50 protein-coding genes and 1 tRNA gene (2 of these 51 cut by a window edge) are annotated in these 56,286 nt (G+C 64.1%); 29 read left to right on the top strand and 22 right to left on the bottom strand.

From position 1 onward, the window contains the following. Together IX761_RS27460 and mqo are read left to right on the top strand one after the other, a co-directional pair. Positions 1 to 534, top strand: partial view of a methyl-accepting chemotaxis protein gene (locus IX761_RS27460; protein ID WP_416366753.1) — the 3' portion only. It extends 234 nt beyond the left edge of the window; only the last 534 of its 768 coding nucleotides appear in the window; the start codon falls outside the window, past its left edge; the stop codon is at positions 532 to 534. A 173-nt stretch (positions 535 to 707) separates the two neighbouring features. After that, positions 708 to 2,294: a malate dehydrogenase (quinone) gene (gene mqo, locus IX761_RS00520; protein ID WP_194787614.1), complete on the top strand. Its 1,587-nt coding sequence runs from the start codon at positions 708 to 710 to the stop codon at positions 2,292 to 2,294. Between the two features lie 278 nt (positions 2,295 to 2,572). Here the strand turns inward: mqo and IX761_RS00515 are convergent. Further along, positions 2,573 to 2,649: transfer RNA gene (locus IX761_RS00515), tRNA-Pro, on the bottom strand. A gap of 82 nt (positions 2,650 to 2,731) precedes the next feature. Further along, positions 2,732 to 2,953 (bottom strand): YgdI/YgdR family lipoprotein, encoded by a 222-nt coding sequence (locus IX761_RS00510; RefSeq protein ID WP_194787613.1) that lies wholly within the window; start codon positions 2,951 to 2,953, stop codon positions 2,732 to 2,734. 168 nt (positions 2,954 to 3,121) lie between these two features. Here IX761_RS00510 and moaB point away from each other — a divergent pair, with 168 nt between their 5' ends. Next, positions 3,122 to 3,661 (top strand): molybdenum cofactor biosynthesis protein B, encoded by a 540-nt coding sequence (moaB, locus tag IX761_RS00505; RefSeq protein WP_194787612.1) that lies wholly within the window; start codon positions 3,122 to 3,124, stop codon positions 3,659 to 3,661. 22 nt (positions 3,662 to 3,683) lie between these two features. Beyond that, complete coding sequence (gene glp, locus IX761_RS00500) at positions 3,684 to 4,871, top strand: gephyrin-like molybdotransferase Glp (protein WP_194787845.1); 1,188 nt, start codon at positions 3,684 to 3,686, stop codon at positions 4,869 to 4,871. On the opposite strand, the gene IX761_RS00495 is transcribed toward glp, so the two are convergent. Further along, positions 4,860 to 6,095, bottom strand: a complete 1,236-nt coding sequence (locus tag IX761_RS00495; protein WP_194787611.1) for a glycosyltransferase family 4 protein — start codon at positions 6,093 to 6,095, stop codon at positions 4,860 to 4,862. The genes glp and IX761_RS00495 overlap by 12 nt on opposite strands. A 307-nt stretch (positions 6,096 to 6,402) precedes the next feature. Here IX761_RS00495 and yegS point away from each other — a divergent pair, with 307 nt between their 5' ends. Next, on the top strand, positions 6,403 to 7,290 hold the full coding sequence (gene yegS, locus IX761_RS00490) for a lipid kinase YegS (RefSeq protein WP_194787610.1): 888 nt from the start codon (positions 6,403 to 6,405) through the stop codon (positions 7,288 to 7,290). Here the strand turns inward: yegS and IX761_RS00485 are convergent. The 3 genes from IX761_RS00485 to IX761_RS00475 form a co-directional block, all read right to left on the bottom strand. After that, complete coding sequence (locus IX761_RS00485) at positions 7,274 to 7,933, bottom strand: response regulator (protein WP_194787609.1); 660 nt, start codon at positions 7,931 to 7,933, stop codon at positions 7,274 to 7,276. The two genes, yegS and IX761_RS00485, sit on opposite strands and share 17 nt — an antisense overlap. Then, positions 7,923 to 8,819 (bottom strand): sensor histidine kinase, encoded by an 897-nt coding sequence (locus IX761_RS00480; protein ID WP_228533154.1) that lies wholly within the window; start codon positions 8,817 to 8,819, stop codon positions 7,923 to 7,925. Before IX761_RS00480 ends, IX761_RS00485 begins: the two co-directional genes overlap by 11 nt. A 366-nt stretch (positions 8,820 to 9,185) precedes the next feature. Further along, on the bottom strand, positions 9,186 to 9,626 hold the full coding sequence (locus IX761_RS00475; RefSeq protein WP_194787607.1) for a histidine kinase: 441 nt from the start codon (positions 9,624 to 9,626) through the stop codon (positions 9,186 to 9,188). A 346-nt stretch (positions 9,627 to 9,972) separates the two neighbouring features. On the opposite strand from IX761_RS00475, the gene IX761_RS00470 reads away from it, so the two are divergent. Next, positions 9,973 to 10,908 carry a chemotaxis protein CheV gene (locus IX761_RS00470; RefSeq protein ID WP_194787606.1) on the top strand — a complete coding sequence of 312 codons (936 nt, stop codon included), beginning with the start codon at positions 9,973 to 9,975 and terminating at the stop codon, positions 10,906 to 10,908. 55 nt (positions 10,909 to 10,963) lie between these two features. Continuing rightward, complete coding sequence (locus tag IX761_RS00465) at positions 10,964 to 11,767, top strand: MOSC domain-containing protein (protein ID WP_194787605.1); 804 nt, start codon at positions 10,964 to 10,966, stop codon at positions 11,765 to 11,767. 76 nt (positions 11,768 to 11,843) lie between these two features. On the opposite strand, the gene IX761_RS00460 is transcribed toward IX761_RS00465, so the two are convergent. Continuing rightward, positions 11,844 to 13,772 carry a transglycosylase SLT domain-containing protein gene (locus tag IX761_RS00460; protein WP_194787604.1) on the bottom strand — a complete coding sequence of 643 codons (1,929 nt, stop codon included), beginning with the start codon at positions 13,770 to 13,772 and terminating at the stop codon, positions 11,844 to 11,846. Positions 13,773 to 13,979: 207 nt separating this feature from the next. On the opposite strand from IX761_RS00460, the gene IX761_RS00455 reads away from it, so the two are divergent. Beyond that, the gene (locus IX761_RS00455) at positions 13,980 to 15,911 is read left to right on the top strand and encodes an ATP-binding cassette domain-containing protein (protein WP_194787603.1); all 1,932 of its coding nucleotides are present in this window, start codon (positions 13,980 to 13,982) and stop codon (positions 15,909 to 15,911) included. A gap of 66 nt (positions 15,912 to 15,977) precedes the next feature. Here the strand turns inward: IX761_RS00455 and IX761_RS00450 are convergent, their stop codons facing one another. After that, positions 15,978 to 16,421 (bottom strand): universal stress protein, encoded by a 444-nt coding sequence (locus IX761_RS00450; protein WP_194787602.1) that lies wholly within the window; start codon positions 16,419 to 16,421, stop codon positions 15,978 to 15,980. A 111-nt stretch (positions 16,422 to 16,532) separates the two neighbouring features. Between IX761_RS00450 and IX761_RS00445 the strand changes: the two genes are divergently transcribed. From IX761_RS00445 to IX761_RS00415, 7 genes are all read left to right on the top strand, one after another. After that, a complete protein-coding gene (locus IX761_RS00445) occupies positions 16,533 to 16,970 on the top strand; it encodes a hypothetical protein (RefSeq protein WP_194787601.1) in 438 nt (145 codons plus the stop codon). Positions 16,971 to 17,447: 477 nt separating this feature from the next. Next, complete coding sequence (gene fadB, locus IX761_RS00440; protein WP_194787600.1) at positions 17,448 to 19,595, top strand: fatty acid oxidation complex subunit alpha FadB; 2,148 nt, start codon at positions 17,448 to 17,450, stop codon at positions 19,593 to 19,595. Positions 19,596 to 19,626: 31 nt separating this feature from the next. After that, a complete protein-coding gene (gene fadA / locus IX761_RS00435; protein ID WP_194787599.1) occupies positions 19,627 to 20,802 on the top strand; it encodes an acetyl-CoA C-acyltransferase FadA in 1,176 nt (391 codons plus the stop codon). Positions 20,803 to 20,880: 78 nt separating this feature from the next. Continuing rightward, the gene (locus tag IX761_RS00430) at positions 20,881 to 21,132 is read left to right on the top strand and encodes a DUF1653 domain-containing protein (RefSeq protein WP_194787598.1); all 252 of its coding nucleotides are present in this window, start codon (positions 20,881 to 20,883) and stop codon (positions 21,130 to 21,132) included. 100 nt (positions 21,133 to 21,232) lie between these two features. Next, complete coding sequence (topA, locus tag IX761_RS00425; RefSeq protein ID WP_194787597.1) at positions 21,233 to 23,842, top strand: type I DNA topoisomerase; 2,610 nt, start codon at positions 21,233 to 21,235, stop codon at positions 23,840 to 23,842. 145 nt (positions 23,843 to 23,987) lie between these two features. Next, a complete protein-coding gene (locus IX761_RS00420) occupies positions 23,988 to 24,503 on the top strand; it encodes a DUF6586 family protein (protein WP_194787596.1) in 516 nt (171 codons plus the stop codon). A 52-nt stretch (positions 24,504 to 24,555) separates the two neighbouring features. Next, entirely contained in the window at positions 24,556 to 24,789 is a 234-nt protein-coding gene (locus tag IX761_RS00415) for a hypothetical protein (RefSeq protein WP_194787595.1), read from the top strand. A 51-nt stretch (positions 24,790 to 24,840) separates the two neighbouring features. Here IX761_RS00415 and sulA read toward each other — a convergent pair whose 3' ends face one another. Further along, positions 24,841 to 25,317, bottom strand: a complete 477-nt coding sequence (gene sulA, locus IX761_RS00410; protein WP_194787594.1) for an SOS-induced cell division inhibitor SulA — start codon at positions 25,315 to 25,317, stop codon at positions 24,841 to 24,843. A gap of 13 nt (positions 25,318 to 25,330) precedes the next feature. Beyond that, positions 25,331 to 25,939, bottom strand: coding sequence for a transcriptional repressor LexA (gene lexA, locus IX761_RS00405; protein ID WP_194787593.1), 609 nt, complete (start codon positions 25,937 to 25,939; stop codon positions 25,331 to 25,333). Between the two features lie 219 nt (positions 25,940 to 26,158). Here lexA and IX761_RS00400 point away from each other — a divergent pair, with 219 nt between their 5' ends. From IX761_RS00400 to nagZ, 3 genes are read left to right on the top strand one after another with little or no spacing between them, the layout of a single operon-like run. Then, positions 26,159 to 26,875, top strand: a complete 717-nt coding sequence (locus IX761_RS00400; RefSeq protein WP_194787592.1) for a TetR/AcrR family transcriptional regulator — start codon at positions 26,159 to 26,161, stop codon at positions 26,873 to 26,875. 40 nt (positions 26,876 to 26,915) lie between these two features. Beyond that, a complete protein-coding gene (locus tag IX761_RS00395; RefSeq protein ID WP_194787591.1) occupies positions 26,916 to 27,440 on the top strand; it encodes a L,D-transpeptidase in 525 nt (174 codons plus the stop codon). A 22-nt stretch (positions 27,441 to 27,462) separates the two neighbouring features. Next, positions 27,463 to 28,461 carry a beta-N-acetylhexosaminidase gene (nagZ, locus tag IX761_RS00390; RefSeq protein WP_194787844.1) on the top strand — a complete coding sequence of 333 codons (999 nt, stop codon included), beginning with the start codon at positions 27,463 to 27,465 and terminating at the stop codon, positions 28,459 to 28,461. A gap of 135 nt (positions 28,462 to 28,596) precedes the next feature. Here nagZ and IX761_RS00385 read toward each other — a convergent pair whose 3' ends face one another. From IX761_RS00385 to mfd, 3 genes are all read right to left on the bottom strand, one after another. Next, entirely contained in the window at positions 28,597 to 31,497 is a 2,901-nt protein-coding gene (locus IX761_RS00385) for a DEAD/DEAH box helicase (protein WP_416366752.1), read from the bottom strand. 415 nt (positions 31,498 to 31,912) lie between these two features. After that, positions 31,913 to 32,473: a CsiV family protein gene (locus IX761_RS00380; protein WP_194787589.1), complete on the bottom strand. Its 561-nt coding sequence runs from the start codon at positions 32,471 to 32,473 to the stop codon at positions 31,913 to 31,915. Positions 32,474 to 32,482: 9 nt separating this feature from the next. Next, positions 32,483 to 35,932, bottom strand: coding sequence for a transcription-repair coupling factor (gene mfd, locus IX761_RS00375; RefSeq protein WP_194787588.1), 3,450 nt, complete (start codon positions 35,930 to 35,932; stop codon positions 32,483 to 32,485). A gap of 167 nt (positions 35,933 to 36,099) precedes the next feature. Here mfd and IX761_RS00370 point away from each other — a divergent pair, with 167 nt between their 5' ends. The 3 genes from IX761_RS00370 (at position 36,100) to sthA (ending at position 40,398) form a co-directional block, all read left to right on the top strand. Further along, positions 36,100 to 37,563 carry a glyceraldehyde-3-phosphate dehydrogenase gene (locus tag IX761_RS00370; protein ID WP_194787587.1) on the top strand — a complete coding sequence of 488 codons (1,464 nt, stop codon included), beginning with the start codon at positions 36,100 to 36,102 and terminating at the stop codon, positions 37,561 to 37,563. A gap of 237 nt (positions 37,564 to 37,800) precedes the next feature. Then, positions 37,801 to 38,799: an FAD:protein FMN transferase gene (locus tag IX761_RS00365; RefSeq protein WP_194787586.1), complete on the top strand. Its 999-nt coding sequence runs from the start codon at positions 37,801 to 37,803 to the stop codon at positions 38,797 to 38,799. 204 nt (positions 38,800 to 39,003) lie between these two features. Next, positions 39,004 to 40,398, top strand: coding sequence for a Si-specific NAD(P)(+) transhydrogenase (sthA, locus tag IX761_RS00360; RefSeq protein WP_194787585.1), 1,395 nt, complete (start codon positions 39,004 to 39,006; stop codon positions 40,396 to 40,398). A gap of 48 nt (positions 40,399 to 40,446) precedes the next feature. Here sthA and IX761_RS00355 read toward each other — a convergent pair whose 3' ends face one another. Continuing rightward, entirely contained in the window at positions 40,447 to 41,163 is a 717-nt protein-coding gene (locus tag IX761_RS00355) for a glycerophosphodiester phosphodiesterase (protein WP_194787584.1), read from the bottom strand. 30 nt (positions 41,164 to 41,193) lie between these two features. Next, entirely contained in the window at positions 41,194 to 41,778 is a 585-nt protein-coding gene (locus IX761_RS00350; RefSeq protein WP_194787583.1) for a PilZ domain-containing protein, read from the bottom strand. A gap of 93 nt (positions 41,779 to 41,871) precedes the next feature. Here IX761_RS00350 and IX761_RS00345 point away from each other — a divergent pair, with 93 nt between their 5' ends. The 3 genes from IX761_RS00345 (at position 41,872) to IX761_RS00335 (ending at position 45,120) form a co-directional block, all read left to right on the top strand. Then, positions 41,872 to 43,122, top strand: coding sequence for a lipoprotein-releasing ABC transporter permease subunit (locus IX761_RS00345; protein WP_194787582.1), 1,251 nt, complete (start codon positions 41,872 to 41,874; stop codon positions 43,120 to 43,122). Between the two features lie 7 nt (positions 43,123 to 43,129). Then, positions 43,130 to 43,813, top strand: a complete 684-nt coding sequence (gene lolD, locus IX761_RS00340; RefSeq protein ID WP_194787581.1) for a lipoprotein-releasing ABC transporter ATP-binding protein LolD — start codon at positions 43,130 to 43,132, stop codon at positions 43,811 to 43,813. A 62-nt stretch (positions 43,814 to 43,875) separates the two neighbouring features. Next, entirely contained in the window at positions 43,876 to 45,120 is a 1,245-nt protein-coding gene (locus IX761_RS00335) for a lipoprotein-releasing ABC transporter permease subunit (protein WP_194787580.1), read from the top strand. 295 nt (positions 45,121 to 45,415) lie between these two features. Here the strand turns inward: IX761_RS00335 and IX761_RS00330 are convergent, their stop codons facing one another. Together IX761_RS00330 and IX761_RS00325 are read right to left on the bottom strand one after the other, a co-directional pair. Continuing rightward, positions 45,416 to 46,762: a heavy metal sensor histidine kinase gene (locus tag IX761_RS00330; protein ID WP_194787843.1), complete on the bottom strand. Its 1,347-nt coding sequence runs from the start codon at positions 46,760 to 46,762 to the stop codon at positions 45,416 to 45,418. Next, positions 46,759 to 47,439 carry a heavy metal response regulator transcription factor gene (locus IX761_RS00325; protein WP_194787579.1) on the bottom strand — a complete coding sequence of 227 codons (681 nt, stop codon included), beginning with the start codon at positions 47,437 to 47,439 and terminating at the stop codon, positions 46,759 to 46,761. The genes IX761_RS00330 and IX761_RS00325 overlap by 4 nt, the downstream gene beginning before the upstream one ends. 240 nt (positions 47,440 to 47,679) lie before the next feature. On the opposite strand from IX761_RS00325, the gene IX761_RS00320 reads away from it, so the two are divergent. Together IX761_RS00320 and queF are read left to right on the top strand one after the other, a co-directional pair. After that, positions 47,680 to 48,198, top strand: a complete 519-nt coding sequence (locus IX761_RS00320; RefSeq protein WP_194787578.1) for a cupredoxin domain-containing protein — start codon at positions 47,680 to 47,682, stop codon at positions 48,196 to 48,198. 68 nt (positions 48,199 to 48,266) lie between these two features. Beyond that, the gene (gene queF / locus IX761_RS00315; RefSeq protein WP_194787577.1) at positions 48,267 to 49,097 is read left to right on the top strand and encodes an NADPH-dependent 7-cyano-7-deazaguanine reductase QueF; all 831 of its coding nucleotides are present in this window, start codon (positions 48,267 to 48,269) and stop codon (positions 49,095 to 49,097) included. A gap of 296 nt (positions 49,098 to 49,393) precedes the next feature. Here queF and IX761_RS00310 read toward each other — a convergent pair whose 3' ends face one another. Together IX761_RS00310 and IX761_RS00305 are read right to left on the bottom strand one after the other, a co-directional pair. Further along, a complete protein-coding gene (locus IX761_RS00310) occupies positions 49,394 to 49,657 on the bottom strand; it encodes a DUF4404 family protein (RefSeq protein ID WP_194787576.1) in 264 nt (87 codons plus the stop codon). A 122-nt stretch (positions 49,658 to 49,779) separates the two neighbouring features. Further along, complete coding sequence (locus tag IX761_RS00305; protein WP_194787575.1) at positions 49,780 to 50,343, bottom strand: phosphonoacetaldehyde phosphonohydrolase-related protein; 564 nt, start codon at positions 50,341 to 50,343, stop codon at positions 49,780 to 49,782. 190 nt (positions 50,344 to 50,533) lie between these two features. Here IX761_RS00305 and IX761_RS00300 point away from each other — a divergent pair, with 190 nt between their 5' ends. Continuing rightward, positions 50,534 to 51,241, top strand: a complete 708-nt coding sequence (locus IX761_RS00300; protein WP_194787574.1) for a VacJ family lipoprotein — start codon at positions 50,534 to 50,536, stop codon at positions 51,239 to 51,241. Between the two features lie 53 nt (positions 51,242 to 51,294). On the opposite strand, the gene IX761_RS00295 is transcribed toward IX761_RS00300, so the two are convergent. Further along, positions 51,295 to 51,594, bottom strand: a complete 300-nt coding sequence (locus IX761_RS00295; RefSeq protein ID WP_194787573.1) for a PilZ domain-containing protein — start codon at positions 51,592 to 51,594, stop codon at positions 51,295 to 51,297. Positions 51,595 to 51,950: 356 nt separating this feature from the next. On the opposite strand from IX761_RS00295, the gene rssB reads away from it, so the two are divergent. Further along, the gene (gene rssB / locus IX761_RS00290) at positions 51,951 to 53,135 is read left to right on the top strand and encodes a two-component system response regulator RssB (protein WP_194787572.1); all 1,185 of its coding nucleotides are present in this window, start codon (positions 51,951 to 51,953) and stop codon (positions 53,133 to 53,135) included. Then, positions 53,132 to 53,614, top strand: coding sequence for an anti-sigma factor antagonist RssC (gene rssC / locus IX761_RS00285; protein ID WP_194787571.1), 483 nt, complete (start codon positions 53,132 to 53,134; stop codon positions 53,612 to 53,614). Before rssB ends, rssC begins: the two co-directional genes overlap by 4 nt. A gap of 248 nt (positions 53,615 to 53,862) precedes the next feature. Here the strand turns inward: rssC and IX761_RS00280 are convergent, their stop codons facing one another. Both IX761_RS00280 and tal read right to left on the bottom strand, forming a co-directional pair. Beyond that, positions 53,863 to 55,716 (bottom strand): alkaline phosphatase D family protein, encoded by a 1,854-nt coding sequence (locus IX761_RS00280; RefSeq protein WP_194787570.1) that lies wholly within the window; start codon positions 55,714 to 55,716, stop codon positions 53,863 to 53,865. A 205-nt stretch (positions 55,717 to 55,921) separates the two neighbouring features. Continuing rightward, on the bottom strand, positions 55,922 to 56,286 hold the 3' portion of the coding sequence (tal, locus tag IX761_RS00275; RefSeq protein WP_194787569.1) for a transaldolase. The gene runs 562 nt beyond the window's last position; 365 of the gene's 927 nt are visible here — the last part of the coding sequence; its start codon lies beyond the right edge, outside the window — the gene reads right to left on this strand; it ends in the stop codon at positions 55,922 to 55,924.

Genomic DNA, 56,286 nt, shown 5'->3' with positions numbered 1-56,286 from the left:
GAGCACGACAGCACGCGCATCGGCAAGGTGCTCGAGGTGATTCGCGGCATTGCCGAGCAGACCAACCTGCTGGCGCTCAACGCGGCCATCGAAGCGGCCCGTGCCGGCGAGGCCGGGCGTGGCTTCGCGGTGGTCGCCGACGAAGTGCGCAGCCTGGCCCAGCGCACCGCAGCGTCGATCGCCGAGATCCACCAGATTATCGAGGCCGTGCAGTGCGGTGCGGTGGATGCGGTCAAGGCCATCGAGAGTGGCCAGCAGCGCAGCGAGGAGGGCGCCGAGCAGGTGCAGCAGGCGGGGCAGATGCTGCAGCGCATCACCCTGGCAGTGGAAGCGATCCGCGACATGAACCGACAGATCGCCACGGCTGCCGAGGAGCAGACCAGCGTCGCCGAAGACATCTCGCGCAACCTGATCGAGATCACTCGCATCGCCACGGCCAACCAGCAGGCCGTGCAGCACACTGAGCAGGCCGGGCAGCGTCTGCATGGGTTGTCGGGGCAGCTGGGCGAAGTCACCGCGCGCTTGACCCATTAAGCCGGTTCTTACGCGAATAGGGGGAAATCCGCCATCCAGGTCGGCATCGATGATGCGCCTGTGGCGGATTGTCGCCATGCGCCATCCGCCAGATCCCCCTGGATACTGGCCCTTATCCGGTTGGCACGCTCCCTGCTATCGAGGCGGCGCTTACTAACAACCGGATAGATCCAATGAAGAAAATCCTGCTGACGCTCCTGTGCCTGGGCGTCATCGGCTGCTCCAAGCCCGCGGAGCCGGAAAAGACTGTCGACGTGCTGCTGATCGGCGGCGGCATCATGAGCGCGAGCCTGGGGACCTACCTCACCGAACTGGAGCCGAACTGGACCATCGATGTCTACGAACGCATGGACCAGGTCGCCGAGGAAAGCTCCAACGCCTGGAACAACGCCGGTACCGGCCATTCCGCCTTCTGCGAGCTGAACTACACCAGCGAGGGCAAGGACGGCAGCATCGACATCAGCAAGGCGGTCAACGTCAACGAACAGTTCGAGGTGTCCAAGCAGTTCTGGGCCTACCAGGTCGAGCAGGGCGTGCTCAGCAACCCGCCTTCGTTCATCAACAACGTGCCGCACATGAGCTTCGTCTGGGGCGACGATAACATCGCCTTCCTGCACAAGCGCGTGGCAGCCCTGCAGCACAGCTCACTGTTCCGCGGCATGGAGATTTCCGAGGACCACGAGCAGATCCGCAAGTGGGTGCCGCTGGTGATGGAAGGGCGCGACCCGGGGCAGCGTGTGGCGGCGACGCGCATGGCGATCGGCACCGATGTGAACTTCGGTGAGATCACCCGCCAGCTGTTCGCCTCGATGACCCGCAACCCCAACGTCAAGCTGCACCTGGGCCATGAAGTGCGCGATATCGTGCGCAACACTGACGGCAGCTGGCAGGTGACGGTGGCGGACCTGGCCAAGGGAGGCGCAGTGTCCCGCGTCAAGGCCAAGTTCGTGTTTATCGGTGCCGGTGGCGGCGCGCTCAAGCTGCTGCAGAAGTCTGGTATTCCGGAAGCGGACGGTTACGCCGGCTTCCCGGTGGGCGGCCAGTTCCTGATGACCGACAACCCCGATACCGTTGCCCGGCACAAGGCCAAGCTGTACGGCAAGGCGTCGGTCGGCGCGCCGCCGATGTCGGTGCCGCACCTCGACACCCGGGTCATCGATGGCAAGGAGGTGCTGCTGTTCGGCCCGTTCGCGACCTTCTCCACCAAGTACCTCAAGCACGGCTCGCTGCTGGACATGTTCGCCTCGCTGACCCGCCACAACATCAGCCCGATGGTGCATGCCGGTATCGATAACATCGACCTGAGCACCTACCTGATGGGCCAGTTGATGCTCAGCTTCGACGACCGCATGGCGGCACTGCGCGAGTACTTCCCCAACGCGAAGAACGAAGACTGGAGGCTGCTGCAGGCCGGCCAGCGGGTGCAGGTGATCAAGAAGGACGCCGAACACGGCGGCATCTTGCAGTTCGGTACCGAGGTGGTGGCCGCTCAGGACGGCAGTATCGCCGCGCTGCTGGGGGCCTCGCCTGGCGCCTCGACCGCCGCGCCGATCATGCTGACGGTGCTGGAGAAGACCTTCAAGGACCGGGTGAAGAGCCCTGAGTGGCAGGCGAAGTTGAAGGATATCGTGCCGAGCTATGGGCGCAGGCTCAACAACGATCTCGAACTGACCAACAAGACCCGTGAGTGGAGCAGTGCGCGGTTGCAGTTGCTGTACGTGCCGGTGTTGCCGGAGGCCGCGGTGGCAGCAGCCGAGTGACCCGTTCGTAACCGCGTCAACCCTATCGCCGGCAAGTTCCCACATCTTGCGCGGTCTCTGTAGGAGCGGCCTTGCCGGGGCGCCGGACCGGCCGGAAAGGGCCGCGCAGTGGCCCCAGGATTTCAAATACATCACGGACTGCTGGGGCCGCTTTGCGGCCCGTTCGCGGCACAAGGCCGCTCCTACAGGTGACGTGTAAGCTTCAGCGTGGCAGCCAGCTTGCCTAGCGCTTTTTCACAGGCAATAAAAAACCCGCTCAAGGCGGGTTTTTTCGGATTTGGTCGGAGAGACAGGATTCGAACCTGCGGCCTTCTCGTCCCGAACGAGACGCGCTACCTGGCTGCGCTACACTCCGATTTCCGAGATGCTACTGCAACGTATTTTTCAACGCAACCCCTTGTTGCAAAAAGGAGTTGCGCTGAAAAACAGAGCCTGGATCACAGCTCTTTGACGGTGCGGATCTGGTCCTTGTTAATGCGCGTGCGCTTACCATCAAGCTGTTCGAACTCGTAGAAACCGGAGTCGTCGTCGTAGGAGGGGGTATCCACTGCCTGGATCTCGCGGCCATCGTTCAGGGTAATGACGGCGGGCGAGGCGCAGCCGGCGAGGGCGCCGAGGCCCAGGGCGAGCAGGAAGGCGGGAAGGGTCCGTTGGATCATCGTGTTTCTCCAGTGCATTGGTGCTAGATGACATTAGGACGCAGGGCGTCCGCGCAAGTTCCTTGCACAGTGCAGCATAGCGGTCCGACGCAGGCCTTGACCGGGAACAACGGCACGGGCGGCCTGTGATATAACAGCGCACATCCCTGTTCCCCGCGATGGACCTCCATGAAAGCCAAGGCAGATACCCCCTTCGTGCCGCTGAATATCGCCGTGCTGACGGTCAGCGATACCCGCACCTTCGACACCGACACCTCCGGCCAGCTGTTCGTCGACCGCCTCACGGCGGCCGGCCACCAGCTCGCCGCGCGGGTGTTGCTCAAGGATGATCTGTACAAAATTCGCGCCCAGGTCGCCACCTGGATCGCCGATGATCGGGTGCAGGTAGTGCTGATTACCGGCGGCACTGGTTTTACCGGCCGCGACAGCACGCCCGAAGCCGTCGCCTGCCTGCTGGACAAGCAGGTCGAAGGCTTCGGCGAGTTGTTCCGGCAGATCTCGGTGGCCGACATCGGCACCTCCACCGTGCAGTCCCGTGCCCTCGCGGGCCTGGCCAACGGCACTCTGGTGTGCTGCCTGCCGGGCTCGACCAACGCTGTACGCACCGGCTGGGACGGCATTCTTGCCGAGCAGCTCGACGCCCGTCATCGCCCCTGCAACTTCGTGCCTCACCTGAAGCAGGTTGCCGCCTGTGACAGCCGTGGTTGAGGCTGCGCCAGCCCGGCCGTTGATGCCGGTGGAAGAGGCGCTGGAGCGCTTGTTGGCACTTGCCGAAGCTGCGTCCATCAGTGAAACCGAAGAGGTGACGCTGGCCGATGCCGAGGGCCGTGTACTGGCCCGTGAGCTTGTCGCCGGGCTCGACCTGCCGCCCTGGCCCAACAGCGCGATGGATGGTTATGCCCTGCGCCTGGCCGACTGGCAGGGCGAGCCGCTTCCGGTCAGCCAACGCATTTTCGCCGGCCATGCGCCGCAGCCGCTGCAACCGGGTACCTGCGCGCGCATCTTCACCGGCGCGCCGCTGCCCGAGGGCGCTGATTGCGTCGAAATGCAGGAAAACGCCGAGGTGCTGGAGGACGGCCGGGTGCGTTTGCTCGAAACGCTGCGCATCAGCCAGAACGTACGGCCCAAAGGCCAGGAAACCCGTGCCGGCGAACAGGTGATGAGCGCTGGCACGCGCCTGGGGCCGATCCAGCTGGGCTTGGCCGCTACGCTTGGCTTCGACCGCCTGACAGTGGTGCGCAAACCGCGGGTGGCGGTGCTGTCGACTGGCGACGAGCTGGTCGAGCCTGGCCTGCCGTTGGGGCCGGGGCAGATCTACAACAGCAACCGCCGCCTGTTGGTCAGCTGGTTGCAGCGCCTGGGCTGCGATGTGGTGGATGCCGGCATTCTCCCCGACGACCTGGTGCGTACGCGCCAATGCCTGGGCGGCCTGGGCGATGTCGACCTGATCCTGTCCACCGGTGGGGTTTCGGTAGGTGAGGCCGACTATCTCGGCATGGCCTTGCGCGAGGCCGGTGAGCTGGCGCTGTGGAAGTTGGCGATCAAACCGGGCAAGCCACTGACCTTCGGCCACTATCAAGGCGTGCCGGTGATCGGTCTGCCGGGCAACCCGGCATCGACCCTGGTGACCTTCGGCCTGCTGGCCCGCCCTTATCTGTTGCGGCGCCAGGGTGTGGCGCATGTCACGCCGTTGCAGTTCAGTGTACCGGCGGGGTTCGACTGGCCAGCGCCTGGCACCCGGCGAGAGTACTTGCGGGCGCGGATCGAGGACGGCCGAGTACGCATCTACAAGAACCAGAGCTCAGGTGTACTGCGCAGCGCGGCTTGGGCCGAGGGGCTGGCGGAAGTACGCGAAGGCAGCACGCCACGCCAGGGCGACCTGGTGTCATTCATTCCCTTCAGCGAGTTACTTGGCTAGCGCGCCAGTTATCGCAGGCGTGGCCGCTGGCGCCAGTTGCGTCAGGCGCATGTGCACGCTTTCCAGTTGCTGCGCGGCAACGCTCCAGTCGTGGCGCTGGCGGGCGTATTGCCGACCCGCCTCGCCCAGCTGGTTCATGCGCCAGGGTTGATTCAGCAACTGGGTGATCAGCAAGGCCAACTGGCCGCTGTCGTCACTGCCCAGATAGTGCTCGCCGTTGTTGGCGGCAAGGCCGGAGGCGCCCTTGCTGGTGGTGATCACCGGCAGGCCTGCCGCCATGGCCTCGAGGATCTTCACCTTGGAGCCGCCGGCATAACGCAGCGGTGCGAAGAACAACGCCGAGCGGCGTTGCAGTTCGCGCAGGTCGGGGCGGTAACCTATCCACTCGATGCGCGGGTCATTCCAGTGCAGCTTCCAGCTGGCCGGCAGTGCATGCCCGGCGATGGCCAGGCGCACTGCCGGGTTGCTCATCCACACTTGCGGCAGGATTTCCTCCAGTGCCCACTCGATGGCCTCCAGGTTCGCCCCGTACTCGAAATTGCCGACGAACAGCAGGCGCTGGCTGTGCGGGGCGGGGCGTACGTCTTCGAAGTAATCACAATCGACACCATTGACCACCACATTGACCGGGCGCCCGCTGATCTGCCCGATCAGTTCGGCATCGTGGCCGCTGAGCGCCACCACCTCGCTGGGTTGGCGCAGCACCCGCTGCTCCCAGCGCCGGTAGCGCCAACGGTCGAAGGCGTTGAACGGGCGCAGCCACAGCGGCAGGCGATCGTGGCAGGCGGCGCCCATCACCGATTCGAGGGTGTGTTCACTGAGCATGTAGGGCAGGCCGCGGGCCTGCAGGGCCTTCTCGAAGGGTTGGAAGCTGTAGCTGTGCTCGATCTGGATGACGTCCCAGGGTTCGTCCAGCAAGCGCTCGAAACGGTGCCGCAGGCAGGGCGCCAGGCCGTTGATGATGGCGCGCATGGGGTAGTCGATGATCGGTGAGGCCAGCAGGTTCAGAGGGCTGTGCAGGGGGCGCCTGGGCAGCACCTCCAGGCGTTCGACCAGCGGCTCGAGGGCCTGGCGCGCGGCCTCGCCAAGCGGGACTTTCGATTGCACCAGCAAAGTAATTCGGTGGCCACGTCGCGCCAGTTCGCGCAGCAGGTGGTATTGCCGGCACTTGCTGCCACTGGTGGTGGGCCAGGGCAGGTAGGGCAGGGTCCAGAGTATGCGCATGAGCCCGAATCCTCGTTGCTTGGCCGGGTGCCGGCCCTCGAAGGTGATACACGCCTGGCGTCCTTGCGCGTCATCAACATCAGTAAAGCCTAGGTCGTCGGCCTCGCCCAATAGACAATTCGAGAGAGGTTAGCCAATAAAATGACGATTGCCCTTGATTGTGTTGAGTGTGGACAATTTTTTGTCAGATGATGCGCCGCTACTGCCCGGCATTCAATGCCGTCGCGTTGAATCGTTGTGTAGCGGGAGCATTCTTGATGTCGCCGTGGTCGAGATTGCGGTAGGCGTCTGAATGGAGAGTATGACGATGCAAGAGCGCAAGGCGATGCTGATCCTGCATGGCAAGCAGGCGACCAACGATGAAGTGCGTGAGGCAGTGGGCCTGCTGCGTGAGCGCGGCTGGCGGCTGGATGTACGTCTGACCTGGGAAGCCGGCGACGCCCGGCGCCTGGTCGAGGAGGCATTGGCCGCCGGATACCCGCAGGTAGTGGCCGGTGGCGGTGACGGTACCCTGCGCGATGTCGCCGAGGCCATGGGGCTTGCGACCACCCAGGCGAGCCTGGCCTTGTTGCCGCTGGGCACGGCCAATGACTTTGCCAAGGCCGCGGGGGTGCCACTGGAGCCGGCGGCGGCCTTGGCCCTGCTGGAGCTTCCGGCGCGGGCTATCGACTTGGGCAGGGTGGGCGACCAGCTGTTCCTGAACATGGCAACCGGCGGCTTTGGCAGCCAGGTCACCGCCAACACCTCCGAGGACTTGAAGAAAGTGCTGGGGGCGGCGGCCTACCTGTTCACCGGGCTGTCGCGCTTCAGCGAGCTGCAGGCGGCCTCGGTGGCGTTGCAGGGGCCGGGTTTCGAGTGGCAGGGCGAACTGTTGGCGCTGGGGATCGGTAACGGTCGCCAGGCGGGTGGCGGCCATGTGCTGTGCCCTGAGGCCAGGGTCGATGATGGCCTGCTGGATGTCGCTATCCTGCCGGCACCGCAGGAAATGGTCGGCGCGTTGCGCGGCTTGCTGGCAGGCGAAGAACTGTTCGTGCGGGCCCGGCTGCCCTGGGTGCAGATCAAGAGCACGCAAGGGTTGGACATCAACCTCGACGGCGAGCCGCTGCAGGCCGAGAGCCTGCGTTTCGAGGCTGTGCCCGGCGCATTGCGGCTGCACTTGCCGGTGGATTCGCCGTTGCTCAGTCGTCCAGGCTGATGATCCTTTCGCGCACGGCGAACAGCACCAGGCCCGCCACATCGTAGATCTGCAGGCGCTTCATGATCTGCGAACGGTGGGTTTCCACGGTTTTGATCGACAGGCCAAGGCCATTGGCGATCTCGCGCGTCGATTTGCCACGCACGATCAAACGCAGGATTTCGAGCTGGCGAGACGTCAGGTTGTGACGTTCTTCACCGGGCTGCTTGCCGTTCTGCGCGCGCAACAGGGCCTGGTTGATCACAGTGTGGGCAATGGCGGGGCTTAGGTAGCGCTCCTCGTTGCGCAGGGCGGCGAGGGCCTGTTCCAGCTCGGTGGCGGTGGTGTCCTTGAGCAGGTAGCCGTGGGCTCCGCTTTCCAGGGCGCGCATGATCAGGTCGGGGTCGGTGTGCATGGACAGCATCAGTACTTTGCACAGGCAACCGTTTGCGCGCAGTTGCGCGAGTGCATCCAGGCCGCTGGTCGAGCGCATGGAGATATCCAGCAGGATGATGTCCGGGGTCAGTTGCCGGACTTGCTCGAGCAACTGGTCACCGTCCTCGACTTCGCCCACCACGACGTAGTCGGGCAGGTCCGATACCAGGGCGCGTACGCCGGCGCGAATCAGCGAGTGGTCGTCCACCAGCAGCAGTTTACAAGTCATTGGCGGAGGGGGTCCTGGCGCGTTCCTGGTTGCGCGGTGGCCATGGGAACAGGGCTTCGATCTGGGTGCCCTGGCCGGGCTCGCTGGTGATGGTCAGGTTACCCAGCAGTGCAGTCGCGCGCTCCTGCATGCCGGCCATGCCACGTTGGCCGGCCTCGGCGGGGTCGTGAGCGGGGGTGAAGCCATGGCCGTCGTCATGGATCGACAGGGCCAGCCCTGGCGGGGTGCGCTGCAGACGGATCACCAGGTTATGGGCGTGGGCATGGCGCAACACGTTGGTGACCGCTTCCTGGGTGATGCGAAACGCCGCCATCGAAACTTCTTCGCTGATGCCGCCCAGGCGCTGGTGGCACTCCAGGCTCCAGTGCAGGTCGCTGTTCTCGAGGGTGCGCAGCAAGTGCGCGCGCAAGCTGGCTTCCAGGCCCAGGCTGGCCAACTGGCGGGGGTTGAGGATGGCGGAGACGTCGCGAACGTTGCCCAGGGTCTGGTCCAGCGTGCTGCGCAGCGTCGTGCAGTGCGCCTGCAACTCAGCGGGGACGCGCCGTTGCAGCCATTCGACCTGCAGCTTGGCGGCGGTCAGCAACTGGCCGATGTCGTCATGCAATTCGCGGCTCAGGCGTTGGCGTTCGCTTTCCTGCACCTTGAGCATGCGGGTGGCCAGCTCCGCCGGACGCAGGCTGATGGAGCGTGCCCAGTGGCGCAGATGCCAACCCACGGCGAGGATGGCCAGCAACTGCAGGAGCAGGACGCTGGCTGACAAGGGTTGTGCGCGCCAGTAGAACATCAGGTTCAGGGCCAGCGAGGCCACGCACAGTACTGCGGTCACCCAACGCAAGAGGGCGGTGCTGCAACGCCAGTGCTGGAAAAACTTCAAGCCTGAGAGCATAGAGAAGGAAGCCACTGAATTATTGCTGTTGGAGGCGTTGCACATATCTAGCCAGAGGTTTGGCGGCCCGTCTTCAATCAAGCTCCGGGCACGCAGCCAGTTGCCATAAATCGGCGGTGCGCATATTCGAATGTGCGCATGTTAACACTTTGGATTGAATTGGTCGCGGGGGTGCAACTGCTTGAAACCTCAGGTTTTCCGGGGTGGTGCGGCAGTCGCGGGCAAGTGCCTGGCCAGCACGTGGCCATTATTGATGCGTGCCTGCCAGTGGCCAAGTGCAACTAAGGGACACCTTGACTGAAGAGGTATGTGCAACTTTCAAGTTGAGCCTGGGTCGGGCTTAGTTGCGACGCTAGAGCAGCGTGCTTAATGGCCGTAGGCCGAGGTGGCGGCACAGGGGGCGCAAGGCTGCCCCAGGCTGTGGGCCAGCTCATCCAGCAGCGAGCGCTGCTCTTCGGTATCCAGGTTCAGGCGGCCGGTCAGTGGGTCCAGCAACTCCAGTTGCCAGGCAAGCAGCGTCAGGCAGGCAGTCAGGATCGCCAGCGTCTCGCCGTGCAGGTGTTGTTGCCGGCAGGCTGGCGCCAGCAATTGCTGAAGGGTGCGGGTGTAATGGCTGACTTCGCGCAGCTCGAGGGTGTCGGCCCTGCGTGCCAGGGCGTCGAGGGAGTCGTTCAGGCAATGGCAGGCATCGGGGTCGTTGTCGATCAGTTCCAGATGCTGCAGGCATTCCTGGGACTTGACCAGCAGGACCTGGGCATCCAGCAGGAACTCCTGCAGGGCACTGTTGGGCAGCGTCGTGCTATCCATCATGACACTCCAGCGCGCAAGGCTGGAGCAGGGGTGGGCGACACCTGGACGATCGCAAACAAAAGCCTGACTCCGTTCATGCATTGAGAATGGCGTCACATTAATGGCTAAAGGATATTGCGAACATCAGGTTGCACCCGATTGCCACTAGGGGTTTCCCTGATGGTGATTTGGGCGGCTCGTTCGTTGCGGGGTAGCCGAGGGGGCTGTGGTCGCAGTAAAGCATGATGGTAAAGTGATATCAATCGCCGTTCGCAGCTTTTTCCAACCAGGGTCAAGCTGCGCGAGTATCCGCCGATACAGGGCGGATGCAATCACTTTTCCCGACTCAAGCCAGGGGGTCCATATGGCCGGCATTCTCGACACGGTAGACCAACGCACGCAACTGGTAGGTGAGAACCGCCTGGAAATCCTCATGTTCCGCCTGGCTGGCCGGCAGCTGTTCGCCATCAACGTGTTCAAGGTCCAGGAAGTGCTGCAGTTGCCCAAGCTGACGCTGATGCCGCAACGCCACTCCTTCGTCTGCGGGGTGGTCAACCTGCGCGGCCAGACCCTGCCGGTGATCGACCTGTCCCAGGCGATCGGCATGCGGCCGCTGCAGCCGGGCCCGGACAGCACGATCATCGTCACTGAATACAACCGTTCGGTGCAGGCCTTCCTGGTGGGCGGCGTCGACCGTATCGTCAACATGAACTGGGAAGCCATCATGCCGCCGCCGGCCAGCGCCGGTCGCCAGCACTACCTGACCGCGATCACCAAGGTCGACGAGAAGCTGGTGGAAATCATTGATGTGGAGAAGGTGCTGGCGGAGATCGTGCCCTATAGCGCCAAGGTGTCTCGGGACAAGCTCGAAGACCCGATCCTGGGCCGTGCCCGTGGCCGCGAAGTGCTTTTGGTGGACGATTCCAGCGTAGCGCTCGCGCAGTTGCGCGATACCCTGTCGCAGCTGGGGGTGAAGCTGCATGTGGCCAGCGATGGCCTCAAAGCCCTGCGCCTGCTCAAAGGGTGGGCTGACGCCGGCGAGAATGTCTGCGAGAAACTGCTGATGATCTTCACCGATGCGGAAATGCCTGAAATGGATGGCTACCGGCTGACTACCGAAATTCGCAATGATCCGCGCCTTCGTGGTCTGTATGTGGTGCTGCACACCTCGCTGTCGGGCAGTTTCAACGAGTCGATGGTGAAGAAGGTCGGTTGCGACAACTTCCTCTCCAAGTTCCAGCCCGACCGCTTGGTCGATGTGGTGCGCCAGCGCCTGAGCCTGGACCACGCCACAGTGTGAGCGTTGCCCTGTCCGGTATAGACTTGGCCTTTCGACAGGCGCAAGGCGGACGGGGATGATTCTGAGTGCGTTGTATCGTTATCCGGTGAAATCGGCGCAGGCCCAGAGCCTGCAAGGTTCACCGGTTGGCAGCCTGGGGCTGGAGGGTGATCGGCGCTGGCTGGTGGTGGAGGCCGAGAACGGTCGCTTCCTCACGCAGCGCGCTTGGCCGCGGCTCGGGCGAATCAATGCCAGCTATAGTGCCAATGGCCAATTGCTGCTGTCCGCTCCAGGCTTGGCAGCGTTGGAGGTGCCCGTGCCACCTGCCGATGACGGCCTGCGCGGTGTCACCATCTGGCGCGATACCTTGCAGGTACCGGATGCCGGTGATGCGGCGGCCGCCTGGCTTAGCGAGCTGCTGGGCAAGACGGTACGGCTGGTGTATTGCCCAGAGCAGCGGGCCCGCTACCTGCCCAGCGGCTATGGCCTGAACAGCGACCGCGCGGCGTTCCCCGACGGGTTCCCCTTACTGCTGATCGGTCAGGCGTCACTGGATGAGCTGAGCCGCCGTGTTGGCCGGCCCATGGAAATGCTGCGTTTTCGCCCCAACCTGGTCATCGAGGGCGCCGAGGCATTCGCCGAGGACGGTTGGAAGCGCATCCGCATCGGCGACATGACCTTCCGTGTGCTCAAACCCAGCGTGCGCTGCATCCTCACCACCCTTGATCCGACCACCGGCGAACGCAGCCCGGACCGTGAGCCATTGACTACGCTCAAGACCTTTCGTGAGAAGGAAGGGGATGTGCTGTTCGGCCAGAACCTGGCCGTGGATGGCACAGGTGAGCTGAGCGTGGGAATGCGCGTTCAGGTCATCGAGTGATGATGAATCGTGGGGCAAGCCCGCTGCCACGATAGCCATATCAAGGCATCGTGGGACCGGGCTTGCCCCGCGATCTTTACATGTCGTCGAAGTAGCGCTCGTGCCAATCCACCAGCGGTTGCGGCGAATTGAGTTTCTGCCCGTAGATCACCGAATACGACAGCACGTTCTGCACGTACTGGCGTGTCTCATCGAACGGGATCGACTCGACCCACACATCGAAGCTCAGGTGCTTGGCGCCCTTGAGCCACTGGCGCACGCGGCCGGGGCCGGCGTTGTAGGCAGCCGAGGCGAGTACGCGGTTGCCGTTGAACTGGCTGTGTACCTGGCTGAGGTAGGCGGCGCCGAGCTGGATGTTCTTGTCCGGGTTGAACACCTGTGCGGGCGAGGCCAGCGGGATGCTGAACTTGCGCGCGGTCTCCTTGGCGGTTGCCGGCATCAACTGCATCAGGCCGCTGGCGCCCACGCTGGAGCGGGCGTCTTCCATGAAGGCGCTTTCCTGGCGGGTGATGGCGAACACCCAGCTCGAATGCAGGCCGCGGACCTTGGCCTCGCGCACCAGCGTGTCGCGGTGGGCCATGGGGAAGCGGATGTCCAGGTCGTCCCAGTATTGGGCCTGGCTGATGGTGCGGATGGCCGGGAAGTACCAGCGCATGTCGTAGGCCAGGCGTGCCTGGGCGACCATTTCGTCACGGTTGAAGTGGCGGCTGACGTGGTACCACTCGCGGCGGCCCTCGACGATCTGGCCGCGGGCATGGAACTCCAGCGCACGGCGCACGCCGGGGGTGTTGCGCACCTTGTTGATTACCGCCTGGCTGAGCACCAGCGGCTTGTTGTTCAACTGGTAGGGGGTCTGTGCCCGGTCGGCGGCGAGGAAGCCGTAGAAGTCGCGCTCGCGGGCCACGGTCTTGTAAAGCAGCGGAATTTGCGGGTTGTTGGGTTGCGCCAGTTCGAGGCTGCGCGCCTGCCAGTATTTCCAGCGGTTGCTGCTGGCCAGGTCCTGGGGCAGGCGCTTGGTCAGCTCGTAGGCGTCTTCCCAGCGGCCCAGGCGCAGCAGCAGGCGCATGCGCCATTCGCTGACGGTGTTGTCGCGCAGCTCAGGGTCGTAGCGGGTCATGAGGTCGAGCGCCCGTGGGTCATAGCGGCGGGCTAGCGTCAGGCCGATTTCGCGGGCGATGGCGACCTTCTCGTCGCGGGAAAAATGCATGCGCTGGGCGTAGTCGTCGAGCAACGCCATGGCTTGGTCGGGGTTTTGGCGTGCCAGGCGACGCAGGCCGAGGCTGACGACGTCGGACATGGCCTCGTTGACTGGCGTGAAGCGCGACGGCTGGTTCAGCAGTTCAGGTTTTTGCGCCACGTCGATCAACAGCTTGCCTTGGGGGGCGAGGGTGGTGAGGGTTTTCACCAGTTGATTGGCCAGCCCATAGTTGCGCGCCTGCGCCGCCAGCTTGGCGCGCTGCCAGCGTTTGGCCTCGGTCAGTTGGCCTTCGGCGGCCCACATGGCGAACAGCGTATCGCAAGCTGCTGGTTGCGACTTGCCAACGTTCCACAGTTTTTCCGCGCTGGCGAAACCTTCGGCGCGCTTGCCGTGGCTCAGCTGGTACTGACCATTGAGGCAGTCAAGCTCGGTGAAGTTGAGCTTGGGGTCGTAGTACTTGACGAACGTGTTCCATTCGCCGCGTTCGGCCAGCCAGCGCAACCAGCGCAGCTTCATCCAGTTGGCCTGTGGCAGGTCGCCGTGGGCGGCGAGGAAACCTTCGATTTCTTCGTTGCTGGCGCTCTTGAGGCGGGCGGTCAACTCGTCGTATGTCAGGTAGGGCGTGAGCGGGTAGTCGCGCAATGCCTGTGCGTAGCGCAGGTACGGCCCCTTGTCGCCTTTTGCCAGGGCGCGCTTGGCTTCGTCGTAATACTGGCGTTGCTGGGTGATGTCGGCGGCCTGTGCGGCACTCGCGACAGTGGCGGTGAGCAACAGGCAGGAAGCAATTTGTAACAGGCGGCTGCGCATGATACGTCCGGGCAGTTGAACCATTGAGAGTGACGGCGGAGCCAGCACTGTTGGGTATTACTGCCTAGCTTAGCCGTTTGCCGGGGGGCGGTGAAAGCACTGTGCTTGTATCGAGTTGTTATCCGACGCAGGGCTGCTGGCCATGCGCCCTTGATGCCGACCGGGGGCAAGTCGGGTAGAATGCGCGCCCGGTTTTTGGAGATGATCATGACCCTGCTCAAATTCAGCGATGTGTCCCTCGCGTTCGGCGCCATGCCGCTGCTGGACAAGGTTTCCTGGCAAATCGCCCGTGGTGAGCGGGTGTGCATCATCGGCCGCAACGGTACGGGCAAGTCGAGCATGCTGCGCCTGGTCAAGGGCGAGCAGAAGCCTGATGACGGCGACGTCTGGCGTGCGCCGGGCCTGAAGATTGGCGAGCTGCCGCAGGAGCTGCCGGTGGCCGACGAACGCAGCGTATTCGACGTGGTGGCCGCAGGCCTCGATGGTGTGGGTGAACTGCTGGCCGAGTATCACCACCTGAGCCAGAACATCCACACTGCCGAAGACCTGGACAAGCTGATGCATGTCCAGCACGAACTGGAGGCCCGCGATGGCTGGCGCCTGCAGCAGGTGGTCGAAAGTACCCTGAGCCGCCTGCAACTGCCGGCCGACAAGACCCTGGCCGAGCTGTCCGGCGGCTGGCGCCGCCGCGTCCTGCTGGCCCAGGCGTTGGTGTCCGAGCCGGACCTGCTGCTGCTCGACGAGCCGACCAACCATCTGGATATCGGTGCCATCGCCTGGTTGGAAGAAGCCCTGAGCAGCTTCAACGGGGCGGTGCTGTTCATCACCCACGACCGTTCGTTCCTGCAGAACCTGGCCACGCGCATTCTTGAACTGGACCGTGGTGGCCTGATCGACTGGAACGGTGACTATGCCAGCTTCCTGGTGCACAAGGAGGCCGCACTCGCCGCTGAAGAGACCGCCAACGCGCTGTTCGACAAGCGCCTGGCCCAGGAGGAAGTGTGGATCCGCCAGGGCATCAAGGCGCGCCGTACCCGCAACGAGGGCCGCGTGCGTGCGCTCAAGGCGCTGCGCGTGGAGCGCGGCGAGCGCCGCGAGCGCCAAGGCAAGGCCAATATCCAGATCGAAGTGGCGGACAAGTCCGGCAAGCAGGTGATGGTGCTGGAAGACGTCAGCTTCGCGCATCAGGGCGGGCCCAAGCTGGTCAAGGACTTTTCCATGGTGCTGCAGCGCCAGGACCGTATCGGTCTGCTGGGTGCCAACGGTACCGGCAAGACCACCTTGCTCAAGTTGATGCTGGGTGATCTGCAGCCGACCGCGGGCAAGGTCGAGGTGGGTACCAAGCTGGAAGTCGCCTATTTCGACCAGATGCGCCATCAGCTGGACCTGGAAAAGACGGTTATCGACAACCTCGCCGAAGGTCGCGATTTCATCGAGATCGACGGCCAGAACCGCCATGTGCTCAGCTACCTCGGCGACTTCCTGTTCAGCCCGCAGCGTGCGCGCACGCCGGTCAAGGCGCTGTCCGGTGGCGAGCGCGCGCGGCTGCTGCTGGCCAAGCTGTTCAGCAAGCCGGCCAACCTGCTGGTGCTGGACGAACCGACCAACGACCTGGACGTGGAGACCCTCGAGCTGCTCGAAGAGGTGTTGTCCAACTACAAGGGCACGGTGCTGATGGTCAGCCACGACCGGGCCTTCCTCGACAACGTGGTCACCAGCACCCTGGTGTTCGAGGGCGAGGGGCGCGTGCGCGAGTACGTCGGTGGCTACGAGGACTGGATTCGCCAGGGTGGCTCGCCGAAGTTGCTGGGCGTGACCGAGAGCAAGGGCGGCAAGTCCGAACTCAACAGCGCCGTGGTTGAAAAACCGGTGGAAGAGGTGGCGCCTGCCGCCGTTGCCGCTCCGGCCGCGGATGCCAGCAAGAAGAAGCTCAGCTACAAGCTGCAGCGCGAGCTCGAAGCGTTGCCTGGGCAGATCGATGTCATTGAACAGCAGATGGCCGGGTTGCAGGAAGAGGTCAGTGGTGCAAGCTTCTACCAGCGCCCAATCGGCGAAACATCCGCCGTGCTGGCCAAGCTGGAAAAGCTGCAGGGTGAGCTGGACGCGCTGGTGGAGCGCTGGGCCGAGCTGGAAGGCTGAGAAAGTCGCGGGGCAAGCCCGCTCCCATGCAGCTTGTGGGAGCGGGCTTGCCCCGCGATAACGGTATCACTCACTCTTTTTCTGCAAGCGCACCGCCAGCACGTCGCACGGCGCCCCGTGCAATACATCGTTGGCGGTGGAGCCCAGCAACAACGCCAAACCATGGCGGCCATGGCTGCCGACCACGATCAGGTCGCAGTTCTGATCCTTGGCCAACTGGTGGATTTCCTGGCGAGGCTGGCCGTAGGTCAGGTGCGAATCGCCGCGCTGGATGTCCGGATACTTGTTGAACAGACGATCCATGCGCTCCTTGGCCTGGTCGAACTGCTGCTGCTGCAGTTGCGAGAGGTCCATGGGCACGTCCCCGCCGAATGCCATGGCCATCGGTTCGACGATATGCACCAGGGAAACCTTCGCGCCCGTGGGCTCGGCGATCTTCATGGCGCGCTTGATCACCGGGTCGCATTCTTCGGTCAGGTCGACAGCGACCAGAAGATGTTCGTAGGACATGAGCAGTACTCCTGACATTCGCGATAAGTAGAAGTATGGTCGCTTTCGCGCGGGTCTTCCGTGAATCCTGAGTAACCCGCTCATTTGCAACGCTTTATAAGGTCTACAGATATGACGGTATGGCTGGTGGTGTCAATCCTTGCGGTGGTGCTGAGCCCGTTGGTCTGGCTGCGCCCCTCGCGCAAGCAGAGCCAGCAGATGAACCTGCGCCTGGAGGGGCGGCGCATGGGCTTGGCCATGCAGCTGACCCCCCAGCAGTGGCCGCACTGGCTGGAAAAGGAGCCGCCCAGCCCATGCCCGCAGTACCATCGGGCCCGACGCAAGGGCAGGGGGGACAGCTGGTGCTACTGGCAGGTTGCGCCGGGCGTCTGGTGGAACCAGTGGCGCGAACCCTGCGAGGATGCGCGCCTGGCTGAAGCCTTTGCTGGCTTGCCCGAGAGCGTCTACAAAGTCGAGGCCGACACCCGCATGATCGCCCTGTATTGGTCGGAGCGTGGCGAAAGCTCTGTTTTGCAGGATATTGCCAGGGTGCTCGAAACCCTCGCTTGACCTACCCCTCAACGACACAGCGGCGCGCAGGAGCTTGAAGGCTCCTGCGCGCCGCTGTGCGTTCTGCAGCGCAGAAAAAGGCCAGGCAGGCCGGAAACATTTTCAACAATTGCCAGTGTAGCCATTGTGGGGCGGCGCGTTTAAAAACAGTTGCCGTCAGGCCTTCTTTTGAGTCGATCGCTGACATGAATGGTCGGCGATCACTGTCATCATGTTTCGTACCCGGCGGATGCAAGATGACCGGAAAGTCGCGTTTCCAAGGTGCTTGAGAGCATTTGACAACGCCGTTCTTTTCGGAGAATGTGTGCACACCCGAATCAAACGGGCGTATGAATTGAGCGTTTGTATGTCAGACGGCTCTTACAGAATCCCGATTAGCGCGCCGACGGGTGTGCCTGGGACAGGGCTCGGACCAACCGGCTCTTTCGCCAGCGATCGGCGTGTACAGTTCAGCTTCCATATCGTGGAGATCAGTTGATGATTTACGAAGGTAAAGCCATCACGGTTAAGGCTCTTGAAAGCGGCATCGTCGAACTGAAGTTCGACCTCAAGGGTGAGTCCGTCAACAAGTTCAACCGCCTCACCCTGAACGAGCTGCGCCAGGCAGTCGACGTCATCAAGGCCGATGCCTCGGTCAAGGGCGTTATCGTCAGCAGTGGCAAGGACGTGTTCATCGTCGGCGCCGACATCACCGAATTCGTCGACAACTTCAAGCTGCCTGAGGCCGAACTGGTCGCCGGCAACCTGGAAGCCAACCGCATTTTCAATGACTTCGAAGACCTGCAGGTGCCGACAGTCGTCGCCATCAACGGCATCGCCCTGGGCGGTGGCCTGGAGATGTGCCTGGCAGCCGACTACCGGGTCATGTCCAGCAGCGCCAAGATCGGCCTGCCGGAAGTCAAGCTGGGCATCTACCCAGGCTTCGGCGGCACCGTGCGCCTGCCGCGCCTGATCGGTTCGGACAACGCCATTGAGTGGATCGCCTCGGGCAAGGAAAACCGTGCCGAGGACGCGCTGAAAGTCGGCGCCGTCGACGCCGTGGTGGCCCCCGAGCTGCTGCAGGCCGGTGCCCTGGACCTGATCAAGCGCGCCATCAGCGGCGAGCTGGACTACAAGGCCAAGCGCCAGCCCAAGCTGGAAAAGCTCAAGCTCAACGCCATCGAGCAGATGATGGCCTTCGAGACCGCCAAGGGCTTCGTTGCTGGCCAGGCCGGCCCGAACTACCCAGCGCCGGTCGAAGCGATCAAGACCATCCAGAAGGCCGCCAACTTCGGCCGTGACAAGGCCCTGGAAGTCGAGGCCGCCGGCTTCGCCAAGCTGGCCAAGACCTCGGTCGCCGAAAGCCTGATCGGCCTGTTCCTCAACGACCAGGAGCTCAAGCGCAAGGCCAAGGCCCATGACGAAATCGCCCACGATGTGAAGCAGGCCGCCGTGCTCGGCGCCGGCATCATGGGCGGCGGCATCGCCTACCAGTCGGCGGTCAAGGGTACGCCGATCCTGATGAAGGACATCCGCGAGGAAGCCATCCAGCTGGGTCTGAACGAAGCCTCCAAGCTGCTCGGCAAGCGCGTCGAGAAAGGCCGCCTGACCCCGGCCAAGATGGCAGAAGCCCTCAACGCCATCCGTCCGACCCTCTCCTACGGTGATTTCGCCAACGTCGACATCGTCGTCGAAGCCGTGGTCGAGAACCCGAAGGTCAAGCAAGCCGTGCTGGCCGAAGTGGAAGGCCAGGTGAAGGAAGATGCGATTCTCGCTTCCAACACCTCGACCATCTCCATCAACCTGCTGGCCAAGGCGCTCAAGCGTCCGGAAAACTTCGTCGGCATGCACTTCTTCAACCCGGTGCACATGATGCCGCTGGTGGAAGTCATCCGTGGCGAGAAGTCCAGCGAAGTCGCAGTGGCCACCACCGTCGCCTACGCCAAGAAGATGGGCAAGAACCCGATCGTGGTCAACGACTGCCCGGGCTTCCTGGTCAACCGCGTGCTGTTCCCGTACTTCGGCGGTTTCGCCAAGCTGGTCAGCGCTGGCGTCGACTTCGTACGCATCGACAAGGTCATGGAGAAGTTCGGCTGGCCGATGGGCCCGGCCTACCTGATGGACGTGGTCGGCATCGACACCGGCCACCACGGCCGTGACGTGATGGCCGAAGGCTTCCCGGACCGCATGAAGGACGATCGCCGCTCCGCCGTCGACGCCCTGTACGAGGCCAACCGCCTGGGCCAGAAGAACGGCAAGGGCTTCTACGCCTACGAGACCGACAAGCGCGGCAAGCCGAAGAAAGTCGCCGATGCCAGCGTGCTCGACGTGCTCAAGCCGGTCATCTTCGAACAGCGTGAAGTGAGCGACGAAGACATCATCAACTGGATGATGGTCCCGCTGTGCCTGGAGACCGTGCGCTGCCTGGAAGACGGCATCGTCGAAACCGCAGCCGAAGCCGACATGGGCCTGGTCTACGGCATCGGTTTCCCTCCCTTCCGCGGTGGTGCGCTGCGTTACATCGATTCGATCGGGGTTGCCGAGTTCGTCGCCCTGGCCGACCAGTACGCCGACCTGGGGCCGCTGTACCACCCCACTGCGAAGCTGCGCGAAATGGCCAAGAACGGCCAGCGCTTCTTCAACTGAGCGCCCCACGAGCTAGAGCGAGATTATTGATATGAGCCTGAATCCAAGAGACGTGGTGATTGTCGACTTCGGTCGCACGCCGATGGGCCGCTCCAAGGGTGGCATGCACCGCAATACCCGCGCCGAAGACATGTCCGCGCACCTGATCAGCAAGCTGCTGGAGCGCAACGACAAGGTCGACCCGAAAGAAGTCGAGGACGTGATCTGGGGCTGCGTCAACCAGACCCTGGAGCAGGGCTGGAACATCGCGCGCATGGCGTCGCTGATGACCCAGATCCCGCACACCTCCGCCGCGCAAACCGTCAGCCGCCTGTGCGGTTCGTCGATGAGCGCGCTGCACACTGCCGCCCAGGCGATCATGACCGGCAACGGCGACGTGTTCGTCATTGGTGGTGTCGAGCACATGGGCCACGTCAGCATGATGCATGGCGTCGACCCCAACCCGCACATGTCGCTGCACGCCGCCAAGGCGTCCGGCATGATGGGCCTGACTGCCGAAATGCTCGGCAAGATGCATGGCATCACCCGTGAGCAACAGGACCTGTTCGGCGTGCGTTCGCACCAGCTCGCCCACAAGGCGACGGTCGAAGGCAAGTTCAAGGATGAGATCATCCCGATGCAGGGCTACGACGAGAGCGGCTTCCTGAAAGTCTTCGACTTCGACGAGACCATTCGCCCGGAAACCACCCTCGAAGGCCTGGCGTCGCTCAAGCCGGCGTTCAACCCCAAAGGTGGCACCGTCACTGCGGGTACTTCCTCGCAGATCACCGACGGCGCCTCGTGCATGATCGTCATGTCCGGCCAGCGTGCCATGGACCTGGGCATCCAGCCATTGGCGGTGATCCGTTCGATGGCGGTGGCCGGCGTGGACCCGGCGATCATGGGTTACGGCCCGGTACCGTCGACGCAGAAAGCGCTCAAGCGCGCCGGCCTGACCATGGCCGACATCGACTTCATCGAGCTCAACGAAGCCTTCGCCGCACAGGCCTTGCCAGTGCTGAAAGATCTGAAAGTGCTCGACAAGATGGATGAGAAGGTTAACCTGCACGGCGGCGCCATCGCACTGGGCCACCCGTTCGGTTGCTCCGGTGCACGGATTTCCGGCACCCTGCTCAACGTCATGAAGCAGAATGGCGGTACGCTCGGCGTTGCCACCATGTGCGTCGGCCTGGGCCAAGGCATCACCACTGTCTTCGAACGCGTCTGATCGCGTTGCAAGGCAGCAACCGGGGCCCTGTGCCCCGGTTTTTGTTTTTTACAGGATTTGTTCAAGAGGCGGGACGACATGCAGATACAACCCGGTGTGTACCGGCACTACAAGGGCCCCGAGTATCGTGTGTTCGGCGCTGCGCGCCATTCCGAGACCGAGGAGTGGGTGGTGTTCTACCAGGCCCTGTACGGCGAATTTGGCCTGTGGGTGCGGCCGCTTTCGATGTTCCTCGAGTCTGTCGAGGTTGACGGCGAGCAGGTGCCACGCTTTGCTTTGGTCAAGGCCGACGACGGGCTGTCCGCGCTGCTGGCCAAGGCGAGCGAATGAAGCGCCAAGCTTGACCTCGCTGTTTCGCCACTATATATAGCGGTGCCGCGTCCGGCACCTGACGCGTTTTTCATCTTCAGATTCAGGAATACTCCGATCCATGGGCAAATCGCTGGTCATTGTGGAATCCCCGGCCAAGGCCAAGACCATCAACAAGTACCTGGGTAACCAGTACGTGGTGAAGTCGAGTATCGGCCATATCCGCGACCTCCCCACCAGCGGTTCCGCCAGTGCGAGCAAGGAACCGGCGGCCAAGCGCGGCAAGGCCGCGGCCGAAGCACCGGCCCTGACGCCGAAGGAGAAGGCCCGGCGCACGCTGGTTGCGCGCATGGGTGTCGACCCCGAGGCCGGCTGGAAGGCCAAGTACGAGATCCTTCCTGGCAAGGAGAAGGTGATCGAAGAACTGCGCCGCCTGGCCAAGGATGCCGACACCATCTATCTCGCAACCGACTTGGATCGCGAGGGGGAAGCTATTGCCTGGCACCTGCGCGAAGCCATCGGTGGTGACGACAGCCGTTACAAGCGCGTGGTGTTCAACGAGATCACCAAGAAAGCCATCCAGGAAGCGTTCTCGCAGCCGGGCGAGCTCGACATCGATCGGGTCAACGCCCAGCAGGCACGCCGTTTCCTCGATCGCGTGGTGGGCTACATGGTGTCGCCACTGCTGTGGGCCAAGATCGCCCGCGGGCTGTCCGCCGGCCGTGTGCAGTCGGTGGCAGTGAAACTGGTGGTCGAGCGTGAGCGTGAGATCCGCGCGTTCATCCCCGAAGAATACTGGGAGGTCCACGCCGACCTGGGCACCGCCAAGAACGCCAAGGTGCGTTTCGAAGTGGCGCGCGAAAACGGTGAGGCGTTCAAGCCGCTCAACGAAGCCCAGGCCATGGCCGCGCTGGAGAAGCTGAAGGCTTCCAGCTACAGCGTGAGCAAGCGCGAAGACCGCCCGACCAGCAGCAAGCCGTCGGCGCCGTTCATCACCTCCACCCTGCAGCAGGCGGCGAGCAACCGCCTGGGCTTCGGGGTGAAGAAGACCATGATGATGGCCCAGCGTCTGTACGAAGCTGGCTACATCACCTACATGCGTACCGACTCGACCAACCTGTCGACCGATGCGGTCGAGATGGCGCGCAGCTACATCGAAAAAGAATTCGGCAAGCAGTACCTGCCGGCCGCACCCATCGTCTACGGCAGCAAGGAAGGGGCACAGGAAGCGCACGAGGCGATCCGCCCGTCCGACGTCAACACCCACCCGACCAAGCTCAGTGGCATGGAGCGCGATGCCGAGCGCCTGTACGAGCTGATCTGGCGCCAGTTCCTGGCCTGCCAGATGCCGCCGGCGCAGTACCTGTCCACCAGCGTCACCGTGGCAGCCGGTAACTTCGAGCTGCGTGCCAAGGGCCGCATCCTCAAGTTCGACGGCTACACCCGCGTACTGCCGCAGCAGAGCAAGCCAGGCGAAGACGATGTGCTGCCGGACATGGCCCAGGGCGAAGTGCTCAAGCTGATCCAGATCGACCCCAGCCAGCACTTCACCAAACCCCCGGCGCGCTTCACCGAAGCCAGCCTGGTCAAGGAGATGGAAAAGCGCGGTATCGGTCGCCCGTCGACCTATGCGGCGATCATCTCGACCATTCAGGATCGCGGCTATGTGACGTTGCACAACCGTCGCTTCTACTCCGAAAAGATGGGTGACATCGTCACCGAGCGCTTGTCCGAGAGCTTCGCCAATCTGATGGACTACGGCTTCACCGCCGGCATGGAAGAAAACCTCGATGATGTGGCCCAGGGCGAACGCGACTGGAAGAACGTCCTCGACGAGTTCTACGGTGATTTCAGCAAAAAGCTGCAAACCGCCGAATCTGCCGAGAACGGCATGCGTGCCAATCAGCCGACGCTGACCAACATCGCGTGCAAGGAATGCGGCCGGCCGATGATGATCCGCACCGCCTCCACCGGTGTGTTCCTGGGTTGTTCCGGCTACAGCCTGCCGCCGAAGGAGCGTTGCAAGGCCACCGTCAACCTGGTGCCGGGCGACGAGATCGCCGCGGACGATGAGGGCGAATCGGAGTCGCTGGTGCTGCGCGGCAAGCACCGTTGCCCGATCTGCGCCACAGCGATGGATGCCTACCTGCTCGACGAGAAGCGCAAGCTGCATATCTGCGGTAACAACCCGGATTGCGCCGGCTACGAGATCGAAGAGGGTAGCTACCGCATCAAGGGCTACGAAGGGCCGAGCCTGGAGTGCGACAAGTGCGGTAGCGAGATGCAGCTCAAGACCGGCCGTTTCGGTAAGTTTTTCGGTTGCACTAACGCTGCGTGCAAGAACACCCGCAAGCTGCTCAAGAGCGGCGAGGCGGCGCCACCGAAGATGGACAAGGTGGACATGCCGGAGCTCAAGTGCGAGAAGGTCGACGACACTTACGTGCTGCGTGATGGTGCTTCGGGCCTGTTCCTGGCCGCCAGCCAGTTCCCCAAGAACCGCGAGACTCGCGCGCCACTGGTGCTGGAGATCGTGCCGCACAAGCACGAGATCGATCCGAAGTACCACTTCCTCTGCGATGCCCCGCAGAAGGATCCGGACGGCCGCCCGGCGGTGATTCGCTACAGCCGCAAGACCAAGGAGCAGTACGTGCAGTCCGAGGTCGATGGCAAGCCGACCGGCTGGAAAGCCTTCTATGACGGCGGTGCCTGGAAAGTAGAAGACAAGCGCTGATTCAGGCGTCTACCCCATCGCGGGGCAAGCCCGCTCCCACTGAACCTGTGGGAGCGGGCTTGCCCCGCGATCGTTTGTACTTGCGGTAGAGCTGGGCAATCCACGAAACTGCGTTATCGCTTGCAGCCCACGGGAGGTCATGACAATGGCCCAGGAACTCTATACCCGCACCAACCAGAAACTGTTCTTCGCAGGCCTCGCACTGGAGTCCATGGCCAAGGCTGAGCAGAGCCAGGCCATGAACGCCCAGGGCCTGGTCCAGGCGGAGCGCGAGTCGGCGCTGTTCCACCTGTACGGCGCGCTGCTGGGGCTGTGCCACGAAATTGGGGGGTTCTACCGCCTGCCGGTGGTGGCCACGGTCGAGCAGGCGCTCGCCGACGATGCGCTGAACAGTATCGCCATCCCCGAAGTCGCCGAGATGCTTGAACTGGTTCGCCAGCGTGAAACGTGGCTTGCGCAATTGCTCGGTGCTTATGCTGATTTGTTCCGACCACCGGTCGCGAAAAAGGCCCCGAAAACTGACGTCACCCAACCCCTGATCCAGGCGGTCAACCTCGACGAGCCTGAGCATCCAGCCCTGTCGCGAGAGGAGCTTGAAAGCTGGCGCGGCAACCTGAAAGGCTTGGTGAGACGATTCCGCGACGCGTTGAGTGAGTGCTGACAGCCGTGTTGGCTGTTACACTACGGACCTTTCGTGAAACGCAGGCCCCTTTATGTCCACGTCCTTTCTAGAAATTGTCGAGTTGCCTGATGGCCGGATCGAGCTGCGCCGCGCCGAGGATGAAGGTTCCCTGGTGACCCTGGATTTCTCCGAGGATGCCAAGGTATTCCTGCAAGGACAGCATGTGGAAGTGGCCAAGGCCATGCTCAGCGTTGGCGTGCAGATGGCCGGCCGGCTTGTCGAAGGGGATTTCGAGCGTGAAGAAGGGCCGCGAGTTCTTCACTGAGTGACGCTACGCGCCCACAGTTGCAAAAAGATCACAGGCAAAGCCTGAACGTCAGCCGAGGCGGACGTTCAGGCTTTGTGCATTTCCGAGGGCGGCTGCACGCAGCAGTTGCTGGCGGGCGCCACTGTTGATGTTACCCAGCCAGCTCACCACGGTATGGCTGCGCCCCAGGCGTAGCGCTTCGCAGGCCAATTGCAACGCGGTCTGGTTGCCGCCGGGCTGCAGCAGCAGGATGCGTTCGCGGTTCAGGCCAGCGTCGCGCAGCCAGGCTTGTGTCAGGCTGGCGGGTGGAGCGATGAGGGTCAGCCAGCGGCTGTCGTCTTCTTCGCTGAGTTCGCGCAGTATTGGGGCCAGCAGGCTCTGGCAGTGCCCGGGGGCACCGCGCAGGGTCAGTTCGCTGAACAGCTCGTTCTGGCTACTCTTGCGCGGTTGTGCGCTGGGCTTGAGGCCCGGCAGCACAGGTTGGGCGAGAAAGGCCTCGAACAACGGTAGCTGGGTTGGCTGTGGCGCATGGGTGAACGGCTGCATATGGCCTCCTCGGTCAGCGGCGCAGAACGCCGACGCTCAAGCCCTCGATCACCAGTTCCTGTTCTTTCAGGTCGACTTCGATGGGGGCGAATTCCGGATTCTCCGCGAGCAGCCACACTTTGCTGCCTTCGCGCTTGAACCGCTTGACGGTCACTTCGTCACCGATACGAGCCACCACTACCTGGCCGTTGCGGGCCTCGCGGGTGGTGTGTACGGCAAGCAGGTCGCCGTCAAAGATACCGATGTCCTTCATGCTCATGCCGTGCACGCGCAGCAAATAGTCGGCGCGAGGGTGGAAGAAGGCCGGGTTGATGTTGCAGGATTCCTCGATGTGTTGCTCGGCGAGGATCGGTGCGCCGGCGGCAACCCGACCGATGATGGGTAGACCGCTGTCGTCGTTCTTGGCTTCCAGGCCGGGGATGCGAATACCGCGAGAGGCGCCTGGGGTCATTTCGATGGCACCCTTGCGGGCCAGGGCCTTGAGGTGCTCCTCCGCAGCGTTCGGCGACTTGAAGCCCAGCTCCTGGGCGATTTCGGCACGGGTAGGGGGGAAGCCGTTGTCTTCGAGGCAACGTTTGATGAAAGCCAGAATCTCGGCTTGGCGCGGCGTCAGTTTCAGCATGGGCGAGGGCTCTGTCTTTTTATACAGTGACTGGGATTATATACAGTGGATGGCGAGCTGCAAGACGCTTGCTGCAAGAAACAGCGAAAGAACGGTGCACCTTGTCGCTTGCAGCTTGTGACTTGGCGCTTTTAAATGGCGACCGGCTGGTCACCGAGTCTTGACATCAGCAGGCCTGAAACGTATGTTTCAAACAACTGTTTGTCAGGCGGAGTAGTCATGGCCCAATCGGAAACCGTTGAACGCATCCTCGATGCGGCGGAGCAGCTGTTCGCGGAGCGCGGGTTCGCGGAAACCTCATTGCGCCTGATCACCAGCAAGGCCGGTGTCAACCTGGCGGCGGTGAACTACCACTTCGGTTCGAAGAAGGCCCTTATCCAGGCGGTGTTCTCGCGTTTCCTTGGGCCGTTCTGCGCAAGCCTGGAGCGTGAACTCGAGCGCGAGCTGGAGCGTCGCCAGGGGCGTCCGGAGCAAAAAGCCAGCCTCGAAGAGTTGCTGGAAATGCTGGTGGAGCAGGCGCTCGCCGTGCAGCCGCGCAGCAACAACGACCTGTCGATCTTCATGCGCCTGCTGGGCCTGGCCTTCAGCCAGAGCCAGGGCCACCTGCGTCGCTACCTGGAAGACATGTACGGCAAGGTGTTCCGCCGCTACATGCTGCTGGTCAACGAGGCCGCTCCGCGTGTGCCCCCCCTGGAGCTGTTCTGGCGCGTGCATTTCATGCTCGGCGCTGCAGCGTTCAGCATGTCGGGTATCAAGGCCTTGCGCGCCATCGCCGAGACCGATTTCGGCATCAATACCTCGATCGAGCAGGTGATGCGCCTGATGGTGCCGTTCCTCGCCGCTGGCATGCGCGCCGACAGCGGTGTTACCGACCAGGCCATGGCCACGGCGCAACTGCGTCCTCGCAGCAAGAGCAGCACGGCAGCAAAAGCCTGACACTGGGCGGGGCAGGGCGCTTCGGCTAAGCTAGCGCCCCATGCCTGACCTCGATTACTTGCACATCTCCCTCGCCGACCAGTGCCTCTATGGGTTCGCCCATGGTGTGTTGCGTGTGCGCCTGCCGGTCTCCACTGCGCGCAATGGCGCAGGCGAGCGCAACGGCTCCGGTTGCACGCCGCGTGGCCTGCATCAGGTCCGGGCGAAGATCGGCGGCGGCTTGCCGCAGGGGGCGGTGCTCAGTAGTCGGCGCTGGACCGGTGAAACCTGGTCGCCAGCGCTGCACGCACAATTCCCTGGGCGTGACTGGATCCTCACCCGCATCCTCTGGCTCAGCGGCTGCGAGCCTGGCGTCAACCGCCTGGGGGCGCTGGACACCTTCCGCCGATACATCTACCTGCATGGCACACCCGACACTGAACCCATGGGCATTGCGTTGTCCCATGGCTGTGTGCGCCTGCGCAACAATGACCTGCTCGCTTTGTTCGATCGCGTGCCCGCCCATTGCCCGGTACGGATCGACGAAGCAGCCTGCCCGCACTGGGCATCCCTGGATCTTCAATGAAGGACTCGCTATGACTGCCAGCCTGCAAGGCTCCCTGATGGTGGATATCGCCGGCCAGTGGCTCACCGCCGAAGACCGCCACCTGCTGCGTCAGCCCGAAGTGGCCGGCCTGATCATCTTCGCCCGCAACATCGACAGCCCGCGCCAGGTGCGTGAGCTGTGCGCCTCGATCCGCGCCATCCGCCCCGACCTGATCCTGGCGGTCGACCAGGAAGGCGGCCGGGTGCAGCGGCTGCGCCAGGGCTTCGTGCGCCTGCCGGCCATGCGCGCGATCGCCGATAACGGCAACGCCGAGTACCTGGCCGAGCAGTGTGGTTGGCTTATGGCCACCGAGGTGTTGGCGGTGGGCCTGGACTTGAGCTTCGCCCCGGTGCTGGACCTGGATCACCAGCGCAGCGCCGTGGTCGGCAGCCGTGCCTTCGAAGGCAACCCCGAGCGCGCCACGCAACTGGCCGGCGCGTTCATCCGTGGCATGAATGCCGCCGGCATGGCCGCCTGCGGCAAGCACTTCCCCGGCCATGGCTGGGCCGAGGCCGACTCGCACGTGGCCATCCCGGTCGACGAACGCAGCCTGGAGCAACTGCGTGCCGCCGACCTGGTGCCCTTCACCCGCCTGAGCGGGCAGTTGGCAGCAGTGATGCCGGCCCACGTCATCTACCCGCAGGTGGACAATCAGCCGGCAGGCTTTTCGCGCCGCTGGCTGCAGGACATCCTGCGTGGCGAGATGGGTTTTGACGGGGTGATCTTCAGTGACGACCTGTCGATGGCTGGCGCACACGTGGTGGGCGATGCCGCCAACCGTATCGAAGCCGCGTTGAGCGCCGGGTGCGACATGGGCCTGGTGTGCAATGATCGGGCGGCGGCCGAGCTGGCCCTGAGCGCGGCGCAGCGCCTGAAGGTCAAGCCGTCGCCGCGTATTGCCGGCATGCGTGGGCAAGGCTTTGCACGCACCGATTACCGCCAGCAGCCACGTTGGTTGGAGGCGCTGGGTGCGTTGAAAGAGGCGCAACTGGTCGATTGACCTCGCCGGCCTCTTCGCGGGTAAATCGCAGCGGCGAACCGCCGCTCCCACAGAGTTCGTGCCGCCCTTGAGCCTGGCACTGTCCCTGTGGGAGCGGGCTTGCCCGCGAAGAGGCCGGTACAGGAATAAGCTGGCTTAACGACCCCGTTTACCAGGCAACGGCGCAAACAACGCGTCAATCTCCTCATCCCCCAGCCGCCACTGCCCGGCTTGGCCGCCATCGAGCAACCCGGCTGCCAGCGCCGCTTTTTCCTGCTGCAACTGCTGGATCTTCTCTTCCACCGTACCCCGGGTAATCAGCTTGAACACGAACACCGGCTTGTCCTGGCCAATGCGGTAGGCGCGGTCGGTGGCCTGGTTCTCGCTGGCCGGGTTCCACCACGGGTCGTAGTGGATCACGGTGTCGGCGGCGGTCAGGTTCAGGCCGGTGCCGCCGGCCTTGAGGCTGATCAGGAACACCTCGCTCTCGCCGTTCTGGAATTGCTGCACCGGTGCGCGCCGATCCCGGGTGTCGCCGGTCAGCAGGCTGTAGCGGATACCGCGCTTTTCCAGCTCGAACTCGATCAGCGCCAGCATCGAGGTGAATTGCGAGAACAGCAGGATCCTGCGGCCTTCACTCAGCAGCTCCTCGAGCATTTCCAGCAAGCTGCCCAATTTGCCTTTGTCGGCGGAGCTGCCCTTGCTCTCGGTGCCTTTGACCAGGCGCAGGTCGCAGCACACCTGGCGCAGCTTGAGCAGCGCGTCGAGGATGACGATCTGGCTGCGCGCCGCGCCATTGCGGGCGATCTCGTCGCGGACTTTCTTGTCCATCGCCACTCGCACCGCTTCGTAGGTGTCGCGCTGGGCGTCGCTGAGTTCGACCCAGTGGACCATCTCGGTCTTGGCCGGCAGCTCGGTGGCCACCTGTTCCTTGGTGCGACGCAGCAGGAATGGGCGGATGCGGCTGGCCAGGTGGGCCATGCGCTCGGCATCGCCATGGCGCTCGATGGGAGTGCGGTAGTCCTGGGTGAAACGCTTGCTGTCGCCCAGCCAGCCGGGCATCAGGAAGTGGAAGATCGACCATAGCTCGCCCAGGTTGTTCTCCATGGGCGTACCGGACAGGCACAGGCGCTGGGTGGCCTGCAACTCACGTACGGCCTGGGCGGCCTTGCTTGTGCTGCTCTTGATGTTCTGCGCTTCGTCCAGCACCAGCAGGTGCCAGGGTTGGGCCTTGAGGTGTTCGAGGTCGCGGGGCACAAGGGCGTAGGTGGTCAGCACCAGGTCGTAATCGCCCAGCATGGCGAAGTGCTTGTTGCGCCCTGGGCCATGCAGGGCCAGTACGCGCAAGTCGGGGGCAAAGCGCCGGGCTTCGTCCAGCCAGTTGGGCACCAGGCTGGTGGGCATCACTGCCAGGGCTGGATGGGCCAGGCGTCCGGCTTCCTTTTCCAGCAGCAGGTGGGCGAGGGTCTGCAGGGTCTTGCCCAGGCCCATGTCATCGCCGAGGATGCCGCCGGTGCCCATCTCGCGCAGGGCCTGCAGCCAGTTAAGGCCTTGTTGCTGATAAGGGCGCAGGGTGGCGTTCAGCCCTGTGGGCGGTTCGACCTGCAGGTCACGGGCATCGCGCAGGCGCCGGCCAAGGTCGCGCAGTTGGGCGCCACCCTCCCACTGCAAGGGCAGGTGGTCGATCTCGTTCAGGCGTGCGGCGTCGGTACGCTCCAGGCGCAGGCTCGGGCCCACGGCGTCCTCGTGCAGGTACAGCTCGCCGAGGGTGCCCATCACCGCCTTGATCCGCCCGTAGGGCAGCGCCACGCGCAGCGGCTGGCTGTCGTGGCGGGCGCGGTTGAGGTCGATCAGCAGGTGCTCGTCGTCGCTGCGTCGCGCCAGTTCGCTGGGGCGCAACAATTCCGGGCTGCTGCGCAGCAGCTGCAGGACGATGGGCAGCAGGCTGTGGCGCTGGCCGTCGACGACGATGCCCAGTTCCAGGTCGAACCATTCGTGCCCGGGGGCTTCGTCGATGGTGGCGTACCAGTCGTCGACTTCGTGCAGGTTGAAGGCGAAATCGCGATGCACGTCGAGCGCCCAGCCGGCCTCGCGCAGGCGTGGCAGGCCCTCGCGGGCGAAGCGCAGCCAGGCTTCGTCATCGGGTAGCTGGAGCATCTCGCCGGCGCTGTCGGGTAGCGCCTTGCTCTGCCGTGTGGCGGGTTTGAAGCCATAGTCGCGCAACAGCTTGCGCAACGCCTGTTCGGCCTGGGGCTGGCGGCGGATGCGCTGGCTGGTGCTGCCGACCAGGCGGGTCAATGGCTTGTCGTCGTTGCCGCTGGCGCGCAGGCCGTCGTAGTCGAACGACAGCGCGGCGCGGTGCTGCATCTGCCGCTGCATGCGCCCGGTCTTGGGCGTGTAGGCGCTGAATTCGAGGCTACCGAGGGTCAGGTGCGCAGTCGGCTGAAGATCGTCGACGAACTGCTGGTCGAGGGTGGTCGGGGTAGGAAGCTGGTGATTCAAGGCGTTGAGCTTGTGGCTGAGGGGGACGATCAGGTGTTCGGGTACATCGGGTGCCAGGGTCAGCTGCAGGGCGATATGGGCGTCGAGGGTGTGCCCGACCTTGCCCACTTCGCTGGTCACGAAATCGAAGTAGTACAGTGGCAGCAGCGGTAGCACGCAGCGCAGCGGCTCGTCGCCGTGGTACCAGCGGCCACTGTAGCTGCCATCGTCCTGGCGCACCCAGCGGAATTCCGCTGCCCGCGCCGCGCCTTCACGCAGCAGCGGCATGCCTTCGTCATAAAGCATGTGACCGGTGTCGAGGGCGCGCTGCAACAACTCGCCGCCTTCCTGGCCCTTGAGTGGGTAGCCGCGCTCCGGGCCGCTGGGCAGGTTCTGTGCCGCCAGCAGGCGCAGGATGCGGATGTCCTCCTCCTGGACGAAGCGCGGTGGTTCGTAGAGGAACTCGTACAGCGACTGCACGCGGCTGAAGCGCATGCCATTTTCGTCGCGAGTGCCTTTGCGCACGCGCAGGGCGCAGCCAGGGCCTTCGGTGAGGCGCAGTTGGTAGCAGACCATGCGCCCGCGCTTGTCTTCCTGGGGGCCGGCCTCTGTGGCGGGCGGGGTTTCCAGGCCTTTGAGCCAGCGTTGCAGGTTGGCCGGCAAGGCGTCCGCCGCAGCGTCTTCGGGCTGAATGGCGCTGACCAAGTGATAGAGCGCCGCCGCGCAATGCTTGCAGTTGAGCCTGACCGGGCAGTTGCACTGGCCGAGCACCTTGCACTGGCGGCCTTGCACGGCGAGATCGATGCGCTGCTGGTAGACCTGGCCCTCGCTGCCCTGGCAACTGGCGAGGACGCGCGTGCCGTTACAGGAGGTGGTCAGTACCCGGCCTTCGCTGGCGTAGCGTTCGCCTCGTTGCAGGGCGGCTTCGGCGAACGAGCGAACCCAGCCCGGGTACTCGCCGAGCAGTTTGCGCAGCTCGCCGTCGCTCACCTCACTGCTCCATCAGCTCCGGGTCCGGCAGCGGCATCTTGCGCATGCCAGCCGGAGAAACCTTGAGCAGCAAGGCCAGGTGCCCGCCATCGAGGAAGGTCAGCTGGCCGGCCTTCATGTTCTTGTTGCTCTGGCTGAACTGCTCGCTGCGCAACACGCTGCCGTTACCATCGAGTTGATTGACCCAGAAGTTGGCATCGACCTTGATGAAACGATCTTCTTCGATCTTCAGGTTGCCCTCGATGGGGAAGTGGCCGAACTGCTCTTCGCCGGCGCCCAGGGCGACGCTGTTGCCCTCCTGCTGCCAGGCTTTGTGCAACAGCACGGTGTAGTCGGCGGTGGCTTGCAGGCGGGTGACTTCATCTTCCAGCGCCAGTGGCCGTTCGGCGTGCGGGTCCAGGCGCGGGGCGCTGGCGCTCCAGTCTTCAGGGGCGAACGGGCTGGTCACCGCGGGCACGGCGTTCTGCCGCACGAGGATCATTTCCACCTGATACGGGCCTGCGGCGAAGGCGGCCGGCGCGATCAGCGTCAGCAGCAGGGTCAGGCAACGAATGGCACGCATGGAGCTTCCTTAGTTTGTCTGTGGGGCCAGGCGCTCGAACAGCGCCTCCAGGGTGTTGAAGCGTTCTTCGGGGCGTTCCATGGGGACCAGGAAACGGAACTGGGTCGCCCCTTCGAATTTGTAGCGTTTGGGCTGGCCCTGGATCAGCTTGATCAGGGTCAGCGGGTCGACCGGGGTTTCGCCCTCGAACTCGAGCTTGCCGCCATTGGGGCCGGCGTCGACTTTCTTGATGCCGAGCTTTTCCGCCTGCAACTTGAGCAGCGTGAGGCGCATCAGGTTCTTGGTCGGCTCGGGCAGCAGGCCGAAGCGGTCGATCATCTCCACTTGCAGGTCCTTCAGGCCTTCTTCGTCGGCCGCCGAAGCGATGCGCTTGTAGAGGATAAGCCGCGCATGCACATCCGGCAGGTAGTCCTCGGGGATCAGCGCCGGCAGGCGCAGGTTGATCTCCGGGCCGCCACCAAGCGGTTGCTCGAGGTTCGGCTGGTTGCCCTTGCGAATGGCCTTGACCGCGCGCTCGAGCATTTCCATGTAGAGGGTGAAGCCGACCGCCTGGATCTGCCCGCTCTGACCGTCGCCGAGCAGCTCGCCGGCACCACGGATTTCCAGGTCGTTGGTGGCCAGGACGAAACCGGCGCCCAGGTCCTGGGTGTTGGCGATGGCTTCCAGGCGTTTCTCGGCGTCGGCGCTGATCTGCTGGCGTGGTGGGGTGAGCAGGTAGGCGTAGGCCTGGTGGTGGCTGCGGCCGACGCGGCCGCGCAGCTGGTGCAGCTGTGCCAGGCCGAACTTGTCGGCGCGCTCGATGACGATGGTGTTGGCGCTGGGCACGTCGATGCCGGTCTCGATGATGGTCGAGGCGATCAGCACGTTGAAGCGCTTGTGGTAGAAGTCGCTCATCACCTGTTCGAGTTCGCGTTCGCGCATCTGCCCGTGGCCGATGCCGATGCGTGCTTCCGGAACCAGTTCGGCCAGGTCCGCTGCGCACTTCTCGATGGTTTTCACATCGTTGTGCAGGTAGTACACCTGGCCGCCGCGCAGCAGTTCGCGCAGCAGCGCTTCCTTGACCGTGCTCTTGTTCTGCTCCATGACGAAGGTGCGCACCGACAGGCGGCGGGCCGGTGGGGTGGCGATGATCGACAGGTCGCGCATGCCCGATACCGCCATGTTCAGCGTGCGCGGGATCGGCGTGGCCGTCAGTGTCAGGATGTCCACCTCGCTGCGCAGGGCCTTGAGCTGCTCTTTCTGGCGTACGCCGAAACGGTGTTCCTCGTCGATGATCGCCAGGCCCAGGTCCTTGAAGCGTACATCGTCCTGCAGCAGCTTGTGGGTGCCGATGAGGATGTCGATCTTGCCTTCGGCCAGCTCCGCGGCGGCGGCACTGACTTCCTTGGCCGACTTGAAGCGGCTCATCACCTCGACGGTTACCGGCCAGTCGGCGAAGCGGTCGCGGAAGCTGTTGTAGTGCTGTTGCGCGAGCAAGGTGGTGGGCACCAGTACCGCCACCTGACGGCCGCTGTGCACGGCAATGAAGGCCGCGCGCATGGCCACCTCGGTCTTGCCGAAGCCGACGTCGCCGCACACCAGGCGGTCCATCGGTTTGGCGGCGAGCATGTCCTCGCGCACGGCCTCGATGGCGTTCTGCTGGTCGGGGGTTTCCTCGAACGGGAAGCCGGCGCTGAAGGTGGCGTAGTCGGCGGCCGGGTCGGCGAAGGCATAGCCCTTGCGCGCGGCGCGGCGGGCGTAGATGTCGAGCAGTTCGGCGGCGACGTCGCGCACCTGCTCGGCGGCCTTGCGCTTGGCCTTTTGCCAGGTTTCGGAGCCGAGCCTGTGCAGCGGGGCCAGGGCATCGTCGCTGCCGGTGTAGCGGGCGATCAGGTGCAGGTTGGCCACCGGCACGTAGAGCTTGGCGCCTTCGGCATACTCGAGGGTGAGGAATTCGGCGGCCTGGCCGTCGATCTCCAGCGTCGCAAGGCCGAGGTAGCGGCCCACGCCATGGTCGATATGCACCACCGGTGCGCCTTCGCGCAGCTCGGTGAGGTTCTTGATGACCGCGTCGTTGGCCGCCTCGCCGCGTTTGTCGCGACGGCGACGCTGCATCACGCGCTGGCCGAACAGAGGGCTTTCGGCAACCAGTGCAATGGCCGGATCGTCCAGCAGCAAGCCTTCGTCGAGCGGGGCGATGGTGATCGCCAGGCGCTCGCTGCCGGTGATGAAGTCGGCCCAGCCGTCGACGGTGTGCGGGCGCAGCTTCAGGCGTTCGAGCAGCTCCAGCAGCACTTCGCGCCGGCCGGCGGACTCGGCAGTGAACAGTACCCGGCCAGGGAACTGGTCGAGGAAGTTCGAAAGCGCCGCCAGCGGCTGGTTGGCCTTGGCTTCGATGGCCAGGTTGGGCAGGGCGCGCGCCGGGAAACGTTCGCGGCCCGCACCAGGTTCAAGCTCCTCGGTGCTGACCACCACGCGGGGCCATTGTTTGAGCTTGGCGAAGCAGTCCTCGACCGGCATGAACAGTTCGGCGGGCGGCAGCAGCGGGCGGCTGAGATCGCCGCGGCGCTCTTCATAGCGACCGCGCACGTCGTTCCAGAAATGCTCGGCGGCCTGCTCCACACCCGGCAGGGAGAACACCTGGGTGTCCGCCGGCAGGTAGTCGAACAGGGTCGAGGTTTCCTCGAAGAACAGCGGCAGGTAGTACTCGATGCCGGCCGGGATGATGCCGCTGGTCAAGTCCTGGAAGATCGCGCTGCGCCGGAAGTCCACATCGAAGCGCTCACGGAAGCGCGCCTTGAAGCGGGTCACTTCGTCCTTCTGCATGGGGAACTCGCGCGCCGGCAGCAGGCGCACCGAGTCGACCTTGTCGATCGAGCGCTGGGTTTCCGGGTCGAAGGTGCGCAGCGTCTCGATCTCGTCGTCGAACAGGTCGATGCGGTACGGCTGCTTGCTGCCCATGGGGAACAGGTCGATCAGTGCGCCGCGCACGGCGAACTCGCCATGCTCGTAGACCGTGTCGACGCAGCGGTAACCGCTGGCTTCCAGGCGCGTGCGCATCTGTTCGACATCAATCTTCTGGCCCACGTCCAGCACCAGGCTGCTGCCCAGCAGGAAGCGCGTGGGCGCCAGGCGGTGCAGGGCGGTGGTGACGGGGACGACCAGGATGCCGTGGTCCAGCTCCGGCAGCCGGTAAAGGCTGGCGATGCGCTGGGAGATAATGTCCTGGTGCGGCGAGAACAGGTCGTAGGGCAGCGTCTCCCAGTCGGGGAACGGCAGCACCGGAAGCTCAGGGGCGAAGAAGCGCAGCTCCTGCTCCAGGCGGTCGGCGGCCTGGCTGTCGGCGGTCAGCAGCAAGGTGAAGCGACCGGCGCTGCTGGCGGCCTCGGCGATGGCCAGGCTAAGGCTGGCACCGGGCAAGTTGCCCCAGGTTTGTTTGCCGGCCGTGGCCGACAGTTGCGGTAGGCGCAGAACTGACACGGGAGATCGGGCTCCAAGCGTTGCGGCAAAGAGGTCGATTGTACCGGTGACGGGGCACGCTGTCAGGCTTGAAAGGGCCTGATGACGGGGCTTGGGGCCGGCGACAGGCGCTCATTGCCCGATACGCCGCGGGGCGTCATAATGTAGCCCCTTTTTTGTTCCCCTACATGTGGAAGGTTACCGTGACTCAGAAGCCCGACCAGTGTCTTGGTGAGTGGATCGATCGTGAAGCCCTGGCTGAAGCGATGATCCCGCTTATCGGTCAGCTCTACCGCAACAACAACGTGGTGAGCTCGATCTATGGCCGCAGCCTGATCAACCGTTCGGTTATCTCGATTCTCAAGGCCCACCGCTTTGCGCGTCACCGTCAAGCCGACGAAACCGAACTGTCCGTCCACGAGACATTCCCCCTGCTCAAGGCCATGAGCGAGCTGAAACTGGGCGCCGCTTCGGTGGACCTGGGCAAGCTGGCCAACAAGTTCAAGCTCGAAGGCAACGGCCGTACCGCCGAGCAGTTCGTTCGCGAAGAACTGGCCGATGTGGTCGGTCAGCAGAACGCTTCCGCACGCAAGGGCACCGACGTCGTGCTGTACGGCTTTGGCCGCATCGGCCGCCTGCTGGCGCGCATCCTGATCGAGAAGACCGGTGGCGGCGACGGCCTGCGCCTGCGCGCCATCGTCGTGCGCAAGGGTGCCGAGAACGACCTGGTCAAGCGTGCCAGCCTGCTGCGCCGTGACTCGGTGCACGGCCCGTTCGATGGCACCATCACCATCGACGAAGCCAACAACACCATCACCGCCAACGGCAACCTGATCCAGGTCATCTACGCCAAGAGCCCGAGCGAAGTCGACTACACCCAGTACGGCATCAGCGATGCGCTGATCGTCGACAACACCGGTGTATGGCGTGACGCCGACGGCCTGGGCCAGCACCTGGCCTGCCCAGGCGCTGCCCGCGTGATCCTCACCGCACCTGGCAAGGGCGCGCTGAAGAACATCGTGCACGGCATCAACCACGGCGACATCAGCGCCGATGACAAGATCATCTCCGCTGCATCGTGCACCACCAACGCCATCGTGCCGGTGCTCAAGGCCATCAACGACCAGTACGGCATCGTCAATGGCCACGTCGAAACCGTTCACTCGTTCACCAACGACCAGAACCTGATCGACAACTTCCACAAGGGCAGCCGCCGTGGCCGTGCCGCGCCGCTGAACATGGTCATCACCGAGACCGGTGCCGCCACCGCCGCCGCCAAGGCACTGCCAGTGCTCAAGGGCAAGCTGACCGGCAACGCGATCCGCGTCCCGACGCCAAACGTGTCGATGGCCATCCTCAACCTCAATCTTGAGAAGGCCACCAACCGCGAAGAGCTCAACGAGTACCTGCGCCAGACCGCCATGCACTCCGAACTGCACAAGCAGATCGACTACGTGAGCTCCCAGGAAGTGGTCTCCACCGACTTCGTCGGTTCGCGCCACGCCGGTGTGGTTGACGCCGAGGCGACTATCTGCAGCGACAACCGCGTTGTCCTGTACGTCTGGTACGACAACGAGTTCGGCTACAGCTGCCAGGTAGTTCGCGTGATGGAAGACATGGCCGGTGTGAACCCGCCAGCGTTTCCACGCTGATCCGCTTGTAATGCGTTGAAAAAACGGGAACCTTCGGGTTCCCGTTTTTTTGGGGGCTGGTGTTCTCTGTGCTGGCTCTATTGTTGTAGGAGCGGCCTTGTGTCGCGAAAGGGCCGCACAGCGGCCCCTAGGTTTCAGCGTTACCACTAAGATTGCCGGGGCTGCTCTGCAGCCCTTTCGCGACACAAGGCCGCTCCTACAGTGGCCGCACCAGCACTGATAACCGAGAAAGCACATTTGCGCGCAGCACTCTTGTCCATCCTGATGCTCCTGACGGGCTGCGAACAGGGTCCCACCCTCGAACGCTTCGGCGGCCCGACCATGGGCAGCAGCTACAGCATCCAGTACGTGCGCCAACCCGGCGGCCCGGCCCCAGCCCAGGTGCAGGCGGCTGTCGAAGGTATCCTGCAGGCCGTCGACGCGCACTATTCCACCTACCGTGGCGATTCCACCGTCAGCCACTTCAACCAGTTGCCGGCCAACCAGTGCCTGCCTGTCGATGACGACATGCTTGAACTGGTCACCCTCGGCCAGCACCTGGCTGACCAGAGCGGCGGTGCCTTCGACCTGACCGTCGAGCCACTGCTCGACCTGTGGGGCTTCGGCCCGCAGTCCCGGGCGTTGCATGTGCCTGATCCGCAGGCCCTGGCCCAGGCCCGTCAGCGTGTGGGCTATCGTCATCTGCGCATCGAGGGGCAAACCCTGTGCAAGGACGCACCAATCGAGCTGGATTTCAACAGCATCGCCGCCGGCCATGCCGTCGACCTGATCGCCGCGCACCTGCAAAGGATGGGTATCGACAGCTTCCTCGCCGAGGCCACCGGTGAACTCAAGGCCATGGGCCATAAGCCCGACGGCAGCCCCTGGCGGGTAGCCCTGGAACTGCCCCGCGAAGACCGCCAGATCGCCCGCCAGGTCATTGCCGTGCAAGGGCTGGCGGTGTCGACCTCGGGTGACTATCGGCACTATTTCGAGGACAATGGCCGGCGCTATTCGCACACCTTCGACGCCCGGCTCGGGCGTCCGGTCGAACATGACCTGGCTTCGGTGACCGTGCTCGATGCCTCGGCGCTGCTGGCCGACGGTTATTCGACGCTGTTGTTGATCCTTGGGCCGGAGCAGGGCTGGGACTTCGCCGTGGCGCACGGAATCGCCGCGGTATTGGTGACCCGGGCCGAAGGTGGCTTCGTCTCCCGTTCCACCCCGGCATTCGCACGGGCGGTGAAAGGGCAGTGAAAGGCTAGCCACGGATGATTCGGCACCATGGAGCCGGTGCAACCACATGTAGTGCAGGCAACAGTGGCCTACGACGCGACCAAGGGTTAATGTGCGCGGCGTTCACGCTTGATTAGACTGCACCCGAATTTTCTCATGGCGCTCAGGCGGCATGATCGCGCCCCGCGGCCATCCGGTCGGCGGGCCAGTTCTGAAGGAGTACGCATGGCTGTCTACAACTACGACGTAGTGGTGCTGGGTTCCGGCCCGGCCGGAGAAGGCGCGGCAATGAACGCCGCCAAAGCAGGGCGCAAGGTGGCGATGGTCGACAGCCGCCGCCAGGTCGGCGGCAACTGCACCCACCTGGGCACCATCCCGTCCAAGGCGCTGCGTCACTCCGTGCGGCAGATCATGCAGTTCAACACCAACCCGATGTTCCGCGCCATCGGCGAACCTCGCTGGTTCTCCTTCCCCGACGTGCTCAAGAGCGCCGAGAAGGTGATCAGCAAGCAGGTCGCCTCGCGCACCGGCTACTACGCCCGCAACCGCGTCGACGTGTTCGTCGGCACCGGCAGCTTCGCCGACGAGCAGACCATCGAAGTGGTCTGCCCCAACGGTGTGGTCGAGAAGCTCAACGCCAAGCACATCATCATCGCCACCGGCTCGCGCCCGTACCGCCCGGCGGACATCGACTTCCACCACCCACGCGTCTATGACAGCGACACCATCCTCAGCCTCAGCCACACCCCGCGCAAGCTGATCGTCTATGGAGCCGGGGTGATCGGTTGCGAATACGCCTCGATCTTCAGCGGCCTGGGCGTGCTGGTGGAGCTGGTGGACAACCGCGGCCAGTTGCTGAGCTTCCTCGACTCGGAAATCTCCCAGGCGCTGAGCTACCACTTCAGCAACAACAACATCACCGTGCGCCACAACGAGGAGTACGAGCGGGTTGAGGGGCTGGACAACGGGGTGATCCTGCACCTGAAGTCGGGCAAGAAGATCAAGGCCGACGCCTTGCTGTGGTGCAACGGCCGTACCGGCAACACCGACAAGCTGGGCCTGGAAAACATCGGTATCAAGGTCAACAGCCGTGGCCAGATCGAGGTCGACGAGAGCTACCGCACCAGCGTGCCGAACATCTACGGTGCCGGTGACGTGATCGGCTGGCCGAGCCTGGCCAGTGCCGCCCACGACCAGGGCCGTTCGGCCGCCGGCAGCATCGTCGACAACGGCAGCTGGCGCTTCGTCAATGACGTGCCGACCGGCATCTACACCATTCCGGAGATCAGCTCGATCGGCAAGAACGAGCAGGAACTGACGCAGGCCAAGGTGCCCTACGAAGTGGGCAAGGCCTTCTTCAAGAGCATGGCCCGTGCACAGATTGCCGGCGAGCCGCAGGGCATGCTGAAGATCCTGTTCCACCGCGAAACCCTGGAGGTCCTGGGCGTGCACTGCTTCGGCTACCAGGCTTCGGAGATCGTCCACATCGGCCAGGCGGTGATGAACCAGCCGGGCGAGCAGAACAACCTGAAGTACTTCGTCAACACCACCTTCAACTACCCGACCATGGCCGAAGCCTATCGGGTAGCTGCCTACGACGGTCTGAACCGGCTTTTTTGAGCGGCTCCGACCGGTGGCCTGAGCCGGTCGGGGAGACCGATTTCAGCCCTACCCGAGGGTGGTCTTGGCCAAACCGGGAAAGTCTGTGATCAGGCTGTCCACGCCAAAATCAGCGAGCCGGCGCATCAGCGCCGGTTCGTTGACCGTCCACACCGACACGTGCAAACCCTGTTTCTGGGCCTTGAGCAGGCGCTCGGGGGTGCACAGCGTCCAGTTCAACGCGAGCATCTCGCAGTCGTAGTTCTGCGCGACCTTCAGCGGGTCGAGCCAGGCGTACTCGGCGACCAGGCCGCGTTTCACGTCCGGCACCAGCTCCAATGCGGCGCCCAGCACTTCCCGTGAGCTGGACGTGATGGTGACTTTGTCCAGCACACCGTACTGCTGCGCCAGTTCGCGAATCGCCAGCACAGTGCTGGCTGCGCGGGTGCGCGAGGCGCTTTTCACTTCGAGCTGCCAGTGCTCGAAGGGGCATTTCTCGAACAGTTCTTCCAGTGTGGGGATAGGGCAGGGCTGCACATGGCCTGGGCCGCCCTTGCGCGCGTCATAGGTGACCAGGTCGGCGGCCGTGTGCTCGACCACCTTGCCGCGTCGGCCAGTGGTGCGCTTGAGCGTGGGGTCGTGGATCACCATCAGTTCGTTGTCGGCCGACAGGTGCAGGTCGAGTTCGCAGCGGGTCACGCCGTGCGACAGGCACTGGCGGAAGCTGTTCAGGGTGTTCTCGGGGGCTTCGCCCTTGGCGCCGCGGTGGCCATAGATCAGGGTCACGTTCGTTCCTTCAAATCAGCGAGCATAAGCTCAGGAGGCGGGGTCGTTCTGTTCCAGCGCCTGGCGCCGCTGTTGTTGCTGGCGCTGCAGGATGTAGCGTGCCAGCAACTGGCGCTGGGCGTCGGTCATGTCGATGAATTCGGTGCCCACCTCGTAGTCGCCGTCGGGGCGCGGGTCGCAGTGGGTGACCCGGCCGCGCAGCAGCAGGCCGTGGGCGCGGGGCATCAGCACCATCTTCACTTTGACCCGGGTGCCGGGTGCGATCTTTTGTGCTTGCGCAAATTCCAGGCCGCCTTCGGAGATGATCACCGGTATCGGCTGGCCGATCTCGCCGATCAGCGTCTGCGCCACCACGGCGCTGAGCAGGTCGAGGCGTTTGTTCTGGGCGCGCAGGAAGGCGGCGAGGGTGCGGTCCTTTTCGCTCAGCTGGCGCAGCAGGTGTTGCGACTCGAAGTCCGAAAGGTGCAGCTCGCTGAGCAGGTTGAACAGCGGTGAATCATCCTGCAACAGTTCTGTTTCAAGGGCTTCAGCCGCGCTCAAGGGGTTGATTTGAAGTGCGATCCGATCTTCGATGCGGTAGTATTCGCGGCGATCTTCTTCGTCTAGTGTCGTCATGGCGAACCCAAGGTTACGGCGGTGGTCCGAGTGTAAAGCCGCTGTAGGCGCCCCGCCACAAGGACGTTCCCTTTCATCCGAACAAGCCCCGACATGTTCAGACCTCTTTTCGTATTCATTGGTACGCGCTACACCCGTGCCAAGCGTCGCAACCACTTCGTTTCGTTCATTTCGCTCACCTCGATGATCGGCCTCGCCCTGGGCGTGGTGGTGATGATCGTGGTGCTCTCGGTGATGAACGGCTTCGATCACGAGATGCGTACCCGCGTGCTGGGGATGATCCCCCACGCCACGCTGGAGACCGGCCAGCCGATCAACGACTGGCAGGCCCTTGCCGATAAAGTAAAGCAGAATCCGCAGGTGACGGCGGTCGCGCCCTTCACCCAGATGCAGGGCCTGCTTACTCACGAGGGCAAGGTGCAGAAGGTGCTGCTCAACGGCATCGACCCGGCCCGTGAGCGCGAGGTGTCGATCATCGACAAGTTCGTGCTGCAGGGCGGCCTCGACAAGCTGGCGCCGGGCGAGTGGGGCATCATGATCGGCGACAAGGCCGCGCTGAAACTGGGGGTGAACGTCGGCGACAAGCTGACCTTCGTCGCCCCGGAGGTCAGCGTCACGCCCGCCGGGATGTTCCCGCGCATGAAGCGCTTCACCGTGGTGGGTACCTTCCACGTCGGTGCCGGCGAGATTGACGGCTACCTTGGGTTGACCAACATCGCCGACCTGTCGCGCCTGCACCGCTGGAAGCCCGACCAGGTTCAGGGCATCCGCCTGAAGTTCGACGACCTGTTCCAGGCCCCGCGTGCCGCCTGGGCCATCGCCCAGCAACTGGGTGACCAGGAATACTACCCGCGTGACTGGACCCGCACCCACGGCAACCTGTACCAGGCGATCCGCATGGAGAAGTCCATGATCGGCCTGTTGCTGCTGCTGATCGTCGCGGTGGCGGCGTTCAACATCATTTCCACCCTGGTGATGGTGGTCAACGACAAGCGCGGCGACATCGCCATCCTGCGCACCCTTGGCGCCACGCCTGGGCAGATCATGGCCATCTTCATGGTCCAGGGCACGGTGATCGGCGTGGTCGGCACCTTGATCGGCGCGGTGCTGGGGATTCTCGGCGCGCTCAATGTCAGTGCGGCGATCGCCGGCATCGAGACGCTGATCGGGCACAAGTTCCTCAATGCCGACGTGTATTTCATCGATTACCTGCCTTCGCAGCTCCAGGCCCAGGACGTGTACATGGTCTGCGGCGCGGCGCTGGTCCTGAGTTTCTTCGCCACCCTGTACCCGGCCTGGCGCGCCTCGCGCACCCAGCCTGCAGAGGCGCTACGTTATGAGTGAGTCGCGCATGAGTGATAAAGCCGTGTTGAGTTGCCGCAACCTGGGCAAGAGCTACGATGAAGGCCCGGAGTCGGTGCAGGTGTTGTCCGGGTTGAACCTTGAGCTGCACCCGGGCGAACGGGTGGCCATCGTGGGCAGCTCGGGCTCGGGCAAGAGTACCTTGCTCAACTTGCTGGGTGGCCTCGACACTCCCTCTCAGGGCAGCGTCTGGCTGGCCGGTGAAGAACTGTCGGCGCTGGGCGAGCGCGCCCGTGGCCTGCTGCGCAACCGCGCGCTGGGCTTCGTCTACCAGTTCCACCACCTGCTGCCGGAGTTCACCGCCCTGGAGAACGCCTGCATGCCGCTGCTGATCGGCAAGACCGCCATCGCCGAAGCCCGCGAGCGCGCCGAGGCGCTGCTCAAGCGCGTTGGCCTGGGCCACCGCCTGAACCACAAGCCGGCCGAACTGTCCGGTGGCGAACGCCAGCGTGTGGCCATCGCCCGCGCCCTGGTCAACCGCCCGGGCCTGGTGATGCTCGACGAGCCCACCGGTAACCTCGACCATCACACCGCCCAGGGGATCCAGGAGCTGATGCAGGAGCTTTCCACCCATTCGCAGACGGCGTTCCTGGTGGTGACCCACGATCTCAACCTGGCGCGCCAGATGGACCGTGTGCTGCGCCTGGAAGACGGGCACCTGGTGGCGATCTGAGCCGCTTGCGCGGGGCGCCGCCAGGCCGCCCCGGTTGACTATCAATTTAGGTGTTCCCGTTCATGTTCAGACCCTTGCCCTTGTTCATCGGTGCCCGCTACACCCGTGCCAAGCGCCGCAACCACTTCATCTCGTTCATTTCCATGACCTCGATGATCGGCCTGTCGCTCGGCGTGCTGGCGATGATCGTGGTGCTTTCGGTGATGAACGGTTTCCAGCGCGAAATGAGCTCGCGGGTGCTGGGCCTGGTGCCTCACGCCGCCATCCTGGGTGTGCAGCCGCTGGATGACTGGCACAAGGTCGCCCGCGCCGCCGAGGGCAACCCGGCGGTGATGGCTGCGGCGCCGATCACCGAGATGGAAGGCATGCTCTCGTACAAGGGCGCGATGCAGCCCATTCAGGTCGCCGGTATCGACCCGGACGAGGAGGCCAAGGTCTCCATTGTCACCCAGCACATCGTGCAGGGCAGCCTGCAGGCCTTGGTGCCTGGCGAGTACGGCGTGGTCATCGGTGAGCTGACCGCGCGGCGCTTCCGCCTCAATACCGGTGACAAGCTGACCCTGATCGTTCCCGAGGTCAGCAACGAGCCAGGCGGCATCACCCCGCGCATGCAGCGCCTGACCGTGGTTGGTATCTTCAAGGTCGGCGCCGAATTGGACGGCTCCCAGGCCTACATCCATATGGTCGACGCGGGCGAGATGCAGCGCTGGGCCCCCGGTCAGGTGCAGGGCGTACGCCTGAAGCTGCACGACCTGTACGCCGCGCCGCAGGTATCCAAAGCCATTGTCGCCGGCCTGGGTGATGCCTATCGCGCCGATGACTGGTCGCACACCCAGGGCAGCCTGTTCAGCGCCATGAAGATGGAAAAGACCATGATCGGCCTGCTGCTGATGATGATCATCGCGGTGGCGGCGTTCAACATCATCGCCACCCTGGTGATGGTGGTGAACGACAAGGGCCCGGACATCGCCATCCTGCGCACCCTCGGCGCCACGCCGGCGCAGATCATGGGCACCTTCATGGTCCAGGGCAGCCTGATCGGTATCGTCGGGACGCTGATCGGTGGGGTGCTCGGGGTGGTCGCCGCGTTCAACGTCAGCCAGATCGTCGGCTGGCTGGAGCGGGTCAGCGGGCAGCATATCTTCACCTCCGACATCTACTTCATCAGCAGCCTGCCGTCCGAGCTGCAGTGGGGCGATGTCGCGCTGATCTGTACGGCTGGTCTGGTGATGAGCTTCCTGGCGACGATCTACCCGGCGTACCGCGCTTCGCAGGTGGAACCGGCCATGGCGCTGCGTTACGAGTAAGGGCTTGCAAGTCAGAGCGCGCGTTGCCCCCCCATCGCCGGCAAGCCGGCTTTGGCCTTGAGGGTGATCCTCACCATGCGGGAGCAACTGTCTTGCGCATGAATCTGTAGGAGCGGCCTCGTGCCGCGAAAGGGGTGCGTAGCGCCCCCAGGATCTCGATTACACCTCAAGATTGCCGGGGCCGCTTTGCGGCCCTTTCCGGCCGGTCCGGCGCCCCGGCAAGGCCGCTCCTACAGGGGGAGCATGCTGGCCGCCAAGTGTGTGCGGCTTGCCGGCGATGGGGTGCGCAGCAGCCCTAAGCAGGCAGCTCGATCACAAACCGCGTCCAGCCATCTGCACACTCTGCTCTGATGCTACCCCCATGCGCCTGCACGATCGACCGGGTAATGGCCAACCCCAACCCCGCATGCTCGCTGCTGCCTTCCTGGCGCGCCGGGTCCGCCCGGTAGAAACGGTCAAACAGCCGTTCCAGCAATTGCGGAGGGATCGCCGGCCCGGTATTGGCCACGCTGACGCGCAGGCCATCTGCCAAAGTGACGCGGATCTCGCCCCCGGCTGGCGTGAAACGCAGCGCATTGTCCAGCAGGTTGGACAGGGCGCGGCGCAGCATGTGCCGGTCGCCCTCGGTGCGTGCCTGCCCCTCGCGCAGTAGCCGCACCTCGGCCTCCTCGGCCAGCGGCGCGTAGTACTCCAGCAGTGCGTCGACCTCCCCGGCCAGGTCCAGCGGCTGGCGGCTGGGCATCAGCAGGCCGTGGTCGGCCTTGGCCAGGTAGAGCATGTCGTTGACCAGTTGGGCCATCCACTGCAGCTCCTCGAGGTTGCCGTGCAGGGCTTCGCGGTACTCTTCCAGGGCGCGCGGGCGGGTGAGGGTGACCTGGGTGTGGGTGAGCAGGTTCGACAGCGGTGTACGCAACTCGTGGGCGATGTCGGCGGAGAACGCCGACAGGCGCTGGAAGGCATCGTCCAGGCGTTGCAGCATGGCATTGACCGTCGCGGCCAGTTCGGCCAGCTCCTCGGGCATTTGCTCTGCGGGCAGCCGCGTGGTCAACGAGCGGGCATTGACGCTGGCCGCGACCTTGCCCATCTGCCGCAGCGGCTTCAGCCCTCGGCGCGCGGCCCAGGCACCGAGCAGCGCGGTGGCCAGCGCCGACAGTCCGACCGTGAGCCAGATCAGGCGCTGCATGCCTTGCAGGAAATGCTGGTGATGGGTGATGTCGAGGAACAAGGTCAGTTGCGGCGAATCGGGCCGGCCCTGGTCGAGCGCGATGCTCAGGCTGCGATAGTCGACGCCCTGGGTGCGCAGCGTAGCCAGACCGGCGCCGCGTGGCTCGTCCGGCAGCGCCGCGCGGCTGTCGAACCAGGGCGTGCCATCGGCGCCGCGCACGCGCAGGGCAAGGTCCGCCTGGTGGCTCAGTTCGTTGATCAGCATGGGCAGGCGCGTGGCTAGTTGCTGCGGGGTGGCGACACCGTCAAGCAGGCTGCGCATCAACGACAGGCGGCCGCTGAGCAGTTGCTGGTCGAGCTCGACGAAGTGCTGCGCGCTGGCGCGGTTGAACAACAGGCCCGCACCCAGCGACACGGCGGCGGTGCAGGCGGCGAACAGCAGGGCCAGGCGCCCGCCCAGGGAGAGGCGGCGCATCAGTCCTGGCGCTCCTCGAGCACATAGCCCATGCCGCGCACGGTGTGGATCAGCTTGGTGGCGTGGTTGTCGTCGATCTTCAGGCGCAGTCGGCGGATGGCCACTTCGATGACGTTGGTGTCGCTGTCGAAGTTCATGTCCCACACCTGCGAGGCGATCAGCGACTTGGGTAGCACCTCGCCCTGGCGGCGCAACAGCAACTCGAGCAGGGCGAACTCCTTGGCGGTCAGGTCGATGCGGCTGCCGGCGCGCTCGGCGCGGCGGCGGATCAGGTCCAGGCGCAGGTCGCCCAGGCTCAGGCTGGTGTCCTGGCTGGCGCTGGCGCCCCGGCGCAGCAGGGTGCGCACCCGTGCCAGCAATTCGGAGAAGGCGAAGGGCTTGACCAGGTAGTCGTCGGCGCCCAGCTCCAGGCCATGCACGCGGTCCTCGACGGCATCACGGGCGGTGAGGAACAGCACCGGGGTGTCCAGGCCTGCCTGGCGCACGGCCTGGAGGATCTGCCAGCCATTGCGCCCGGGCAGCATCACGTCGAGGATCAGCAGGTCGTGGTCGCCGGTCAGGGCCAGGTGCTGGCCGGTGTCGCCGTCACCGGCCAGCTCGGTGGCGAAGCCGGCCTCGCGCAGGCCCTGGTTCAGGTACTGGCCGGTCTTGGCCTGGTCTTCGACGATCAGCAGTTTCATGGAGTTTCCAGGATTTTAGGGTGTGCCGTGGGAGCGGGCTTGCCCCGCGATCGGCGTGACATCGCCATCGCGGGGCAAGCCCACTCCCACGTAACCGCAATGACAGGGGTGTTGGCGAAATCATACGTGACGATCCGGCGCGCCGCCCAAGCTGACAAAGTTGTAATCTTCCCGTCAGCCAGCTGCCAGTCAGCTTTTTCGAGAATGGCACCATTCTCGCTGTGTTATCCGGAGTTACCCATGAAACACCTGTTCCTCGCCGCCACCCTCGCGCTGCTTAGCCTGCCCACATTCGCCGACGCATCGAAGGCCTTCGCTTTTGGTGAGCCGGCACCGGCGGCCAAGGCCAGCCGTACCGTCGAAGTGGTGCTCAAGGACATCGCCTTCGAACCCAAGAGCCTCAAGGTCAAGGCCGGCGAAACCGTGCGTTTCGTGCTGATCAACCAAGGCCAGTTGCCCCATGAGTTCAACCTGGGTGACAAGGCCATGCACGTCGAGCACCAGAAGGAAATGATTGCCATGCAAGGCAAACTGTTCACCGCCGGCATGAATCACGAAGGCATGGACCATGGCCAGATGGGCCACGGCCAGACAATGGACGGTGGCCACACCCATGGTGGCGGCAACACTGTGCTGGTGCAGCCCGGCCAGCGCGCCGAGCTGACCTGGACCTTCCACAAATCGGCACCCATCGAGTTCGCCTGCAACGTACCAGGGCACTACCAGGCCGGCATGGTCGGGCCACTGACCATCGAGTGACGGGCGCTGCAAGGCGGGGGGCAAAACCGGTAGACTAGGGGCAATTTCGAACCTTCAGGTCAGTTTCCATGCATCCCGCCGCCGAACACTCCCCGCTGGGCAAGTCCAGCGAATACATCGCCACCTATACCCCCGAACTGTTGTTCCCCATCCCGCGCCTGGCCAAGTGGGCCGAGCTGGGTGTCAGCGGCGACGCGTTGCCCTGGCAGGGGGTGGACTTCTGGAACTGCTTCGAGCTGTCCTGGCTGCTGCCATCGGGCAAGCCGGTGGTGGCCATCGCAGAGTTCGCCATCCCTTGCGATTCGCCGAATATCATCGAGTCGAAGTCGTTCAAGCTGTACCTCAACTCGCTGAACCAGACAGTGTTCCAGAGCGTGGCCGAGTTGCAGGCCTGCCTGGTGAAGGACCTGTCGGCGGCTGCGGGCAAGCCGGTGGCCGTGAAGGTCAGCACGTTGGCCGAGATCGAGGCCCAGGGCGTGACCGCCTTGCCAGGCCAGTGCATCGATGCGCTGGATATCAGCATCAGCAACTATGAACAGCCGCAGCCGGAACTGCTGCGCTGCTCGACAGAGCGTGTGGTGGAAGAGACCGTGCACAGCCACCTGCTCAAGTCCAACTGCCCGGTGACCGGCCAGCCGGACTGGGGCAGCGTGGTGGTGGAGTACAAGGGGCGGGCGCTGGATCATGCCAGCCTGCTGACCTACCTGATCAGCTTCCGTCAGCATGCCGACTTCCACGAGCAGTGTGTGGAGCGTATTTACCTGGACTTGAAGAACTTGCTGCAACCGGAGCATTTGACGGTGTATGCGCGGTATGTGCGCCGGGGTGGGTTGGATATCAACCCGTACCGCAGCACCCGGGCGATCAGCCCGCAGAACCTGCGCCTGGTTCGGCAGTAAATCAATCGGGGCCGCGTTGCGGCCCATCGCCGGCAAGCCGGCTCCCACAGGGCCGCACTGCCTGCGGGAGCAACTGTCTTGCACCGCTTTTTTGTAGGAGCGGCCTTGCCGGGGCGCCGGACCGGTCGGAAAGGGGGGCGCAGCGCCCCCAGGATCTCGAATACACCTCAAGATCGTCGGGGCCGCTCTGCGGCCCATTCGCGACACAAGGCCGCTCCTACAGAGGCCGCGCAAGATTTGGGAGTCGGCTTGCCGGCGATGGGCTGCTTCGCAGCCCCATTCGATATCAAAGAGGGTCAGATCCCCATGCTGTGCAGCGAGTTGGCGATGCTGCGCAGGGTGGCGGTGAGGTCCGGGTGATCGGCTTCGAAGCGTTCGATGGCGAGGTTCACGCCATCCACCAGGTTGTTGTCCGGCGTGGCCTCTTCGAGTTTCAGCTGTGCCTCGATCTGCCGTGCTTCTTCATGCAGGCTGGCCAGCTCTTCGTCCGTTAGCGGTACGTTGCGGTCCAGTTGCTCGCGCAGGCTGTCAAGGCGCTCTTGCAATTCGCGGGCAGGCATTGTTCGTTCTCCATCAATGGCTTGGCAAGGCATGGACCTCAGCGAAGCAGTAAAGGTTCTTGCCTGCCCTCTAGCGTAATCCACCTGCCGGTGCTTTGCATGACCCTTGTCAACGGCCGGCGCTAGGGTTTTTCGCCCTTGTGCCGACGCTGGGCGATGTCCGCCAGGCAGCCGTCGAGGGATTCCAGATGGTCGATCACCGAGTGCACCCCCAGGCCGAACAGCTCCAGCGTGGCTTTGCCGCGGGCTTGCTCCTGTTCTTTGGCGCTCATTGCCTGCCACTGGCTGGAAGCCAGGTCGCAGGAGGGGCTGCAGGCGGCCAGGCCGACGGTCCACAGGCCGGCGTTGAGGCCTGATTGCAGCAACAAGGGCTCGCCGCTGACCAGCACGCAACCTTCCAGGCGCTGGCTTTCGAGGGTCATCAAGGCTTGCCAGCAGGCGTTGGGCGCAGGCCACTGGCAGCCTGTGGCGAGGTGGCCGGGTAGCCAGTCGGGCAGCACGCCGGTCAAGCGTTTGCTTTGGGGGGCGCTGAGCTGGTCGAGCCAGATGCAGGGCACCTGCCTGGCGCGTAGCTTGGCCAACGAGTCGAGGGCGCCAGGGGCGGGCAGGGGGCTGCCGTTCGCCGCCTGGACCAGGCAGCCGCGCAGTCCGAACAGCACGGCGGTGAAGGCGGGTGCGTCTTGCATGGCCACTTCCCTGAAATAGTCCGCAGGCTATCCAGTCATTGTTACCGGGCGATGACTGCAACAGTTGTTCACAAAATGTTTAGCAAATTTATGTAAGGCTGTTTATCAGCCGGTGAGCCATTATACTGGCGCCTTGTTCAGCAGCGTGCCAAAGGCCGCTGCAGCCGTGAAATCCGATGGAGAAACATCTATGCGTAGGATCGGTGCCGGAGTGATCGATCGAGTCACCCAGGCTTGTGTCTGCGCCAGCCTGTTGCTGGCGCCCGTGGCAGCCACCCAGGCGGCCACCGAGGACGACCCCTGGGAGGCGGTCAACCGACCGATCTTCAGGTTCAACGACCTGCTGGACACCTATGCCCTCAAGCCATTGGCCCAGGGTTACCAGGCTGTTACCCCGCAGTTCCTCGAAGATGGCATCCACAACATCTTCCGCAACCTGGGTGATGTGACCAACCTGGCCAACAACGTGCTGCAGCTCAAGCCGCATGCGGCGGGTGTCGACACGGCGCGGATCATCGTCAACACCACCTTCGGCCTGGGCGGCTTCTTCGACGTCGGCACCAAGATGGGCCTGCAGCGCAGTGACGAAGACTTCGGCCAGACCCTCGGCTACTGGGGCGTGCCCAGCGGCCCGTACGTGGTGATCCCACTGCTCGGCCCAAGCACCGTGCGCGACGGCCTGGCCAAGTACCCGGACACCTACACCGAACCCTACCGCTACATCGACCACGTGCCGACGCGCAACTCGATCTTCGCCCTCGACGTCATCGACACCCGCGCCAACCTGCTGTCGGCCGAGAAGCTGATCCAGGGCGACAAGTACATCTTCATTCGCAACGCCTACCTGCAGAACCGCGAGTTCAAGGTCAAGGATGGCGAGGTCGAAGACGACTTCTGATCCTGGCGGATACGAAAAAGGCGACCCTCGGGTCGCCTTTTTGCGTCTTGGGCTCAGTGCATCGCCAGGATGCGCAAGCCGAGCTTCTGCGCGCCCCCCGGCTGGTCGGCGATCCATACCACCTCGGTGCTGGCGTGCAGGCCCTTGAGGGCAGGGTGGTCGGACTCGATGCGTACCTCGAGGTGGTCACCCACCTGAAAGCGCTGCGGCGCCTGCACTTGCATGCCACTGCTGGACAAGTCGAGGCACATGGCCGCGATCACCTGGCCTTCATGCAGCAGGCTGGCCTCGGTGTCGATGCGCATGCGGATGTAATCGCGTTTCTCACTGTGGCTGGTGGGTGTCTGGGGCATGCTCGGTTCCTTTGCATGGGGTTGCAGTGCTGGCCTGACCGTCGGGCCGATCATACGTCCGGGTAAAACGTGACGGCAATGTGCCGGCTGCGATGAGCCTGTCCATATGCATATCGATGCCATCAAATGATTCGTTAATAACCGTGAGTGATTAGCGTGAAACACTCGACCCTTGCATGCTTGAAACGCCTTGCGGATGGGAGTACCGTCTGCGCCTTACAGGGCACCACTGCTATTTGCCGGGCGAGTCTTCTTGTCCTACAACTCAGAGAGTGAGTGATTACACAGTATTCCAGTAACGTCTGTCGGCCCGCCGACGCACGCTACGCCAACCCCAATCGGCGCCGTTCGCCCACATGCAGAAAACCAGTGCAACGCTGCTGATCATCGATGACGACGACGTGGTCCGTGCCAGCCTCGCCGCCTATCTGGAAGACAGTGGCTTCAGCGTCCTCCAGGCCAGTAACGGCCAGCAGGGCCTCCAGGTCTTCGAAGAACACCAGCCCGACCTCGTGATCTGCGATCTGCGCATGCCGCAGATGGGCGGCCTTGAACTGATCCGCCAGGTCAGCGAGCGCGCCCCGCAGTTGCCGGTGATCGTGGTGTCTGGCGCCGGCGTCATGAGCGATGCGGTCGAGGCCTTGCGCCTGGGCGCGGCGGACTACTTGATCAAGCCCCTGGAAGATCTTGCCGTGCTCGAGCATTCGGTGCGCCGCGCGCTCGATCGCTCGCGCCTGGTGCTGGAGAACCAGCGCTACCGCGACAAGCTCGAAGCCGCCAACCGTGAACTGGAGGCCAGCCTGCACCTGTTGCAGGAGGACCAGACCGCCGGGCGCCAGGTGCAGATGAACATGCTGCCCGAGAACCCTTGGGTAGCAGGTGAGTACGCGTTCGAGCACCAGATCATCCCGTCGTTGTACCTGTCGGGCGACTTCGCCGACTACTTCCGCGTGGATGACCGGCGCATCGCCTTCTACCTGGCGGATGTGTCCGGGCACGGTGCGTCGTCGGCGTTCGTCACCGTGCTGCTCAAGTTCATGACCACGCGGCTGCTGTTCGAATTCAAGCGCGGCGGCAAGATGCGCGAGTTCAAGCCTTCGCAAGTGCTCAGCCACATCAACCGTGGGCTGATCAACTGCAAGCTGGGCAAGCATGTGACCATGGTCGGTGGCGTCATCGACGAGGACACCGGCCTGCTCACCTACAGCGTCGGTGGCCACTTGCCGCTGCCGGTGCTGTACACCCCGGGCGAAGCGCGCTACCTGGAAGGCCGCGGCCTGCCGGTGGGGCTGTTCGACGAGGCCAGCTACCAGGACCAGGTGATCGAGCTGCCACCGCAGTTCAGCCTCACGCTGATGTCCGATGGCATTCTGGACCTTTTGCCGGGGGGCACACTCAAAGATAAGGAAGCGACCTTGCCGGAGATCGTCAAGGCCGCGGGGGGTAGCCTGGAGGGGCTGCGCCAACGATTCGGATTGGCTACGCTTGGGGAGATGCCGGATGATATCGCCCTATTGGTGTTGAGCAGGAACCTTGCATGAGTACCGGTAGAATCCAGTTCGCCGAGCAGAGCGGGACCTTCGTCCTGAAGTTTGTCGGTGAAGTGCGCCTGACATTGTGTTCGGCGCTGGATGCGACGATCGAGAAGATTTTCACCGCGCTGAACTTCTCGGCCATCGTCATCGACTTGACCGAAACCGAAAGCATCGACAGCACCACGCTGGGTCTGCTGGCCAAGCTGTCGATCCTGTCGCGGCAAAAGGTTGGCCTGCTGCCGACCGTGGTCACCACCAACCCCGATATTTCCCGGCTGTTGCAGTCCATGGGCTTCGACCAGGTGTTCAACATCGTCGACCGCCCCGTACCTTGCCCGGAATGCCTGACCGACTTGCCGTCGCAGGATCAGAACGAGGAGGTGGTGCGCTCGAAGGTACTGGAGGCGCACAAGATCCTCATGGGCTTGAACGACTCCAACCGTGAAGCCTTCCATGACCTGGTGAGCGCGCTCGAGCGTTCCTGATCGGTTTTTACCTGCTCCATCGCTATCGCCGGCAAGCCGGCTCACACAGGGTCATGGCCGACGCTGTGTGTAGGAGCGGCCTTGTGTCGCGAAAGGGGTGCGCAGCGCCCCCAGTGCCTCGAATACACCTCAAGATCGCCGGGGCCGCTATGCGGCCCTTTCCGGCCGGTCCGGCGCTCCGGCAAGGCCGCTCCTACAGAGACCGCGCAGGATGTGGGAGCCGGCTGACTGGCGAATGGGGCTGACGCTCACTCCCGCCGAACGAATGCCGTCGCCGGCGCCCTGTCGGCATTGAGCTGATACACCCGCTCCGGCCGCCCCTGCCCGTCGAAGAACACCTGCCCCAGCCCCGCGCTGTTCCACAACCGCTCGCCGGCCTTGCTATGGCTGGGCACCCGCGGCACCACCTCCATCTGCCGGCGCTTGGTGAACCAGTTGAGTGGCGAGCGCGGTGCGTACAGCCAACGGTTGAGCCGGTCCAGCACATCCAACAGGCGCCGGGGGAACTCGTTCTTGATGCCGCTGCTGGTCACCTGCCACAAGTGCGGGCTGCGCTGGCGGTGACGGATCAACACCTCATAGACGAACGAGTAATGCACGTCGCCCGAGAGCACCACGTAGTGCCCCGGCGTGCGCGAGTGGCTGAAGATGTTGAGGATCACCTGCGCCGCGCCACGGTGGGCCATCCAGTTCTCGGCGTCCACCAGCAAGGGGTGGCCCAGCGCGCTGAACACCCGCTGCACGGTCTCGATCAGCTTGACCCCGAAGATCGGCGCCGGTGACACGATGATCGCCGAAGGATGGTCCAGCAGGGCCTGTTGCAGCTCACACAACGCCTCCCAGTCGAGCAGACCCGACGGCTTGGCCAGGCTGCTCTCGCTGCGCCAGCGCCGGGTGCGGGTGTCCAGCACCAACAGCGGTGGGTCGCTGGGCAGCTCGAACTGCCAGCCCTGGAAACGCAGCAGTTCGCCGATCAGCGCGTCGCGGTCCTGCTCCGGTTGCAGGCACTGCGCGATCAGCGCCGCACAGCCATCCGGGTCGTTGCCCCAGCCCTGACACAGCAAGTAACCCAGCAGCGCATTGCCGATGATGCGCCGCGAGAACGGGTGGCCGTAGGCGGTCTGCTCCCATTGCGCCGACAGGTTCCAGTCGTCGGTGATGTCATGGTCGTCGAAGATCATCAGGCAGGGCAGGTGGGCCATCACCCGTGCCACCCGGCCCAGCCCGTCACGGAAGCCCTCGATCAGCGGTAGCTCGTGCCGGTAGCGCGCCTGGCGCTGGTCGGTGAGCCCGGCAGGCATTGCCATGCGCACCAGCGTCCAAGGTGTGGGTGACCACACCAGCAGGTACATGGCCATGACCTCGGCGAAGGTCACCAGGTGGTTGTCGGCGTTGCTGGACGAGAAGATCGGTTTGCGTTTGCCGCCGAAGAAGCGTTCGCGCAGGGTTTCGTTGCTTTGCTGGGCGGGCAGCAGGTCGGCGCGGTGGTAGTAGCTGGCGGGGTGCTGGTAGAGCTCGGCGCCGTTGGCCACCAGGGCGCCGTCCAGGGTTTCGTCGAACAGGCCCAGGTGCTCGATCAGTTCGTGGATGGCCCGCAGCATGGGGCCGGCGACGTCGTCGGCGTAGACCTGGTCGCCGGTCATCAGCAGCACGGCCGGGCGTTGTTGCGGTTGCTCGCAGGCCAAAAGCAGGCGGTCGGCGCACAGCAGGCCGTCGGCGGCGGGGTGGTGGGGCTTGCGGCACGAACCGTGGAGCAGGTGATCGAGGCGCTCGCGCAGTACGAAGCTTGGGCGGCTGGCGCCGGGGTAGAGCAGGTGTGGCGCCCAGTCGGCGATGCCCTGGCCGTCGATCAGCAGGTCGTAGGTGATCGCGACGTCGCGGGGCAACGGCTGGTCGAACTGGATGTCCAGCAAATGGACGAATGCACGCTCGCCCACGGCGATGGTTTCGCAGTGAAGGCTGAGGGTGATGCCTGGGTGGTCGATTAGGAAGTCAGGCCGCGACGGTTGCGAGCCGACCAGCCAGATGGCCAGGCGTTGGGGTTCAAGGCGGCGCAGTACCGGACCGGCAAGCACGAAGGGCAATGGGGCGGGGGAGGTCATTGACGGCTCTGTTAGGCTGACTGGCCCCTTCGCGGGTAAACCCGCTCCCACAGGTGCGGTGCGGCCATCAAGACCAGCGCAGCGCTTGTGGGAGCGGGTTTACCCGCGAAGGGGCCATCATGTTCAAGCACTTCAAGGGTGGCTGAAACAAAAACGGGCGGAAAATGCTGCGCACTTCCCGCCCGCTTGGCAAACCCGATATGTATCAGGCCTTTTCGGCCATCAGCTTCTCGAGCTTCTCCTGGTCCCGGGCGAACTGGCGAATGCCCTCGGCCAGCTTCTCGGTGGCCATGGCGTCTTCGTTCATCGCCCAGCGGAACTGGCTCTCGTTCAGCACCTGCTTCGCCTCGCCGGCGTTGCCCGGCTTGAGCACCCGTGGCAGCGCGCCCTGGTCGTCCGACAGTTGCACCAGCAGTTCCGGGCTGATGGTCAGGCGGTCGCAGCCGGCCAGCTGTTCGATCTGGCCGATGTTGCGGAAGCTCGCACCCATCACCACGGTGTCGTAGCCGTTGGCTTTGTAGTAGTCATAGATACGGGTGACCGACTGCACGCCCGGGTCTTCGGCGCCCA

Source organism: Pseudomonas sp. UFMG81, assembly GCF_015354575.1.
Taxonomy (GTDB): Bacteria; Pseudomonadota; Gammaproteobacteria; order Pseudomonadales; family Pseudomonadaceae; genus Aquipseudomonas.
This window is presented reverse-complemented; position numbering and strand designations above follow the sequence as displayed.

Excerpts from the sequence above, each read along its gene's own strand:
- mqo (WP_194787614.1), top strand. The coding sequence starts at position 708 with ATGAAGAAAATCCTGCTGACGCTCCTGTGCCTGGGCGTCATCGGCTGC.
- IX761_RS00510 (WP_194787613.1), bottom strand. The coding sequence starts at position 2,953 with ATGATCCAACGGACCCTTCCCGCCTTCCTGCTCGCCCTGGGCCTCGGC.
- moaB (WP_194787612.1), top strand. The coding sequence starts at position 3,122 with ATGAAAGCCAAGGCAGATACCCCCTTCGTGCCGCTGAATATCGCCGTG.
- glp (WP_194787845.1), top strand. The coding sequence starts at position 3,684 with ATGCCGGTGGAAGAGGCGCTGGAGCGCTTGTTGGCACTTGCCGAAGCT.
- IX761_RS00495 (WP_194787611.1), bottom strand. The coding sequence starts at position 6,095 with ATGCGCATACTCTGGACCCTGCCCTACCTGCCCTGGCCCACCACCAGT.
- yegS (WP_194787610.1), top strand. The coding sequence starts at position 6,403 with ATGCAAGAGCGCAAGGCGATGCTGATCCTGCATGGCAAGCAGGCGACC.
- IX761_RS00485 (WP_194787609.1), bottom strand. The coding sequence starts at position 7,933 with ATGACTTGTAAACTGCTGCTGGTGGACGACCACTCGCTGATTCGCGCC.
- IX761_RS00480 (WP_228533154.1), bottom strand. The coding sequence starts at position 8,819 with ATGCTCTCAGGCTTGAAGTTTTTCCAGCACTGGCGTTGCAGCACCGCC.
- IX761_RS00475 (WP_194787607.1), bottom strand. The coding sequence starts at position 9,626 with ATGGATAGCACGACGCTGCCCAACAGTGCCCTGCAGGAGTTCCTGCTG.
- IX761_RS00470 (WP_194787606.1), top strand. The coding sequence starts at position 9,973 with ATGGCCGGCATTCTCGACACGGTAGACCAACGCACGCAACTGGTAGGT.
- IX761_RS00465 (WP_194787605.1), top strand. The coding sequence starts at position 10,964 with ATGATTCTGAGTGCGTTGTATCGTTATCCGGTGAAATCGGCGCAGGCC.
- IX761_RS00460 (WP_194787604.1), bottom strand. The coding sequence starts at position 13,772 with ATGCGCAGCCGCCTGTTACAAATTGCTTCCTGCCTGTTGCTCACCGCC.
- IX761_RS00455 (WP_194787603.1), top strand. The coding sequence starts at position 13,980 with ATGACCCTGCTCAAATTCAGCGATGTGTCCCTCGCGTTCGGCGCCATG.
- IX761_RS00450 (WP_194787602.1), bottom strand. The coding sequence starts at position 16,421 with ATGTCCTACGAACATCTTCTGGTCGCTGTCGACCTGACCGAAGAATGC.
- IX761_RS00445 (WP_194787601.1), top strand. The coding sequence starts at position 16,533 with ATGACGGTATGGCTGGTGGTGTCAATCCTTGCGGTGGTGCTGAGCCCG.
- fadB (WP_194787600.1), top strand. The coding sequence starts at position 17,448 with ATGATTTACGAAGGTAAAGCCATCACGGTTAAGGCTCTTGAAAGCGGC.
- fadA (WP_194787599.1), top strand. The coding sequence starts at position 19,627 with ATGAGCCTGAATCCAAGAGACGTGGTGATTGTCGACTTCGGTCGCACG.
- IX761_RS00430 (WP_194787598.1), top strand. The coding sequence starts at position 20,881 with ATGCAGATACAACCCGGTGTGTACCGGCACTACAAGGGCCCCGAGTAT.
- topA (WP_194787597.1), top strand. The coding sequence starts at position 21,233 with ATGGGCAAATCGCTGGTCATTGTGGAATCCCCGGCCAAGGCCAAGACC.
- IX761_RS00420 (WP_194787596.1), top strand. The coding sequence starts at position 23,988 with ATGGCCCAGGAACTCTATACCCGCACCAACCAGAAACTGTTCTTCGCA.
- IX761_RS00415 (WP_194787595.1), top strand. The coding sequence starts at position 24,556 with ATGTCCACGTCCTTTCTAGAAATTGTCGAGTTGCCTGATGGCCGGATC.
- sulA (WP_194787594.1), bottom strand. The coding sequence starts at position 25,317 with ATGCAGCCGTTCACCCATGCGCCACAGCCAACCCAGCTACCGTTGTTC.
- lexA (WP_194787593.1), bottom strand. The coding sequence starts at position 25,939 with ATGCTGAAACTGACGCCGCGCCAAGCCGAGATTCTGGCTTTCATCAAA.
- IX761_RS00400 (WP_194787592.1), top strand. The coding sequence starts at position 26,159 with ATGGCCCAATCGGAAACCGTTGAACGCATCCTCGATGCGGCGGAGCAG.
- IX761_RS00395 (WP_194787591.1), top strand. The coding sequence starts at position 26,916 with ATGCCTGACCTCGATTACTTGCACATCTCCCTCGCCGACCAGTGCCTC.
- IX761_RS00385 (WP_416366752.1), bottom strand. The coding sequence starts at position 31,497 with ATGGTCTGCTACCAACTGCGCCTCACCGAAGGCCCTGGCTGCGCCCTG.
- IX761_RS00380 (WP_194787589.1), bottom strand. The coding sequence starts at position 32,473 with ATGCGTGCCATTCGTTGCCTGACCCTGCTGCTGACGCTGATCGCGCCG.
- IX761_RS00370 (WP_194787587.1), top strand. The coding sequence starts at position 36,100 with ATGTGGAAGGTTACCGTGACTCAGAAGCCCGACCAGTGTCTTGGTGAG.
- sthA (WP_194787585.1), top strand. The coding sequence starts at position 39,004 with ATGGCTGTCTACAACTACGACGTAGTGGTGCTGGGTTCCGGCCCGGCC.
- IX761_RS00350 (WP_194787583.1), bottom strand. The coding sequence starts at position 41,778 with ATGACGACACTAGACGAAGAAGATCGCCGCGAATACTACCGCATCGAA.
- IX761_RS00345 (WP_194787582.1), top strand. The coding sequence starts at position 41,872 with ATGTTCAGACCTCTTTTCGTATTCATTGGTACGCGCTACACCCGTGCC.
- lolD (WP_194787581.1), top strand. The coding sequence starts at position 43,130 with ATGAGTGATAAAGCCGTGTTGAGTTGCCGCAACCTGGGCAAGAGCTAC.
- IX761_RS00335 (WP_194787580.1), top strand. The coding sequence starts at position 43,876 with ATGTTCAGACCCTTGCCCTTGTTCATCGGTGCCCGCTACACCCGTGCC.
- IX761_RS00325 (WP_194787579.1), bottom strand. The coding sequence starts at position 47,439 with ATGAAACTGCTGATCGTCGAAGACCAGGCCAAGACCGGCCAGTACCTG.
- IX761_RS00320 (WP_194787578.1), top strand. The coding sequence starts at position 47,680 with ATGAAACACCTGTTCCTCGCCGCCACCCTCGCGCTGCTTAGCCTGCCC.
- queF (WP_194787577.1), top strand. The coding sequence starts at position 48,267 with ATGCATCCCGCCGCCGAACACTCCCCGCTGGGCAAGTCCAGCGAATAC.
- IX761_RS00310 (WP_194787576.1), bottom strand. The coding sequence starts at position 49,657 with ATGCCTGCCCGCGAATTGCAAGAGCGCCTTGACAGCCTGCGCGAGCAA.
- IX761_RS00305 (WP_194787575.1), bottom strand. The coding sequence starts at position 50,343 with ATGCAAGACGCACCCGCCTTCACCGCCGTGCTGTTCGGACTGCGCGGC.
- IX761_RS00300 (WP_194787574.1), top strand. The coding sequence starts at position 50,534 with ATGCGTAGGATCGGTGCCGGAGTGATCGATCGAGTCACCCAGGCTTGT.
- IX761_RS00295 (WP_194787573.1), bottom strand. The coding sequence starts at position 51,594 with ATGCCCCAGACACCCACCAGCCACAGTGAGAAACGCGATTACATCCGC.
- rssB (WP_194787572.1), top strand. The coding sequence starts at position 51,951 with ATGCAGAAAACCAGTGCAACGCTGCTGATCATCGATGACGACGACGTG.
- rssC (WP_194787571.1), top strand. The coding sequence starts at position 53,132 with ATGAGTACCGGTAGAATCCAGTTCGCCGAGCAGAGCGGGACCTTCGTC.
- IX761_RS00280 (WP_194787570.1), bottom strand. The coding sequence starts at position 55,716 with ATGACCTCCCCCGCCCCATTGCCCTTCGTGCTTGCCGGTCCGGTACTG.